The following is a 57,671-nucleotide window of genomic DNA, read 5'->3' on the forward strand; positions in this document are numbered from 1 at the left end:
TTTCTCCATATGGTTTGCACGTTTTCCCCTTTTATATTTTTCCCGGATCAGGTATTTCATATTGCCCCTTATGGTTTATCACTTACGGGTCAATACATCGTCAAGAATATAATAATAATTGCAGCCGGACTTGTATTGTGGAAAGTAGAAACACAAAAAGCAATATCTTCTGAAGTCTCATCAATTGTTTCTAAAAGTGAAGAATTTATGCAGGGAAAAAAGATAAGAGAGCATAGCGTTAAAGAGTATGCTATTAATGACAATGGCATTAGTAACTGATAGCAAGGTTAGCCTTGCCATAAAATTTTTTCGTAATTAGTGTTAATACGGCCCTGTAGTTCTCTCAACGACTAGTGTATTGAGGGGACTAAGATCAGTTTTTTTTTATACTTTCTAAAAATTATTTTAATTCTGCGATTATACTTCGCGGGAATTTCCGGTCATCTGAAAATTAATGGAAGTTTTTTTAATATTCCCCATTACTACTTCTATACCATTTGCGTACTCGAATAAATTGTATATTCGGTATTATTAATTTCAAAACGATTGCATGAAAAACTGGCGAATAAAACTTTCCCTTTTTATTAATTATTTCGTATTTGCTATTTTATTGAACAGCTCTGGCATAGCAATTTTGCAGGTGCAAAATAATTTCGGCGTTACGAAAAATGCCGCAGCATGGATTGATCCATGTAAGGATTTAAGCATTGCAATCGTATCTTTTCTTGTGGCTTCTTATATTGCAAAGTTTGGTTACAAGCGTGCGATGTTGTTTGCGTTGGGCATTATCACGGCCATTTGTTTTATCATCCCTAATACTCCTTCGTTTTTTGCAATTAAATTATTATTTGTAGCGGTAGGTTCGTGCTTTGCATTAATTAAAATGAGCGTTTACAGTACTATTGGTATTGTTACAAAAGATTCAAAAGAACATATCAGCATGATGAACTTTATTGAATCTTTTTTTATGGTGGGCAATCTTTCCCTGTATTTTATTTTTAGTTCATTTGTTGATAATTCCAACCCGCAATCTACTGCCTGGTTAAATGCTTATTATTTAATTGGAGGCCTGGCATTGGTGGCATTTATTTTATTATTTTCTGCGAAGCTGGATGAATCTGTGGCGCATACGAATGCAGGAAAACCAGAACAGCCTAAGTTTTCTGATATGTTTAAATTAATGGGAGAGCCCATAGTTATTGCCTTTATTTTCTCAGCGTTTTTTTATGTATTGATTGAACAAAGCATACAAAATTTTTTACCAACATTTAATAATAAAGTGCTGTTATTACCAGCCGTGCTTAGCATACAGATGGGCAGTATTTTAGCAGGTTCAACAGCGTTAGGAAGATTTTTTGCGGGCCTGGTCCTGAAGAAGCTCAATTGGTTTTATGCAATCGTAGGAAGTCTATTACTGGCTGCTTTGCTGGTTATTTTAGCAATGCCGCTTGCAAAAAATGAGGCAGGCAGGCATATAACCGGTTGGTTGGATGCGCCAATCGCAGCTTACATTTTTCCTTTAGTCGGTTTATTATTGGCGCCTGTATATCCTGCAATAAATTCGGTAATTCTAAGCTCTTTACCAAAGCCGAAACACGGAGTTATGTCTGGACTAATAATTATTTTTTCAGCAATCGGAGGCACGTGTGGTTCATTAATCACTGGCTATATTTTTGATAAGTATAATGGACAAACGGCATTTTATTTTACATTGGTTCCCATTGGCATTTTAATAGTTTCTCTTTCGGTATTTAAAAGGCTTCAAAAAAAGCCTTTAGTTGAAGCTTTAAATACGGGTGCAATGCATTAACAATTTTATTTAAAATGAATTTAAATGAGTGTCAAAAATATTTTTTCTCTTGGCGAATTATTTGAAAAAGTTCAGTTGCAAAAAGTTTTCCCCGACAGCAAAACTTTTGTAGATTGTACTCCTAGGTTTGACCTTGCGTATATTCTTCAACGTTATGATGAACAAAAAAAAGAACCTGGATTTAATCTATCTTTTTTTGTTCATGAATATTTTATTGAACCAAAATCTATATCATCCGGTTATATAAGCGATACAAGCCTTCCAATAGAAACTCATCTTGAATTGCTGTGGGATGTACTTACACGCCAGCCTGAGGATACGAATGATTCATTAGTTGATTTGCCCGATCCTTATATTGTGCCAGGCGGCCGTTTCAGGGAAATATATTATTGGGATAGTTATTTTACAATGCTGGGTTTACAGGTATCAAACCGTGCGGACATGATCCTGAACATGGCCAATAATTTTTCATACCTCATTGATCGTTTTGGTTATGTACCTAACGGAAACAGAACTTACTTTCTTGGCCGGTCTCAGCCACCTTTCTTTGCCTGTATGGTAAAACTTTTGGCAGAAGAAAAGGGCGCAGAGATTTTAATAGAATACCTGCCAAGGCTTCAAAAAGAATATGATTTCTGGATGAAGGGAATTGAGGAATTAACTGATGAAAATAAATCTATAAACCGTGTTACACTTTTGCAGGGTGAAAATATATTGAATCATTATTGGGACGAACATGATTTTCCACGACCTGAAGCCTTTGCAGAAGAAATAAAATTATCAGCAACAGCAAAAGATAAAAAAACCTTGTACCGGCATCTGCGTGCAGCCTGCGAATCAGGCTGGGATTTTTCTTCACGCTGGTTTAAAGATGTGAAAGATTTTTCAACTATTCATACTGCCGATATTATTCCTGTTGACTTGAATTGTCTTTTATTTCATCTTGAACAGACCCTTGCCGAAGGATATGAATTGGCCGGCAATAAAAACTCATCTGAGAAATTTATTGCTTTAGCTGCTTCAAGGAAAGAAGCAATAAATACATACTGCTGGAATGAAAACAAAGGATTTTATTTTGATTATGATTATGTTGATGATGTTCAAAAAAATTCTTTAACGCTTGCTGCAGCATTTCCATTATTTTTTGAAATTGCTTCGCAGCAACAGGCTGATAGCATTGCCAAAAATTTGCAGCAATATTTTTTGAAACCGGGCGGCTTGATCTCAACTACTGAAACAACAACGCAACAATGGGATGCACCTAACGGTTGGGCGCCATTACAATGGATTGCAATAATTGGATTGAGAAATTATAAACACGATGATCTGGCAAAAGATGTTGCCACGCGATGGATGAATATTAATAAGAAAGTTTACCAGGCTACCGGTAAGATGATGGAGAAATACAATGTGGTAGCAACTGACACCAAAGCCGGTGGAGGTGAATATCCCGCGCAGGATGGCTTTGGCTGGACTAACGGTGTATACCTTGCCTTAGAAAAATCATTTGGAAAATTGTAATGCTGTTCTTGGTATTATTCAACTCCAATATTGTCACGACCTTCAGGCCATGGGGCATAAAAATTCAGCTGTTGGCTTTAGCCCAAATGAAACTAAAGCCCACCAGGGCCTATTTTTTATTCACGGCCTGAAAACTACGGTAATAAAAAGCCTGATTTACTTCTCTTTAAAATTTATACGATAAAGTTGCACCATAAGTTGCAGGATCGCCTAAATGCACAGCGCCAAAATCGTATGCATAAGCAATATATTTTTTATCGCTTGTATTTCTGCTCCATAAAAATAAATCGCAATATTTTGATGAAACACCTACCCTCAGGTTGATTAAACTATAAGGAGATTGTTTGATAGTATTCGCAAGATCAAAATATTCTGTACCAAGATGCAGCCATTCAACCCGTGCTATTAATTTTGTCTGCTTTGATGCTGCCAGGCTGTAATTGTATTGTAGTGCAAGCATTGACGTTATATCCGGCGTAAAAATCTGTTTCTTTCCATTCAGATCTACCGATTGGCCATTCTGAGATACCTTTAATGAAGTATATTTTGCATCGGTATAGCCGAAGTCGTAATCAAATTGTAAGCCTTTTAACGGCGCTGCAGAGAGTTCAAGGTCTGCTCCTTTGCTGGAAAGCTTTCCTGTATTTTTTGTAACAGTAATAGCATCTGGCAAAATAAGTGTGGGCACTTGTGCATCATTAACATGGGTAAGAAAAACTGCAATATTTAATCTCAAGCGATCATTAAAAAGTGTGTTCTTAATACCTGCTTCAAAATTATTGCTGTACTCTGGTTTATAAGAGTACAGCGGTGGCTGCGAAGGATCAGAAGACAATTGTGTTAGACCGCCTGTTCTGTAACCACGGGTGTAAGTAAGGTACGCATTACTGTTAGATGCCACATGATAACTCAATCCCAGCTTTGGTGAAATTGCACTATAGTTTACAGTGCCTGCAGTGTCAGGCTGTGTAACAAATGTACCCTGGCCATCCTTCTGGTATTCTCCTTCAACATTAAGTTTTCTATTTTCATAATCATAACGAAGGCCTGCAATGAGATCGAGTTTTTTATTTATAGAATAACTTGTTTGTCCATAAAATGCAATGCCGGTATTTTTTCCTGTAGTTGTATTTATGATAGAAAAGTTGGAATCAGGTACGCCCAGCATTCCTGCATCTTTCCCGAAGTGAGTAGCCTGTTTTGTAGGGTTATCCTGGTAAAAAAAATAAGTACCCGCAGTCCATTTAAAAGAAGAACTTTTATTTGCAGGCGAACTAAAACGCAATTCCTGCGTAAACACTTTCACGTTATTCCATTTATTACCATAGTTATTAATAATGGTCACAGCATCTGCAGGTGAAAAATCACCATCAAGAGGCGCATTATAATAACGATGATTTTGTTGCCATGAGGACAGCGAAGTAAAGTTAAATGCAGTTCCGGAATGATTTAAAGTTAATGAAGCGTTTACTGTATTGTCAAACATTTTGCCAATTGCATTTTGACTAAGCTGAAACGGATCTTTAAATGCTTCGTCTACCCCAAACACCAAAGGAAAGGCTCCGTCATTTTTATTGTTTTGATGTTTTACATTTAATGTGATGGCCCATCTTGCATCCGGTATATATTTAAGATAATAATTACCGGTTATGCCCTGCTGGTTATCAAACGAACTATTATTGAACTTGTTGGTATAAAAACCATCGCGTTTATTGAACATTGCAGAAGCGCCAAAGAACAATTTGTTTTTTATAACGGGCAAGCGTATTCCGGCACTATATCTCTGTTCGCCATGGTTGCCGATGTTTAATTCTACAAATCCATTGGTTGCATTAGTTGGTTGTTTGGTGATAATATTGATTACTCCACCCATTGCATTTCTGCCATATAGAGTTCCCTGTGGGCCTCTCAATATTTCTATGCGTTCAATATCATTAAGATTTGAAATATATGTATCAAGGCTAAACTGGTTTACCCCATCAATATAAGTAGCCACTGCCGGATCGTAAGAAGTGGTAACGATACCGCGGATGGAAGTTACATTACGATCGTCGCCTGAATTATTCGAATACAAATTTGGTACAATAGCCGTAAGTTCCTTACTGTTCCATAACTTGTATTGGTGAACTTGTTTTGATGAGATGGAGGTTGTGCTTAACGGAATATTCTGCAGCGATTCTTCTTTTTTCTGGGCAGTTACAACCACTGCGTCCAACTGTACCATAGCATCGATAAGTTGAATGTTTAAATTTGCTCCGCTTGTGGTTACAACTACTTCTTCATTTTTATCTGCGTAGCCAACTGCTGATACAGAAACATTATATGTTCCCGCAGCAATGTGCTGAAAGCTATAATTGCCCCGTGCATCACTAACGGTTCCTGCATTTGTATTTAATAAGTGAATAAAGGCATCTGCAACAGGTTGTGATTTACTGTTTGTAATAGTTCCAGTAATAACCTGGCTATGTACTGCGGCGCTTGCCAGCATTAACAGCATGGCAAACAAAATTTTTTTTCTTATGATCTTGAGCATTTAATTGAGTTTTAAAGAAATAGTCCCTGGATAAGTTGAAACAGGTTTGTTATAAGTTATTTAATAAAAAATTGTATAGATGATAATGCAGCACTGGTAGTTATTTTTTGATCTTTTGCCTTACTTACAATATAAATATTATGAAGTTTTCCATCATTAACCCCGGTTAGAGCACCGCTTAATGTTGCAAATTGCGGAGACGCTTTTCCAGGTTTTCCTGCCGCGCCTTCGCTTAAACCTGCAAAAGTAAATTCACCTATTTTGTTTCCTGAAGGTGCGTCAACATGCAATTCAAACATGTAGCCCGATACTGGGGGCTTCTGCCAGCCCATTGTTATAACAGCACGTGAAATGCCTGAAGGATCAATACTATCAATGCTGAACCAACCTGTGTTTTGTGGCAATACCATATACGTAGTTCCATTGAAAACTGCTTTACTAAAGCCTTGCATTTGCTGCACGCCGTCAAATGAAATTTTACTGTTATGCAATGCAACAGAATTACTGCCCATCAAAGGCTTGATATTATTTCCGCCATTGTCAGTATAATCTGCGGAAATGTATAATACGCCGTTATCTTTTACAGGTTTGTTTAAGGTTGCGTTTACCTGGCCTTTTGCGGGTAAAGATTTTATTTTTTTGTTTTGAGCCGCGAGGGATAACACCCATGATATAATTTGTTTAGCATCGCTTTCTTTTAAATTAGGATGCGCAGCCATTGCCACCTCGCCCCATGCGCCGCTTCCGCCTTTTATTACTTTTTGCGCAAGATAGGTCATGGCATTTGGATCTTTTTGATAACGCTGTGAGACCATCGTAAATGCAGGCCCGATTGATTTTTCATCTACCTTATGGCAACCTTTGCAGTCTAAAGACATCATTAAATTTTTACCCATCATAACCTGGCTTATCAGCTGGTGACCCTGTGTTGATCCTGCTTTACCGGTACCTTCTGCATAATCGGCTGAAACAACCAGGTTGCTCAAATCTTTTACTTTGGCTGTATCATCTTTGTCGTTAATATCAACGTGGTATTTTACATCGTGGCCGGGGAAGTAAAATGTTTTATTGCCATCAATCACTATGTTTACGGTGGGTGCCTCGTTGCCTGCATATACATTTACCACGCTGCTTTTTGACGAAGCATTTTTATCATCTTTTACTTCTGCTGAAATCGAATAGTCGCCGACGTTAGTTAGCGTGTATTGGAGCTTTGGTTCGTTTGTATTAACCTTTGTGCCATTGCCCAGATCCCACACATAGGATAGCTTATCATTGTCGGGGTCTTTTGCGGCAACGGTCGCTGTTATTTGCAAAGGCAGATCCCCCGATGTTTTATCCACGCTTATTGAAGAGATTTCCGGAGGCCTGTTTCCTGAGATATAATCGATGCGTGCCAAGCCGGCATCAGGGTTTTTGGCAAACCATCCGCTGCCATATTCTAATACATAAATTCTGCCGTCAGGACCAACTTCCATATCAGAAGGGTTTGCAAATTTTGTATGTAACATGAAAGGTTCCATGTTATCAAAATCACCGTTAGGTAACATCGTCACTACTTTTATCCAGCCGCGTATCCATTCATAAATAAACAGTTTCCCATTGTAATAATCCGGGTAACGGGTCTCTTCCGGGTATAAGTCCGGGTAATAAACCGGCCCGGCCATTGCACACCTGCCGCCGCTTCCCACCTGCGGAAAATCTTTTGAAGCTGCATAAGGATACCAGATAAATGCAGGTTGCGCCGGAGGTAATTGCTGTAACCCGGTGTTATTGCGTGAATTATTTATAGGCTTTGCAGGATCGAATGCAGCACCGGATTGGCCTGTTGCGTAGTTGTATTCACGGTAAGGAAGATTGTTGGCGACGAAAAAAGGCCAGCCAAAGAAACCGGCTTTCCTTGCCTGGTTAAATTCATCATAGCCACGTGGGCCACGGGTATCCATACTGTCATTGTTTGCATCGGGGCCAACTTCTCCCCAATAGAGAAATCCAGTCTTTTGGTCTACAGAAATACGATAAGGGTTCCGGTCGCCCATTACATAAATCTCCGGCCTTGTTTTATTGGTGCCTTTTGGAAATAAATTGCCATCGGGAATCGTATAGTTTCCTTGTTCATCTACATCAATGCGTAGTATCTTACCACGCAGGTCATTCGTATTTCCGGCACTGCGGCGATCATCATAATGCTCATGACCGGGACGATCATCTAACGGAGCATAACCATGACTCGCAAAGGGTTGATTGGGTTCATCAAAAGGAGTTGTGTTGTCGCCTGTTGATAAATATAACATCCGATCTTTACCAAAAGCAATGGAACCGCCCGTATGGCAACATATTTCTCTTTGAGAATATAATTGCAAAATCATTTTTTCTGATTTTGGATCAATCGAATCATTATTAAAAGTGAAACGGGATAAACGATTCACGGAGGTATCTACGGGGCTATAATATATATACACGTAATGATTATGTGCAAAATCAGGATCCTTCTGAATGCCCAGTAATCCTTCTTCTGCGTTGACTCCGGGTGTATGTAGCGTTTTCCAGTAAACATTCAAGAAGCCCACCTGCTTCACTGTTTTAGTATCGTTTTTATATAACAATATTTCTCCGCGCCTTTGTGCAATCAGTACGTCAAGGTTTGGAAGAATCGTCATTTCTGTTGGTTCAAAAAAAGTGCCCTGCACCAACTGTGTTTTTACAAAGCGGTCTTCTTCTGGTATGGGTGGCGTCTTTACTTTTGCATAATCCAATTCTTTATTGTCGCCCATTGCATATTTAATTCCGCCGAGAATGTGCTTTAAATAATTGGGTTCGCTGTACGATTCTTCTGTATGGCCCAGCTCAGTGTACCATGCTCTTCCGCCATCATAATCATGATACCAGGCCATAGGATGATATTCTCCGTTAGTACCGCCTTTATAACTTTTTTCATCAATGGTTAACAATACATGTACATCGTTGCTAAGATTTTTAAAATTATACCACTCGTCTTTTCTTATCCAGGGATCGGGTAAATGTTTGGTAGAAATATCATTCTTGTCTACTACGTGTAGGCTTGCCTGTTGTTGTTCTGGATGGCCATTGAAATTAGCTCCTACCAGCCTCGTGTACCAGCCCCAATGATAGCCTGCATCTGTTGCGGCATGAATGCCAACAAATCCGCCGCCGGCTTCAATGTAACGCTGGAAGGCATTTTCCTGGTAATTATTTAAAAGGACATCATCGTTATCAGTTGTACTTAAAAATACTACTGCCGCGTACTTTTTTAAGGTATCCTCGTTAAACATTTCCGCATTGGAAGTGGTATCTACATCAAAGTTATTTTCCTGTCCTAGTTTTATAATGGCGTTAGCTCCTGTAGCTATAGAGGAGTGATGAAATCCAGCTGTTTTGGTAAACACCAATAGCCTGGGCGTGCCTGAACGTTTGTTACAACTGTAAAGAAATAAAATGAAAACGGAAATCATAACCGGGCAAAATCGTGTGCAATTTTTCATGTGATATTTTAAAATGATGGTTTCTGGTAAATTATTATTTTGATCAAATGTACTTAAAATACAAAACTTGAGGGGGATTTATACATCTTCCATTATATGAAAGCCATAAGGCTGAATTATCAGGTACTCGTCATCGTTAGCTACCCTGTATTTTTCCTTCGACCAATGATCATATAATTTTTCTGGCGTAAAGCCACTTTCTTTAAATGCATACCAGGTTATGTATGCCGGCTTACCGCTGAAATTATACAAGCAAAATATTTGTTGTTCTTTAGCGGCTCTTATAAACGCAGCAACATGAATGTTATGTGGCGTTATCCATGTAAGGTTACTGGTGTCGGCGATTGCGGGTAATTTTCGTCTTATGGCAAGGAGTTTTTGAGTTCCTTTAAAAATTCTATTTTCAATAGATCCTTCCTTATCTTTTAAATTATTTTTATTCCAGTTAATTACCGGCCGGTGCATCCACCTGTTATCATAACTTTTCCCGGCATCGTATAAATAAGAAGTATCATTGGTGTACCCAACTTCATCTCCATAAAATATCATAGGAAGGCCGCCAATGAAAAAACTAAACGATTGCATCAATAAAATTTTATCGATTGATTTCGTTATTTCATCTTTATTATTCTCTTCAATTGCTTTCTGCAAGCCGCATAACGATGCTAAAGTACCGCTGATGCGGGCGTCACCGGTTTTTGGATTATAAGAGAATAATGCCCCCTTTGCAGGCGAGCCATAATAATTTCCTGAATAATAATTCTTTAAGAATTGCCGGTGTTCATAAGTATTAAAACCCGATTGCTGAATCATATAATCATCATAACCTAATCCGATATCATCATGGCAGCGGGTATAAGTAATCCATGAAGTGCCGTAAGGTTTTTGTAATAAAATATTTTGTGCAGCAAGCATAACCCTTGTATCGCTGGTTGCCAGGGCATCCCATTGCAAAGCCATTTGTGTGGCATTATAAGCGAAGTCACATTCTTTAGCAGTGAAGCTTTCGGTTCCGAAATAATTCATGATTTCTTTGGGAGCCACTATCGCTTCGCCCAAGAGTGCCATACCTGGTGTCGCTACTTCTGTGCAAAGTTTTATAAGCCTGAGAATAGTGTGTGCCTGTGGCAGGTTTTGGCAGGTAGTTCCCAATTGTTTCCAAATGAATGCAGGTGCGTCTATCCGTAATATATCTATGCCGAGGTTTGCATAAAAAAATATCGTATCAAGCATGGCAATAAACACCTCCGGGTTTGTGTAATTAAGATCCCATTGGTAATGATGAAAAACAGTCATTACCCATTTGTTGCATTCTTCAACCCAGGTGAAATTGCCGGGGGAACTTTCAGGAAAAATTTCAGGCATTGATTTTTCAAACTCATCAGGAGTTTTTTTATCATCATACATATAAAAAAAATCCTGGTATTTTTTATCTCCTGCTTTGGCCTTCAATGCCCAATCATGATGACGAGAAGTGTGGTTGAGAACAATGTCAATCATGAGATACATTTCTTCTTCATTCATCTTTTGCTCGAGGTGTTGGAGGTCGCTTAGAGAGCCAAACCGTTTATCAACTTTTCTAAAATCGGAAACTGCATAGCCACCATCACTTTCGCCTTCGGGGCTTTCAAATAAAGGCATCAGGTGCAACACATTTATGCCAAGTTCTTTGAGGTAGGGTATTTTCTCTTCGAGTCCTGAAATGCTTCCGGAAAACCTGTCGACATATAAACTCATACCTGCAAGTTCATTGCTTAAATACCAGTTTTGTTTTTCAAGTTTAGCTATGTCCTTTTTTTGTAATTGTAAAGAACGTTTTTCAAAAGCGCTTACAATTGTTTCATTCAATCTGTCAAAGAAAAGAGGGCTTTTTTCGTGTGTGCCGTACAATTCATAAAATAACGAATGAATAGAAGAAGCATTGGCTATATATCTTGAAAAAAATGCGTTATGCTCTATCGTTCTTCCGGGGAATTGATTGGCAATTATTTTTTCAATTTTTGAATGAACTTTAAAATCGTACATGCCTTTACGTTATTAATGCAGTATAAGATTATTCAAATGTTTGAATGCTTCCATAGCGCCCATATATTCGCAGGTTCGTGCCCCGGCTTTATTGCCATTGGATATAATTTCTTTCCACTCTTCGCCACTTAGCGCCTGGATCATTTTTGAAGAATATTTACTTAGCTGGAATAATACAGCCCCAACAAATGCGTCGCCTGCACCGGTAGTATCTATAGGCTTTACAGGAATACTTGGAACAATTATTTTATTTTTTTGATACACCAGCATGGTTCCTTCTTTGCCCAATGTAATAGTAAAAGTGGCACCTGTTTTTTCTGATAAAATATTTGCCGCATCCGACACAGAATCTTTGCCCGTAATCAACATAGCTTCTTCATCACTTACTTTAAAAAAGTTACATTGTTGTATAAAATTCCATGATTGCTCAATAAAAAATTCTACATTATTTTTCCATAACAACTGGCGGAAATTTGGATCGAAACTTACAAAAATATTTTTCTCTTTCGCTTTTTGTAATAAGCTTTTATAAGCACCCTGCAAAGGACCCGGAAGAAATGCCGTGGCAGAGCCAAAGTGTATAATAGCACATTCATCTAAGTCAATTCCTGCAATGTCGTTTTCACTCAATTGTCCGTCTGCACCACGGTTAAAAACAAAGTCACGTTCTCCGTCTTCCATGAGTGATACAAAAGCGAAAGTTGTAAAATGATCTTTATCCTGTACCATCCACACGGTCGATACGCCAAAATCTTTCATTACATCAACCAGTTGCTGGCCAAATGGATCGGCGCCCACCTTGGCTGATAACATTACATCGCCGCCTAACGCGGCAATAGCTGCGGCAACATTTGTGGGTGCACCTCCTGGCTTCTTTAAAAAATGTTCACCCTTTGAAAGTGATAACCCCGTGTCAGTGCAAATCATATCAATAAGCGCTTCGCCAATGCATAGTATTTTCATATAGATAATTTTTTTAAAAATAGTTAAGGATGCTCTGTTGTCACAGACATTACATCCGGGGGAACATCGGTGTCCTCTTTTACTTTTGTGTTTTTAATTAAAGTTGTGGCCAATGCTGCCAATAATAAAAATGCTCCTGCAAAAGAAATGGCTCTGCCGGGATCGTTGGCTAAAAAATGTTTGAGGATGAATCCGAAAGTTACATTTTGTAAAATCATAGGAATCACGATCATCATATTTATAATACCCATATATACGCCATATCTTTCTTTAGGAATGTTATTTACAACCATTAGATAAGGTACACCCATCATGCTGGCCCATGCAATACCAAACCCTGTCATAGGGGCAAATAACAGGTATTTATTTTCAATATGCGGAAATACGAGTAAGCCAATTCCAGCCATGATCAAACAAACAATATGTACTAACTTGGGAGAGTATTTTTTTGCAAGGCCTACCAATGCAAAGGCGGATAAAAAAGTAGCAACGTTATACCACCCGTTTACAAGACCTGTCCAGCCAACCGCTTCTTCATATAACGATTTGTTGAGTGAAGGCGATGTATGCCACACAGATTCCGCAATACTCTTGGATGCATTTTGCCAATAGCAAAACAAGGCATACCATTGAAATAAATAAATGAGGGCTAATTGCCACATTACTTTAGGCATGTCTTTAATTGCTTCAAAGATTTCAATAAATGGTTCAGCAATTCCCTTCTTTGCTGCTTTTAATGCAGCTAGTTCTTCGGATGTAGGTGGTATTTCAGGCGTTTTATAAATAGACCACCCAACGGACGTAATTGAACAAATTGATCCTAGAAAAAATGAGCCAAAAACCCAATACGGAATTTGGCCATGCATGCCTTTTATATGCTTTTGAAAAAAGTATAGAGAAACATTTGCAAGGGTTATACCAAGCCCCGTAAAAAAGCTTTGAGATAAAAATCCGGTGGCATGTTGTTCTGGTGGTAATTTATCAGCAATGAAAGCCCTGTAAGGTTCCATTGCTGTGTTATTAGCAGCGTCCAGTACCCAAAGCAATCCAACCGCCATCCATAAAGAACTACTGAACGGATAAAGAAATAAACCAATGCTGCAGAACATGGCACCGATAAAGAAATAAGGTTTCCTTCTTCCAAATCTTGGTGACCATGTTTTATCGCTTAACGCTCCGATCATGGGTTGTATTAATAACCCGGTTATGGGGCCGGCTAAATTCAATAAAGGAATCTGGTCGGGGCTTGCGCCCAAAAAATCATAAATAGGATTTACGGCACTTTGTTGTAATCCAAAACTATATTGAATACCAAAAAATCCAACATTCATATTAATGATCTGGGAAAAAGTTAGCCTGGGTTTCTGCCATGTCATTTAATCTCATTTTTATAATAAAGCAAGCAATCGCAGATAAATATAATTAGTTTGATTGATAAAAGTGGATTTAAAACGGCCGCCTATTTTTATTACAATTCTATTATAAGAATTGTTGATGATGACGTTTCACTTATATAATTAACGGTGAATTTTGTTTCAGTTAAAAATTAATCCAGGTAAAAAATGGCTCTTGGAATACTAATACAATTTTATCATAATTACCTTATAAAAATAGCTGCCGAAGGGTATGAAAAAATTAATAATCCGGGTTATTAATGTCCATCCTAAATTCTGCATTTTCTCAGATTAAAAATGGGCATGTTTGCAATAAACTCATTCTGTCATTATTTACATCCGCCATTTTTCAAAAAGTGACACTAAATAAATTAATAATGTTAATACAAATGGGTATATAAAAAAAGTCCTCTGGAAGTTAAATAAAAGTGTAAAATCAAAGAAATATGCTACAACGTAGTTAACCCAAATAAAATTTCTAATGATTTCGAATTTCCTGCTAGTTGAATTATGTAACCATAATCTTATGAATAAATGTATAATTGACACCAGCGCATTATACAATTCTATCTTTTGTTAGTATTTTTTTAACATTTCGTTATCTTTTTTTCCGTAAAAAAATACTTTTAGTTAGATTGGTAACACAATTAATTTATCCTACAACAATTACTTTGATTATGAGAAAAAAAATACTGCTTAGTAGCCTTGCTATTATTTTCTGCATTATGCAATCGATTGCGCAGCAAAGGACAATTTCCGGAAAAGTTACTGATGCCTCAACAGGGCAACCAGTGGTTGGCACAACAGTTAGTGTAAAAGGTACCAAACTGGCAACGCAAACCGACAACGATGGAAATTACTCAATCTCTGTTCCGAATTCAGCGAAGGCATTAATTTTCACTACGGTCGGTTATGAGTCCCAGGACATTTTAATTAATGGCCAGGGCGAGATTTCGGTTTCTTTAAAAACCACAGTGTCTAACCTAAATGAAGTTGTCGTGGTGGGTTATGGTACTCAAAAACGTAAAGATTTGACGGGTTCTGTAAGTAGCATCTCCGCAGCTTCAATAGAAAAGGTACCGATCACCACGGCTCAGCAGGCGTTGCAGGGGCGCGCTGCAGGGGTACAAATAATAAATAATGATGCTTCTCCCGGGGGAAATATATCAGTGTTAATACGGGGTGTTGGTAGTTTGGCCAGTGGGGGCAATAATCCTTTATATGTTGTAGACGGCTATCCTACAACAGGAGGAATTAATAATATCAACGCAAACGATATTGCCAGTATAGATGTGTTAAAAGATGCATCTGCAACGGCTATTTATGGTATACGTGCGGCTAATGGAGTTGTAATCATTACTACAAAGAAGGGGACAAAAAATAATAAGGTCCAGGTTTCCCTGGATGCTTATAATGCTGTTCAGTCCAAGCCAAAAGAATATAACCTGTTAAATGCACAGCAGTTTGCTAGTCTTTCCAATGAAGTTGAAGCTGCTGATTCAACGCATTCTTATTTTGGATTGCCGGTGTGGCATACGCCCAGCGCTCTTCATAATATAGATTGGCAGAATGCCGTATACCGCACCGGGTTGACTCAAAATTATACAGTTGGCATACGTGGAGGAAATGAGAAAGTTCAGGCGGCGATGTCGTTTGGTTATTATGATCAGAAGGGAATTATAATAGGATCATTTTTTAAAAGATATAACCTTAATCTTAACCTCGATTACCAGGCTACCAGTTGGCTTAAATCGTCAACAAGCGTTAAATATTCTTACCAGGATGCAAACAATCCCCTCACGGGATTTAACCTTTTAAATGTAGCAACTAACCCACCTACCATGGACAGTGGAAGCAGAATTACTCCTTATATAAAAGATGGAAAAGGTAATTATGGTTTTTACAATCCTCTGAAAAATGTTGTGAGCGGCTTTGGCAACCCGGTTTATTCCGTGGAGACGAATCAATATCAAAATGTAACAAATTATATATTAGCGAGTACTTTTTTGGAGGCAACTATTTTTGACGGTCTCAAGATAAAAACGAATCTCGGGGCGAATGTTAGTAATTTCTCCAGTTTCTATCTTCAGCCGGCAGATAACAGGGCCAGCCTGCAATATGCTGGTGTAATTGTGTCACCTGCAAATTATCACCAGACTATAAACAAGACATTTGAGTGGTTATGGGAGAATACGATTTCATACGATAAAACTTTTGGGTTACACACCATCAATTTTGTGGGTGGCATTTCCGCCCAGAAAAATACATGGACGGGAATGGGAGGCGGCGGTATTCCTCCCAATACCGTGACAAGAGATTTATCGCTTGTCTCAAATCTGACTCTTGATCAAAATATTCCCGGCACAAATACCGGCAATGGTCAAAACGTTTATACTTTAGCTTCAACATTCGGAAGGATAACTTATCAGTATGCTGACAAATACATGCTGACTGCTACTGTAAGAAGAGATGGCTCTTCCAAGTTTGACCAGGGTCATAAATATGGTACCTTCCCATCCGCCGCGGTGGGATGGAGAATAAAAAATGAATCGTTTTTGAAATCCGCAGATTGGCTTTCGGACCTTAAGCTCAGGGGCAGTTGGGGCCAGGTAGGAAATGAGGCTCCGATAGGATTATTTCAATATCAGTCGCTGTATGCAGGGAATTACCCGTCGAATATAAATGGGGGAGGGCTTGATAATCTTGGGTATCCCTTTAATAAAGTATACCAGAATGGTATCGCTCAAATTCAGCCGGCTAACCCAACCCTGAAATGGGAAACCGATAAGCAATTAGATATTGGCGTTGATGCCGCATTTTTGCATGGCGCTTTAACCTTTACTGCTGACTATTTTAACCGGGATTCAAAAGATTTCCTGCTAAGGCTTGCTGCACCCGCACAAACCGGTTATAATTTCATTACCCGCAATATTGGAAGTATGAACAACAAAGGTTATGAGTTTGCTGTCAATTATAGTGGTAGCGCCAGCAAGGATTTCCATTATGGGATTGGCTTAACATTGACAACAATTAAAAATAAACTAACAAGCATCACATCAGGTACAGCTTTCGTGTCAAATTTTGGCGGTTTAATTTTAAACGGTTTCCAGGGATGGGATGAATATACCCGTTCCTATATTGGACAACCGGTGGGAGAGTTTTTTGGTTATAAAGCAATCGGAATTTATCAATCCCAGGCACAAATTGATGCTTTAAATCAAAAAGCCCCAGGTGGCATATATCGCCCCGGCGCTGTTGCTGTTCCGGGAGACAGAATTTTTGCGGATACTAACGGAGACGGCCTGGTAAATGCAGATGACAGAGTACCCATCGGAAACCCTCAACCAAAATTTTACGGTGGTCTCAACCTTGATGCTTCTTATAAGGCATGGGATATCAATTTGTACTTTTATGGTTCTGAAGGCAACAAAATATTAAACTATGTTGAAAGCAACCTGGAAAGTCTGGCACGTAGGGGTGGCGTTGGCTCTGAGAATGTAAGTGAAGAGTACTACAAGAATCACTGGACGCCGACCAATCCTTCAAACAGGTATGCAAGAGCGGCCAGCACTGCCGAGGATAACAGCTCCATTAATAATGTTCCATCCAGTGTATGGGTTGAAGATGGAAGTTTCCTTAAGTTGAAAAATGTTTCCATAGGTTATACTTTGCCAACAAGTTTATTGAGTCGTTTGTCTATATCAAGGATAAGGTTATATGTGTCTTCTCAAAATCTGTTCACTATTACCAAATACAAGGGTCTGGATCCGGAAATAGGAATCCAGGGAGGTAATGCAACTCAAAATGGTGTAGATAACGGAACATATCCTTCATCAAGGTATTTCACCTTCGGTCTCAATGCAACATTCTAAAATAAAAAAGAAAAAAATTAGCGATATGAGTAACAGAAAAAAAATTATCATCTATCTGATAGCTTTTGCTGTAACAGCAATAACAGTTTTCCAGGTGTCGTGCACAAAAAAATTCTTAGATCAAACCAACACCTTTGGAATATCTCCGGATGCTGCTGCCAGTAAGCCCCAGCAAGTGATTTCTCTTGTTAATGCTATTTATGATACATATCAGAATAGCGATTTGCTTAAAAAATGTATTTGGTACAGGGCCAATTTTGGAACTCATGACTTCTTCAACTGGGGTGCTGATGTATTTTGGAATAACTATCAAATCGCGCCAATTTTTGTAGGACTTATTACTTTCTGGAATCAATCTTACATTGGTATTGCAAGGGCAAATTCTGTATTTGCGGTTATTACGAAGGCAGAATCAGGCGGTGTGATTGATCATACCTTGGCAAGCCGCTTAAGAGGAGAAGCTTTTTTCCTGAGAGGCATGACGTACTATTACCTCGCTGCTTCTTTTGGGGGTGTTCCATTGGAGGTAGACACAACAGGTGCTTTAAATCTTGGTCTGAGGCCCCGGGATTCGCGGGATTCTGTGTTTCAACAAGTAGTATCAGATATGACGCAGGCAGAAGCCTTGTTATTGTCGAAATCCCAGTTGTCAAGTGCTGATCTGGGAAGAGCGACCAAGGGTGCCGCTTATGCTTATGATGGGGCGGCTCGTATGTGGCTAAAAGACTATGCCGGAGCGTTAACAGCTTTCAATAATCCGGAATTTAATAATTATCACCTGATGCCAAATTTCGTGGATGTCAACGAATATAACCATCAGAATAATGATGAATCTATTTTCGAAGTTCAGTTTTATTTAAAACCCGGTGATCCGCAGGATTGGGGCGGAAGCTGGCAACCTCCTGGAGCCGAGCTTGGCTGGATAGACAGCTTTAGCTGGCCGAATGAAATAACGCAACAGGGTTATGATTACGGTAACCCGGCACTATGGAATTCGTATCAGTCAGGAGACAAACGTAAAACCCTTACTATTGTAGGTCCGGGTGATTCATTACAAAGTCCCGGGATTATTGCCAAATGGGGTGGAATAAAAGGCTATCCTCCGGTAAAAGGAGGTTTTGCGAGTGGTAATCAAACATATACAGGTGATGATGGCAAAATCATAAATACTGTTGGCACTTTAACCAGGCCCTGGTATGGAGATGATAAACAACGTACCGGGTATGTTTGCGCAAAAAAATGGAGAGACCCTAATCTTACCGGCAATTATAGTAATCCGGCTGACGGTCAATCTCACATTTTTGGGGACCAAAACCAGATTTTGATGCGTTATGCCGAAGTTCTATTAAGTAGGGCTGAATGTAAAATCCGCACCGGTGATATTCCCGGCGGAATGGCTGATCTTAAAATGGTGAGAGACAGGGCATGGGGTGGCACTGCACCGGCAGTTATGAAAGATAGTGCTAATTATGATGGCACTCCGGGTGCAGATATAACAGATCCTTTGCAAATGGTATTAAGCGAATACAGGCATGAACTCAGCGGCGAATATTCTACTTTTTATGATATTTGCAGAGCAGGTACAGATGTGGCTGTTAAATTTATCAACAGTGCAAATGGAGCAGTGGAAAGCAGCTATAACCCCGTTCCCAACCCGGCTCCCGGTCCAACACATGACGGGAAAGTACATGGGTTATATAATACAGCGATTACGGCAAACTGGACTCTTTTGCCAATACCACAAGGTGCCAGAGCCCTTAATCCTAATTTAGCTCAAAATCCGGGTTATTAAAATATTTTTTTTGTCAAAAGGCTCTCTTCTAAAAAGAGGGCCTTTTTTATTGATGTTTCAATAACTTTATCCATTTTCTTCAAAAAAGGTGTATGAATTTTTCAAAACTAATTTTTGTTGGGTTTCTTTTTCTATTGCTTGATGCGTGCAATTCGAAACAAACTTTATTTCAACAAATTTCCTCGTCCCATTCCGGAATCACCTTTAACAACAAAATCACCGAGAATGATTCCATCAATCCAATGGATGTAGTAAATATTTATAACGGCGGTGGAATTGGCATAGGTGATTTTAATAACGATGGCTTGCAGGATATATATTTTGGTGGTAACATGGTGCCCGGAAAATTGTATTTGAACAAAGGGAATTTTAAATTCGAAGACATAACAGATATCGCAGGTGTTGGAGGAATGGGCAGGTGGGAAAGGGGGATATCAGTGATTGATATAAACAATGATGGGCTCATGGACATTTATATCTGTAATACCATCGATAAAGATTCGATCAAACGGAGAAATATACTCTACATAAACCAGGGATTGGATAAAGATGGTATTCCGCATTTTAAAGATATGGCTGCGGAGTACGGATTGGATATTCATGTGCAATCAACCATGGCCAGTTTTTTTGACTATGATAATGATGGAGATTTAGACATGTATCTAACGGTCAACGAAGCTTCCAATGCGAGTAATCCTTCTGTTTTTCGGGAGCGACATGCAGTAAACACCGTTCCCAGCCGGGGAAGGTTATTTCGGAATGATATGGATCCTCTTTTAAAACATCCTGTATTTCATGATGTTTCTGATGAGGCCGGGATAACAGCTGATGGATTTGGCCATGCGGCTACAATTTGCGATATCAACAACGATGGATGGAAAGACATTTACATTTCAGATGACTTTATATCAAATAATCTTCTTTATATAAACAACCACAACGGTACATTTACCGAAAGGGCGAAAGAGTATTTTAAACATACATCCTTTAATTCCATGGGCCAGGATGTGGTAGACATCAACAATGACGGGCGACCTGATGTTGTTGAATTGGATATGAATCCGGAAGATAATTATCGGAAAAAGATGATGTCGGGTGCCAACAATACTTTCACTTACCAGAGTTTCGATCAGTTCGGTTATCAATATCAATATGTGCGGAATACGTTGCAAATAAACCAGGGCCCTATCATCGGGGCAAATGATACTATTGGACGCCCGGCTTTTAGCGACATTGGTTTCATGGCCGGTATATCACAAACCGACTGGAGTTGGTGTCCCCTCGTTACCGATTTTGACAATGATGGGTATCGCGATTTAATTGTAACCAATGGCTTTCCACGGGATGTCTCAGACCACGATTTTATTGCCTACCGTAAACAAGCGGGCGGAACGGAAAGTACGATGTCTCTGCTGAATCAAATACCCCAGGTTAAAATTCATAATTATGCTTTTCATAACCAGGGCGATCTCACTTTCAGGGATGTAACTTCACAATGGGGGCTTACAGTACCTACTTTTTCGAGTGGGGCAGCATATGCTGATTTTGATAATGATGGTGCGATGGATATGGTGATCAGCAATATTAATGATGAAGCATTATTGTACAGAAATACTTTACACGATAAGGATTCGCTTAATACTAATTTTTTGCAAATAAAATTTCATGGCGATAAGCAAAATATTAATGGAATAGGAGCTTCTGTAACTATATTCTACGACAATGGTAAACTCCAGGTATATGATAATAATCCTTACAGGGGTTACATCTCTACCGATGAAGATGTGGCGCATTTTGGACTAGGTAAAATAAAAGTTGTAGATTCTGTAATCATAAAATGGGGCAATGGCAAAACGCAAACTTTAAGGAATATAAAGGTAAACCAGGTTGTAACAGCAGATATCAGAAATGCCGCCGAAAGTCATTCTGCGCCGCAACCAATAACTGATACAACCAGTTTGTTTACCGATGTTACCGGTTCGGAAGGTATCAATTTCAAGCATAAAGATATTGACAATTTTATAGATTTTAATATCCAGATAATTCTGCCTCATAAATTTACTGAATATTGCCCGGCCATTGCAACCGCAGACCTTGATGGCAACGGATTAGATGATATGGTTGTTGGAGGAAACACATTTAATCCTGCCCAGGTTTTTTATCAGCAGGCAGATGGGAAATTTATTCAGCGAAAATTAGATTCCTCTAAAATTGATGTGACTAATCAAAATGCAGATGAAGGAATATTAATCTTTGATGCCAACGGAGATGGAAGACAGGATGTTTATGTTTCGAGCGGCGGATATAAGAACGATCCCAATTCAAAGTACTACCAGGACAGGTTATACATTAATGAGGGTAAAGGAAATTTTGCATTAGACTCGGCTGCCCTGCCACAAAATTTTACCAGCAAACTCTGCGTAAGAGCCTTCGATTATAATAAAGACGGAAAGCTGGATTTATTTGTATCAGGCCGCGTAGATCCCTGGAATTATCCAAAACCTGTGGGCAGTTTCATTTTTAGAAATGATACAAAAAATGGGATTGCCAGGTTTACCGATGTAACAAATGAAGTGGCTCCGGCTTTGAAGAATATCGGGATGGTTTGCGATGCCCTGTTTACCGACTTTGACAATGACGGTCAAACAGATTTGATTCTTGCCGGAGAATGGATGCCTATCACGTTTTTAAAAAATGGGAATGGACAATTTAGAAAGGTGCATACAGGCGTCGATAGTTTTTATGGTTGGTGGAATACTATTGTCGCCGGGGACTTCAGGCATACGGGAAGGATGGACTATATAGTAGGCAATCTTGGGTTAAATACAATTCTCCAGGCAAGTGATTCATTTCCTGTATACATGACTGCCAAAGATTTTGACAATAATGGATCTGAAGATCCCATATTGTCACTCTATCTACCGGATAAAAATGGCGTAAAAAAGGAGTTCCCGCTTTTTAGCCGGGATGACATAATGACCCAGCTTCCGGGTTTGAAAAAGAAATTTGATGACTATAAATCTTTTGCAAATGCAAGTATGGATGATATTTTTTCGCCGAGGCAAAGGCAAGGAGCCTTGCGTTTGAAAGCAAATTACCTTCAATCGTGTTATTTAAGAAATGAAGGCAATGGTAAATTCACCATGATTCCACTTCCAAAGGAAGCACAGGTTTCAGTTTTAAATGGAATGGTCGCGGAAGATTTCAATGGCGATGGCAACCTGGATCTCGCTATCAATGGAAACGATTACGGTACCGAAGTTTCTACCGGCAGGTACGACGCGTTGAACGGACTTGTGTTACTTGGAGATGGAAAGGGAAATTTTAAACCGTTATCCATTTTACAGAGCGGAATTTATATCCCGGGAAACGGTAAAGCATTGGTTAAATTATTAGATAACAAAGGCGATTTGATGTTAGCTGCCAGTCAAAATAAAGATGCATTGAAAGTATTTAAACTCAAACGGGAAGCAAACCATATAGCCATACTTCCCGATGATATAAATGCCATCATTACTTATAAAGATGGTACTATACAAAAGCAGGAATTTTATTATGGATCTTCCTTTTTATCCCAATCTGCAAGATTTTTAATTACGAACTCGCTAATGAGCAGTGTGGCTATTAAAAATAACTCTGGTGTAATAAGAACTATTACCCTTAAGTAGATTGACAGGTTTCCTCAGACACATACATGCTTTCGCCAAATAATATGCGGCAGTTTACCGTATCAGATGTGTTTGAAAAAAAACATGTTATCGTTCAAAAGGATCCTAGACAGTTTTGGGGCTATTTTTAAAAAGTGAGTTACAAGATAATCATTGAATACTGTTACAAGATTACAATCCATTTTTTAAAATTCATATGGTTTTCTGGCGAAGCTTTTTGAAAGCATTTTCAATTCTAAAGAAACCCTCTCTTGGTGAGTTGACAGTCTTTAAATATCTACCCAGATAAAATATCATTGCCTTTGGATAAAAAAATATTTTCTAAGAAAATGTTAATAGTATGCATCAAAATCCTACTTTTATGTGTCCTTTATACATATTGTCCTCCTCGTATGTAAACGAGAATTAATTTTTAACCACTTTATTGATTGCAAATTATGAGTATCAAGACCTTTCACCAGGGTAAAAAAATTTCAACTTATTTTTTATCTCTTATTTTCCTGACTGCGTCATTTATCCCTTCACTCGTTTTTGCACAAGCAAAAACTGTTACGGGTAAAATAACGGGTAGCGATGGAGCGCCGATAGAAGGTGTCTCCGTTCAACAAAAAGGCGAAAAAACCGGAACAGCAACTGATGCCGGCGGTAATTTCTCTTTAAGTGTTACAAATCCAAATGCATCCCTGGTGGTGTCATCTTTGGGATACGAAACGCAGACCATTGCTCTAAGCGGCCGGTCTAATATTTCGGTAACCCTTGTAGGTGCAGCTGCAAAGGAACTGGAGCAGGTTGTGGTGATTGGTTATGGAACGGCCAGCAAGCGGGATCTGACTGGTTCAATTGTAACAGTATCAGGAAAGGAAGTTGCTGATAAGCCAAATACAAATCCGATAGCTTCATTGCAAAGCAAAGTTGCAGGACTTTCTGTAGTTAATAATGGGACGCCAGGTGCAGCACCTGATATTCGAATAAGGGGTACCGTGAGTATAGGACAAGTGCATCCTCTTTATGTTGTAGATGGCGTTTTTGAAGATAATATTGATTACATAAATCCTTATGATATTGAGTCCATCGAAGTTTTAAAAGATCCTTCCTCGCTGGCAATCTTCGGTGTTAAAGGTGCTACGGGAGTTATAGCGATAACCACTAAAAGAGCCAAAGCAGGACAAACTGTAGTCAATTTTAATACTTTTTACGGCTTTAAGACTTTAACGGATAAAATAAAAATGGCAAACGCTTCTCAATTTAAAACGCTTTTTGATGAAGAGAACGCCAATAATACTATTTCAAACCCAATTGATCCAAGCCTTACTGCTAACACTGATTGGATAAATGCTGTAATAAGGACCGCAAACACCTCTACCAGTAATTTAAGTATTTCGGGAAGTACTGAAAAAAATAAATTTTACCTGGGATTAGGCTACACTCATGACGAGGGTCTTATAAAACACGAGCAACTGGAAAGGATGCAATTTAATTTTAGTGATGAAGTGAAATTAAATAAATCTATAAAAGTAGGTATTAACCTTAATGGCTCAAGACAGCACAATCCTTATGACGCCACCTCCATTTTGGATGAGGCGAGAAAGTTAATACCCCTTGTGCCAGGCGGAACAAAACCATTTCGCGTGCAAAATCCTTACGGCACCGATAGTATGAATGTTAACCTTTATTCAGATGTAATTGGCGCCCTGCAAAGTGCTGGTATCGTAAATCCACTACTTGAACTGGAAAATACCTGGAATAAAACGATTGGTATTGAATACAGAACAGTAGGAAGTGTGTATGGTGAAGTAAACTTCCTAAAATACTTTACTTTCAGATCGACCTTTTATGCGGATATGAGTAATATTAATACGAGGAATTATAGCCCTCTATATGACGCTTATAACCCCGTAACTAATGTTCCCTTTGGTTATACATTTACTACAAGTTTACATGAAGACGATAATACTTACCGCAAATTTCAAGGCGACCATATTCTCACATTCAAGAAAAGTTTTGGAGATCATAATCTAACAGTGACTGCTGGTTTTACAACATATTATTTCGGCAATTTTGACAGAAAGGTGTTAGTGAAACAAGGCACTACTGCAACAGATTTACCCATTCCGAATGACCCAAGGTTTTGGTATGTTAACTCAGGATTTGGCGTTGTTGATCCGACCATTGACCCCGGTAAGACATACTCTGCGCAAAATGAATATACTACTGCTTCTGGTTTAGGAAGGATATTATATAATTACAAGGGAAAATATTTCCTGAATGCCTCATTACGTAATGATGCATCTTCTCAAATTCCTACCAAAAACCGTAATCAGCAATTCTGGGCATTGGGGGGAGCTTGGGAACTTTCAAAAGAGAATTTTATGTCCAATCAACACATATTTGACAATTTAAAACTTAAGGGTTCAATAGGTGTTTTGGGAAATCAAAGTGCATCTTATTTAGATGGTACTCCTATTAATTATCCTTTTTATCCCAACCTTAATACGGGTGTAAATGCTGTATTTGGAACAAATATTTATGCCGCGTCTACACCTGCTTATGTTGCGAATCCCAATCTGAAATGGGAAACAATAGAGGCCCAGGAAGTAGGTATTGAACTGAGCGCATTTCAAAATCGTTTGCATTTTGAAGGCAATTATTTTAATAAGAAAACAAAAGATTTAATGACTTATGTTGACAGGTCGACAGTTGGTCAACCTAATGAATTAATTAACGGCGGAAGTATTAAAAACTGGGGTGAAGAATTTTCTGCCACATGGAATCAAAATATAAATAAGGATTTTACAGTTAGCGTTGGGGGTAATATCACCTTCCTTAAAAATAAAGTGCTGAGTTTAAGTCCTGATATACCAACGGGGGTATTACAGGTAGTTAGGGAAAATAACGGCGAAGCCATAAGTAGAACTGAACCTGGCCATCCGATAGGTTCTTTTTATGGTTATGTTGTCACTGGTGTTTTTCAAACCCAGGCACAGATTAACAAATCGCCCAGCCAGGCCAATCTTGGCGGTAATATCATCAGGCCGGGCGACCTGATGTTTAAAGATTTGAATGGCGATAATGTAATTGATTCAAAGGACAGAACTTTTATAGGGAATCCTACTCCCGATTTTACGTATGGAGGAAACATAACATTGAACTACAAAGGATTTAACCTCAGTGTTGATGTGGGTGGAGTTTATGGCAACGAGATTTATAGGGTTTGGGGATCTTTAGAATCACCCTTCCAACGAGTTAATTATCCTGAATTTAAAATAAATCGCTGGCACGGACCAGGAACTTCCAATTGGGATCCTCTTTTGAGCCAGGCTGACAGAAGCAATTATATTGGCTCAACATATAATATTGAAGACGGAAGTTATTTTAGAATACGAAATATTCAATTGGGTTACAATTTCCCTGGTGATCTGATATCAAAATTGAAATTAAAGAATCTACGCTTATTCGTAAATACACAGAATCCAAAAACATGGAAAAATAATTTGGGCTACACCGCGGAATTTGGTGGCAATGCAACTGCTTTTGGATATGACGCAGCGGGCGGGGCTATACCAATCGTGACAACCTTTGGATTAAATGTAACGTTTTAAATTATTAATACTACTTCTTTATGAAAAAAATAAAATACGCGAGTTTATTTTTGCTCATCGGGGCACCAACGCTTTTAATGGTTTCTGGTTGCAAGAAATTTCTTGATCGCAAACCGTTGACCGCAACCTTTGATGATCTACACCAGGGAGGTCTAGAAACCCAGGTTTTTGGATTATATAGTACCTTACGCGGCTCTGCCGGTTTTTCTACTTTACCGTGGCTCGATTTTAACAGTATTCGGGACGACGACGCTGAAAAAGGCAGTAATCTTTCTGACGGAGCCGAGATCAACACCGAATTTGAGACGTTTCAATACACAAAAGATGACTGGGCTACCGATACTTATTGGAATGATCACTTTTATATGATAGGTCTAACCAACAAAATACTGCATGATGCAGATTCATTAAAGTTGACTGACGCGGCGTCTCTTAGAAATGTAGGAGAGGCCCGCTTCTTTCGTGCATATTCCTTTTTTGAATTGGTTAAAGCTTACGGCCCGGTGCCATTGCTAAATTTTTATTCTGCAAATGCCGCTGACAATATTAAGCCTAAAGCTCCGATTGCTGATATCTATGCACAAATTGACTCTGATTTGAATATCGCTTCTCAATATCTTCCTTTAAACTGGGAAGTAGCAGGCACTAATAGGTATCCTGGCCGGGTAACCAGCGGGGCTGCAAAATCATTATGGGCTCAGTCGTTTGCATTCAGGCCATTGTCTTTAAGTCCAAATAAATGGGATTCAGTTAAAAAATATTGCCTTGAGGTAACTCAATCAGGGCAATACTCACTAATTCCTGACTTTCAGGATATCTGGAAAGACGGTTTGAATGGGGCAGGAAAAAACGGCCACGAATCGATATTTGAAATGCAGGCCACCATCGGTGCCAATGGAACCAATAACTTTGGTAGTGCATGGGCGACCAGTCAAAATGTGAGAAAAGATGATGCCGGACATCCGTGGAATTTGGGCTGGGGCTGGAATACACCAACCCAGCACCTCGTGGATGCATGGGATCCCACCGATCCACGAAAGAATAAAACTATCCTTTTTTCGGGACAGTCTGATGGAGGGCCCGCTGAAGGCGGCTACGGAGCTACAGTTCCTCCATATGGGCCAAGCGAAAAAGGCGATTCGATACCAAGAAAATATTGGAACAAAAAAGTATATTCTGACCCTCAAATGCGGCAATTTACAGGCTCGCCTCACGGTGCTGACTGGATAAATCATAGAATTATCCGCTATGCTGATGTGTTATTATTACTTGCGGAAGCTTCTAATGAATTAGGGGATGGCGCCACCGCTGAAGCAAGACTCGAAGAGGTAAGGGCAAGAGCAAGGGGAGGGGATAATACAGTATTGCCTCATATAGCCTTTGCCAGCCAATCGCAGATGCGTACAGCTATTAAAAATGAACGAAGGTGGGAATTTGCTATGGAAGGTTACCGTTTTTATGATTTGGTGAGATGGGGCGACGCTCAGGCTGTATTGGGATCATTAGGTTACCAGCCTCGAAATGCTTTATATCCAATTCCTCAACCGGCCATCGATTTATCAGGGGGAGTTTTAGTGCAGAATCCTGATTATTAATTAATACATCTGTTGTTTGCCTAGTTTAATTTAGTGTATACTATAAAATATTAACCATGAATTTTAAAAATAAATTTTTCAGGATCACTACGTTGATTTTGACATTATGTATTATAATAACGAGTTGCCAGAAACTAACCAGGCCTGCCTTGGGAAATTATCCAAAGGATCCTCCAACTCCTCCATATAATCCTCTAAAAAGCTCGTTTTCATTCGAAAACAATACTACCGATGATGGTGAAAACAAATTAACTTCCACTTCTTCAAATGTTTCTTATGTGGCGGGAATAAAGGGACAAGCTTTAAAGATTGGGTCATTGGGATATCTTGTTTTTCCGCTGAAAGATACAAATACCGACGTAAATGGATTCGTAAATATTCCTGTGGACACCATCAAAAATTTGGGAAGTTTTACTTTGGCTTTTTGGATAAATGGGTTAGGTGATGTCGCAGGCGGTGGGCCGATACAGACAGGCGCTCAGGGTATATTCGCAATATCTGAAAGCACTCAATTTTGGGGAAATCTTGAAATATTCTTAGAAAACTACAAAGATGCGGCTGATCCTAATGCAGTATGGCTGAAAATACATATGTTCAACGCAAATGATGCTGCTAACTCGGAACAATGGATTGCGGATGATAATACTAAACTGAAGAATGTATTAAATAAATGGACTCATATTGCTTTAACTTACGATGCTTCTACATCCGCTTTCAATTTGTATAAAGATGGTGCTGTGACGGCAGTTAATAATAAAATACTGGATGCTGGAAACTACGGAAAAATAAAATTTAATAATGTTACCGGCATGGTAATTGGAAGTTATGCTTTCCAGACCAAACCCAGTTTGACCAATCATGGCCCGGAAAGTTGGGCTCAGTCATTTAACGGCGCTATAGATCAATTTCATCTTTACAATAAAGCGATGAGCGCTGCTGAAATAAACGATCTTTATACATCGAAACAATAACTCTTAAAAACTTTTGCAAAAAGAGAGCTGCAATTATTTGAAGCTCTCTTTTTTTATTGGCTGAATGGAACTTTATTCCGTGAATGAAAAGATAAGAACTCAATTGAGAGGCCTCGAGAATGCTTACCAATTGGATAATTAGAGTATGCGCAGCGTATGAAATTAGGAATGCTTACACAATCGAATAACACTTTGTATTTCGTTTCTCCAACCCTAAGTCATTTATGTTTTTGCATAAATCGTTTTGTTTCTTCCGGGTAAACTTTTATCAGGTGTGTATGTATCAAAGCGGCAGTCGGCTCGATATGGCCGGGAAGCAAAAGAGCGACTGACATGGATGGTTGTTTGGGCATGTGGCAATCAATACAATTTGATTTGATGGATGAAACTGTTGCCGGATCAATCTTGCAAAAAGTTCCGTGTTCTTTATTATGGCACGTCATGCAACGCTGCGAAAATAATTCAGTTTGGACCCTTTCGTTTTCATGCGTATTATGACAGGTAATGCAAGTCATGGTGGTACTCAGCCTGAAACATTTACTTTCTTTCATTAAGCCAAGTTGGTTACCATGAACATCAATTTCTTTCGTTGTGGGTCCCGCGGTACTTGGTACAAAATATTTGGAGAGTGTATCACCCGCAATAAATTCAAAAGATGGTGTTGTTTTTTGCAACCTTCCTCCATGGCACAAGCCACATAAGTCAAGACTTTGCTGCCTCGAAAACTTCGATGGATTAATAATATATCTTCCTACCTGATCTTTGGGATTTTGCGTTTGGTATTCCACGTGCTTCGCAGACGGGCCATGGCATTTTTCGCATTGTACGCCATATAAAATTTCATTGTGATCATATTCTTCAGGCTCTTTACCTGGAGGCGAAGTAACATTAAAATAAGTACTGTGGCATTCAAGGCAACGTGATGTAACAGGGCGGTTATAAACGACTTTTCCGGGATCATAGCCGGGGCTATTAGCCCATTCATTGGCAGCCGTCAAAAAAGAAATCGGCAGTTGAAAAAGCTCGTTCTTATACCAGGATAAATAAGTTTGACCTTTAGCGCCAGAACCCGTAACGATGTCAAATCGCTTTGCAATTTTTTCTACACCACGTTGCCAGGCAACCTGGAACAAACCACTATCTCTTTTTTCCATGCTTACGTAAAGGTGGTCGTTAAAGGGAAATATATTTCTTCCCTTTTCAAAACTGCCTTTTATATACTTTTCTAAAGCCGGTTGAGACGTTAAAAAATGACTCGTATGAATAAAACTTTCATAAATATTTTTATGGCACTTAATACACGTGGCTTCGCCCGCAAACTGTTTAAAATTTACTTTTCGCTGGTAAGATGTTGCAGCATTCTTCTTCGCGATATCATTATTTTTTTTCCCATTATTAATACATTGAATAAGGAGGACGAAGCAGGAAAAAATAAGAAGCAATACAACTACTGATCGCCTGAAGTTTATAAAAGCTTTCATGAAAATTTATGCGATTATCAATGTAAAAGTTGCAAGCTAATCTTTAATAATCCACGCTCCAAAAGCAGAATTATGCATGCAAATAACCTGTATATTTACACCATAAAATTACTACTAATAAACTTCTCAATTATGCCTTCAAAAAGGCTGGCTGCTCTTAGTTTTCTTTTATTTATTTTGATATCAACTTCCTGTAACAGGCACAAAAACTTATTCGATAGTTTGCCTGCCACAACAACGAAAATTGACTTTGCAAACAATCTGGAGAAACGCGATCTTTTTGGCATCCTGTATTATTTATATTACTACAATGGCGGCGGAGTTTCAATAGGCGATATTAATAACGATGGATTGCCTGACATATATTTTACGGCTAATAGTTATGGCCATAACAAGTTGTATTTGAACAAGGGTAATTTTGAATTTGAAGATATTACTGACAGGGCGGGTGTAGCAGGCACCGCGGACTGGTGCAGCGGTTCAACGATGGTAGACATTAACGGTGATGGATTGCTGGATATTTACGTGAGTGTTGTTGCCAACCATCATGGATTAAAAGGGCACAACATGCTTTTTATCAATAACGGCAATAATACTTTTACAGAAAGCTCGGCCCAATATGGATTGGATTTTTCCGGCTTCACTACCCAGGTTGCTTTTTTTGATTATGATCATGATGGTGACCTCGATTGTTATATGCTTAACCAGTCGCATCAGCCAAACCAGAATATTGTTGATACAAGCAACAGGAGAAAATTTGATCAATATTCAGGCGATCGTTTTTATCGTAATGATTTAAATACACCGCTAAAAAAATTTACTGACGTAAGTGCCCAGGCTGGTATTTATCAAAGTAGTCTTGGGTATGGCCTCGGTATTTCCATTGGCGATTTAAATAATGATGGATGGGACGATATTTATATCGGAAACGATTTTCATGAAAACGATTATTATTATGTAAATAATGGCAACGGAACCTTTACAGAAAGTGGCGCTAAACATTTTAATCATTACAGCAGGTTTAGTATGGGCAACGACATTGCTGATTATAATAACGACGGGCAACTGGATGTAATAACTGTTGATATGCTGCCGCAGGATGAAAAGGTGCTAAAGACTTATGGCAGCGATGAGAATCCTGATATCTATAAATTAAAATTGATGAACAACGGGTTTCAATATCAATACTCAAAAAATTGTTTACAACGAAATAATGGTGACGGAACCAGCTTTAGCGAGACCTCTTTATTAAGTGGTGTGGCTGCTACCGATTGGAGTTGGGGTCCTCTTTTTGCTGATTTTGATAATGATGGCAATAAAGACCTGTTTATATCGAGCGGCATTGTAAAACGCCCGGTGGACCTGGATTACGTAAATTTTATTTCGAACCTTTACATACACAAAGCATTAAACAGTTCGGATAAATACGATGATATGGCATTGGAGAAAATGCCTGACGGAAGTTCTCATCCTTTCTTATATAAAGGAGATGGAAAGTTATCGTTTAAAGATGTAAGTAATGATTGGGGCACCGGCCAAATGAAAGGCTATTATAACGGTGCAGCCTATGCGGACCTGGATAATGATGGGAATCTTGATCTTGTAATTAATGCTTTGAACGCACCCGCCGTAATACTAAAAAATAATGCTCCAAAGGAAAACTACATTTCAATTGCCTTTAAAGGCAATGACATGAATACATTTGGTATTGGCTGCAAGGCATACCTTTTTCAAAAGCGGAAATTGCAATACGAGCAATTGATGCTTACACGCGGCTTTCAATCTTCTTCAGATACACGATTGCATTTCGGATTAGATTCATCATCAATAATTGATAGCATATTGGTTATATGGCCCAATCAAAAATACCAGGTAGTAAAAAACATACATGCTAACAGGCAAATAACTTTTTATCAGAAAGCCGCCACAGGCACGTTTAATTATTCATCTTATTTTAAACCTGCTCCAGCCTACTTTACTGATATAAGCGATTCGATAAATGTAAGCTGGAAACACCGGGAAGACAATTTCAATGATTTTAATGTGCAATATTTAATTCCGCATGAAGAATCAACGCGAGGACCTAAAATAGCGGTTGGGGATGTGAATGGCGACGGGCTGGATGATTTTTATGCCTGCGGAGCAAAAGGGCAGGCAGGTACGTTAATGATTCAGCAAAAGAATGGCTCATTTGCTGCTGCCGATACTGCTGTATTTAATAAAGATGCAGGTTGCGAAGATGTAGATGCGCTCTTTTTTGATGCTAACGACGACGGATACCCTGATTTGTATATTGTAAGCGGTGGTAATGAATATGCAGGTAATAATAATTATTTATTGGATAGGTTGTATTTTAATGACGGCAAAGGAAATTTTACAAAATCGATTAATTCCATACCGGAAATATTTCAAAATAAATCGTGTGTAACAGTTGCGGATGTGGATCATGATGGTGATATGGATTTATTTGTGGGCACCCTTGCTGACGCTCATGCTTACGGTATACCTCAAACATCTTACCTATTAATAAACGACGGGAAAGGCAATTTTGCGGTAGCCAACGAAAGTACTATTCAGCTTTCCAACATCGGGGTAGTTACATCTGCAGCATTTGCTGATGTAAACAAAGATGGATGGGTAGATTTGGTTGTAACAGGCGAATGGATGCCCATGACAATCTTTATAAACAATCACGGAAAATTTGGAAAAACAATTGTCCCCACTTCTACCGGCTTGTGGCAAACAGTCTTTATAAATGACATAAATGGAGACGGTAACCCGGATATCCTGGCGGGCAACTGGGGATGGAATAATAAATTCTGGAGTGGTAAAGATGGACCTCTCCGGTTGTATGTGGGAGTATATGATGCAAGCGGTCGCGTAAGCCAGTTGATGTCTTACACTTCTAACGGTGTGGAGTACCCTTTTTTAGCAAAAGATGAAGTTGAAAGACCTTTACCACTTTTAAAGAAACATTACCTGTTATATGCTGATTATGCCGGCGTGCCTATGAAGGATGTTTTTTATGGATGGATTGATACGGTAAAACCTATAATGGCAGAAAGGCTGGGCTCGGCAGTTTTCTATAATGATGGTAAAGGAAATTTCACTATTAATGATTTACCCGCTACATTACAACTGGCCCCGATATTTTCTTTTCAAAAAAATATGGAGAACCCTTTTAATGAAAACAGCTATATATCCGGTGGTAATTTCTTTGACGTAATTCCGTATGAAGGAAGGTACGATGCGCAGCCGGCGGCTCTTTTTACATTTAATAAGAAAGATTCGTTTAATTATATACCCCAGCAAAATTTAGCCGATATTAAGGGACAGGTCCGGGATATCAAATGGCTGCGAACGGCTAAGTATGGTAATGTAATGATGATAGCGAGGAATAATAATTCGATTATTTTTCTTGCCGGTAAAAAATAACCATGAAATATACTACTTCAGTGGAAAAAATAAAATGTAACACTCTTTTAGGCATATTTATTACTCTGTCTATTATATCAACAAGTTGCGGAAAAAAAGCCGCTGATAAAATACCCGTTGAACCACCGCCTCCTTCTTCGTTTAGTTCCACATTGATTATGGTAGATGGAAAACAGGAAACTTCTTTGGACTATAATATTAATACAACTCCGGTAATTAAATTTTCTTTTTCAGCGCCCATTGATCATGCATCGGTAGGTAATAGTTTTTCTTTTGCTGAAACAAGTGGCAGTTCTGTTTCTTTTAATACAAACTATTCAAATGGAGATAGTGTTGTAGTAATACAGCCATCAGCTTCTTTAAAATATCTTTCAAAGTACCTTATAACCGTTTCAACGGGATTGAAATCAAAAGCCGGCGGCAGTTTAAAGACCACTGCAACCGCAAATTTTGTAACTCAAATTGATTCAACCGATAAGTTTGCAAGGATAAGTGATGATGCTTTACTTGACTTAGCACAACGACAAACGTTTAAATATTTTTGGGACTTTGGTCATCCAACTTCCGGTATGGCGAGAGAACGAAATACTTCAGGTGATGTTGTAACTACGGGTGGTACAGGCTTTGGAGTGATGAGTATTATCGTTGGTATCAGCAGGGGATTTATTACAAGGGCAGAAGGCTTACAAAGAATTAATACAATAGTAAATTTTTTGAAAAATAATTGTACACGTTATCATGGTGCATTTTCTCACTGGATAAACGGTGCTACCGGTGCTACAGTCCCCTTCAGCCAATTTGATGATGGTGGTGATTTAGTTGAAACTTCATTGCTCATGCAGGGATTGTTATGTGCACGCCAGTATTTTAACACGGTGGCTGCCGATGAAGTTTCACTGCGGACAAATATTAACACATTATGGAATGGCGTTGAATGGAGTTGGTTTCGCCAGAATTCGCAGAATGTTCTGTATTGGCATTGGAGCCCAAATTATAATTTTCAAATTAATATGCCAATAAGAGGATGGGATGAAGCATTGATTGTATATGCATTGGCTGCATCTTCCAATACTGATTCCATTCCACGAGCAGTGTATGATAATGGTTGGGCTTTGAATGGTGGGATTAAAAACGGCAACACATATTATGGAGTGCAGTTACCACTTGGCCCTAATCTTGGAGGGCCTTTATTCTTTTCCCACTATTCTTTCCTGGGAATAAACCCGCATGATCTTACCGATGCTTATGCAGATTATTTTACCCAGAATACAAACCATAGTTTGATCAACTATAATTATTGTGTTGCCAATCCAAATAATTTTTTTGGCTACAGTTCAACAACCTGGGGGCTTACAGCGAGTGATGATAATATCTCCGGATACAAAGCGCATGCCCCGGATAATGATGATGGGGTCATTACGCCTTCCGCGGCCATTTCATCATTGCCGTATACTCCTGTTCAATCTATGAATGCATTAAAATTTTTCTATTATACGTTGGGGGATAAAATATGGAGTCAATATGGGTTTGTTGATGCATTCAATCTCAAAGACCTTTGGTTTGCCAATTCATTTTTAGCGATTGACCAGGGACCTGAAATTGTGATGATAGAAAATTACCGCAGTAATTTGCTTTGGAATTTATTTATGAGTTGCCCCGAAATAAAAAGAGGAATGAAACAGTTGGGATTTCAGAGTCCGAAGTTGTGAATAATTGAGCAGACCTCACAGGTTTTTAAAACCTGTGAGGTCTGATTATAAACAGATTCCCCCTGAATAAAAAATGATAATAATGTTACGTGTAACCCTCCCTGTTATATAAATATCATTGGATAAAATTTATTTACTTTGACCAGGCAAAAGCAATCGATCTGTCATCTTAAAACAAACGTAATATTACCTTGATTTGTATGAGACATCTTTTATTTTTCCTGTTTTTATTTCTGGCTGCCTGTAATGTTTCTGAGATTAATACTTCGCCGCCGGAAATTTCAAATACACAGGTAGTTAAGTTAGAAGGAGGCCTTGGTGTTGTTTCACTTTCGTTGCCTGCCCGCTACGACACTTCATTTACGTGGATACATTACTCTGATTGCGGCGCACCCTGTGAAAAAAGAAAATATAGGTTTCAACCAAAAACTTTACCGGTATATATGGAAACCGGGTTTCACTACAAACCATTAAATGATTCTATAGAGCAATTTACAATCGTTCATAACCCTTATATTTCACCGGACGACAGCGATAAAACCGATAATAAGGATTTTATCATTTCCTTTCACGATCATAAAAAATTTTACATAACCCACGATCCAACTCTGCGCACGATAAAATGGGACACGATTGAAAAAATCGGCGACCGGTATTTTTCCGTTATCGTAATTGATAAGTATGACTCCGCTATTTCAGCATATTCAAAAAAATTATTATCAACCACTACGATAAAAAGAGGTACCGTTGATTTTGATTTTGAATTACTCAGCAAGAAAAAGGATTCGCTTACAGAAAACTTTATTGATGACGCAAAATATTATTTGCAAACGATTCGCATCGAAAAAAGTAATAAATAACTATCCATATAAAAATAATGTTGCGGACGTTCAGTTTACGCCTTATCGATTTTTTCGCAGGTCTGCCCAAAGAGAAATTATCCCTAATGCAAGAAATAAAATGGCTTCCATCCAATTTTTATTTTGAAACGCTTCTATTAAAGCTATTCCGAATAATAAGAGGAAGACTGCCAAATTTGTAAATTTTATAGCTTTCATTCTTTCATTTGTTTTTTTTATTCTATTTGCAAATTTTAAGAGGAGGTACAACAGACTCGTTTATTATGCTTTTCTTTATTCAGTACCTCTACAGTTTTATTAAATAGGTGCATTGTAATAGCTGGTGTGGCGCCAATGCACAAAATACCCAGTTTTCCATATTGCGACAAAGCACCTATCATGTGAAACATAACCCCTTGCTGTATACTGCCGTCGTATAGAAGGTCATTTGCAGTTGTTATTTCTATAAGGTCATGCGGGGTGAGGCCTTTATAATATTCGCTTTGCAGGTTATCCGAAAAAAAATAATACCGCGTTTGTGCGCTTGCCGTTAGATATATTGCTTTTGATGCATCATATGTACCGTCGGTTAAATACTGCAGCATTAGATAAGGATGAGTTGTGCCCCCCTTACGTAAGTTTATTTCTAATGCATAATGTTTCCATTCATTGTTTTCCTTTACTGAAATAAAGTCAATTGAAAATCTTCCAAGCACACCATAGCTTTTTAATTTATCTGCAATTTTTTTTCCTAATTCGGCAATGGCCACTGCATATTCTTTTCCCGCAGGAAAATGTGCTCCTAAAAATACATGTCCGCTTTCGCCCCCGATGACCTGGTCATGGGTAGAAATAACTTCTGTTTCACCTAAAGGCGTAATGCGACATTGAACCGAAGGAAATACTTTTTGTTCACCCTCAATAAATACTTCAACAATACCACCTGCTTCTGTGAATTTTTTTAAATAACTTTCATATACTAAATCATGTGCAACCATTTGCAATCGTTGCCGAAGTACTTCGGCTATCCACAATTTTAAATATTCCTTTCCGGGTGAACCTTCATAAGAAAAAACCGCGTTTCCATCTCCTGAAAAACCATCATTAAGTTTTATTACGGCCCTGTTAAGCCCCGGTAACATCAATTTAAGTTTGAATAGAGCTTCTATAATATCTTCTTCATTATTGCAATCCTCAAAACCGGGCGGCGTACCGACATTACATTCCTTAAATATTTTCCGGCTGAAACTTTTTGTTCCAAGATAATTAAGATCGGGATCGCAACCGTAGATGGGCATATGAAGTTGTACCGCAAGAGAACGCTCTGCTTCCGTTACGTTAAAACAAGCAATATGTGCCACATGATCCGGCGGAATACTTTTCCTGATGCGTTCTATTAACCGCGGGCGCTCCAATATTTTTTGCGTAAGAGATTTAGCCGATGCATCGAAGCAACTAAGTGTTTTTAATCGTTGGCGTGCATGGTAGCCCGTTATACCGGGCAGCAAGTGTAAATAATAATCCATTATTATATTGTGGACAGGAATACTGGTTACATAAATTACATGAGTGTTTGGCATGCGCAACAACATCAGCAGGCAAAGCAATCGTTCTTCATAATGAATAATGCCGTCAATTTTGGCTAATATTTCCTGGTCCAGCGAAAGACTTGGGATTATAACCACAGTTTTCGCTGCCATTCTATCCGGGAAAACAGATTTAAATTGATCGGGAAATCGTTGTTGTAATTTTTTGAATTCAATTATTTCATCTGAACAGGCTTGCATTTGTTGTTGTTTCTTTAGAGTTCTTTTAAATGCCGAAAGCAATTCATAAATAAGCCATTATACGCGTTGCAGTGTTCAGAAGTTTTTTTAAGTAGGAAATTCACCAATATTACCGGCGGCAATAGTAGGTGTATCAAGCACTTCACCATTGTACCAATATATCCAGGCATTTGTATCTGCTTCACCATCTATATATACTTTTATTAATTCCCGCCGGTATAGCGGTTGTTCTCCTTGCTCCACAATTAATCCTTCATAATCGTCCAGTTGGCCAAATACGTATGAAAAATCATGCTCATCATTCAGCTTAAATAGTTCTCCCTCTATGAAAGACTCGCCATCACCGGGGCTTGCCAATAATTCTCCATTTACATTGCTCACCGTCCCTTTAACTTTTGCAGGGCTTACAAAACTGAAAAAATGACTTACATAATCATGGGTATGCTGGTGAAAGCCCTTTCGAAGCGAGCTATACACAAAAAGCTGTTTAGACAGTGCAGATTCCATGCTAAAAAAATTTAATCATTTTCTTGTGGAAGGATTAAATGAAATATGTATTAATACCGTAAATCTAAACCAGGCTAGTGAACAATATTATGATAAAAAGCAACGGGGCGAATGATTGAAGTCATAACGAAATGGTAAGTCCTGGCAAACGTCTATTATGCAGAAATTCGTAATAAATATCTGCTTTAATTAAGTCAGAATTAACAAGAATTAGCAGGGATAAAAACAAGAGAAATTTTTGTTCCATCTTATCTGGCAACATAATTGCGCTACAGTAATTGCACCTTTATATTGTAAAAACACCTTTATGAAAAAAGTATGGTTTGTAATAGCAATTGCCTCGCTGTATGCCCTGGCCTTCCAGGCTGCAATATTTACAGGAATTTCAGATCAGATTATTTTTGGGATGTTTGCGTTTTCACCTTTTGTTATTTTATATATGGCCTATGTTATTCTTAAAAATGGAGAACCTTCTCCCTATACTTTCGAAGAAAAGTTTTATGACGACTTTGATTATTTTAGAAATGGAAGAGAGAAATTAAATGTTGAAAATTATCACAGTTTCAATCCGTAGATTTTTCACATCAAACCCGTGTATAAACATCATCTGATTCTTATCATTTTTTACATAGCGATGTTAAAATATTTAACCTTGGTTAACTCCAGCGATTCAGCCATATAATTGCATCAAAAGCCTTATTTTCCATTATCTTTAGCGGCAATAATTATTGTCCTGATATGAAGAGATACCTGTTGCTTTTATCCGTTTCATTTTTCACCAATGTTTGTGTGGCTCAGCAAAAAACAAAGGTGAGTAACACTACTTCCCCGGAAAAAACTTCGATACAACATAACCTCACGGATTCTGCTTTGCTCGATCTGGTTCAAAAGCAAACCTTTAAATATTTCTGGGATTTTGCAGACCCTTTTAGCGGTATGGCGCGGGAGCGAAGTAATGTTACGGACTATGGGCCGGAATTAGCAGCAACCGGTGGCACCGGCTTTGGTGTCATGGCAATTATTGTGGCTGTTAACCGTAACTGGATTACACGAGATACAGCAGTGCGCCGGTTATTAAAGTTGGTGAAGTTTCTTTCTAAAGCCAATAAATACCATGGCATATTTCCCCATTGGTTAAATGGCGAAACCGGTAAAACAATTCCATTCAGCTCAAAAGATGATGGCGGCGATGTTGTGGAAACTTCTTATCTCATGGAGGGATTGCTATGTGCCCGCGAATATTTCAATAAAGATAATCCTGAAGAAAAACAATTGAGACAACGCATTACCTGGATGTGGAACGATGTGGACTATAACTGGCAAACACGGGGGGGAATCAGTGTATTGTATTGGCACTGGAGTCCCAATAACGGATGGGCCATGAATGCGGAGATAAGAGGATGGAACGAATGTTTGATTACCTACATTCTTGCCGCATCATCACCGGAACATTCCATTGAACCAGATGTTTATAATCATGGATGGGCGGTAAACAATAATTTTCATAACGGCAAAAAATTTTACGTCTATACGTTGCCGTTAGGTTTCGATTATGGTGGACCTCTTTTCTTTGCACATTATTCTTTTTTAGGCCTTGATCCCCATGGCTTAAAAGACAAGTATGCCGATTACTGGGAACAAAATCAAAATCATACTTTAATTAACCACGCGTATTGTGTTGACAATCCAAAACATTATAAAGGATATGGTGCAGATTGCTGGGGACTTACTGCAAGTGACAGTTATGTGGGTTATTCTGCGCATTCGCCTACCAATGATTTGGGTGTAATATCGCCCACAGCCGCATTATCTTCTTTTCCTTATACACCTGGATATTCCATGCAGGCATTAAGACATTTCTATTTTGATCTCGGCGATAAGATATGGGGTCAATATGGATTTGTTGATGCATTCAGTGAATCTAAAAACTGGTACGCAAAATCTTATTTGGCTATTGATGAAGGCCCTATAGTTGTAATGATTGAAAATTATAGAACAGGATTATTATGGAAGCTATTTATGAATATTGCTGAAATACAACAGGGATTAAAGAAGTTGGGTTTTGAAAGTCCATATATAAAATAGAAATTAATGAAAAAATTGTTTGCATGTTTTCTATTATTGTCTTCTACTGTTTATTCGCAGGAACATTTATATGATTATACTTTGTTTACCAACAGCCGTATGACCGGTAATTATTTTTTCAGCAAGGCTTTTTTTCAATCGCCATCCTTTATAAAAAATATCAACTATCGGTTAGCAGTAAACGAAAAAATATTTAATACTCCCGGCAATTCATTACAACTTCAATACGTGAATGGTAAAAACGGAAACTGGAAAGCAAGTATTTTCAAAGATAATTTGCGTGGACAGGATCATTTTAAGCCTGTTAAATTTTTCTCATTTCGTATTTATTGTACCACTCCGGGTTTACAGGAAGAACTCCCTCAGGTCTATCTCATCTTCAAAGACAGTTCTCTTTCTCAAAAAATAACTTTTGCAACAGATTTTGTAAATCAATGGTCTTCTATTTATATCCCTGTTGAATCATCTTATAAAAATTTTAAGATTCCTGAAGATGTTATAGGCGTTCAGTTTTCACAAAACGGCGATGATGGAAATAGACATACAATTTATTTAGATGATATTGAATTTTTGCCTGCAGCCATAGATTTACCGGTTACAGCTAAGCCCCAAATCCTTGGCTGTGAGGGCTATGCGAAACATGTGGACATTTCGTGGAAACCGTTTAATGATGAACATGTAAAATTTATAAAGATTTATCGTTCAGAAGATGGCAAGACGTTTATTCCTGTTGGAATACAATTGCCATTAATGAATCGTTATTCGAATTTTACAGGAATTACGGGTAAGCGATACAGTTATAAAATATCTTTTCTTAATTATCAATATAAGGAAACAGCGTTTTCAAATATTATGTCTGCAGCAACCAAAGCCATGACTGACGATGAATTGCTTACGATGGTACAGAAGGCATGCTTCCGCTACTATTGGGAAGGCGCTGAAAAAGTAAGTGGCATGGCAAAAGAAAATATACCAGGTCGCACCAATATGATTGCTGCAGGTGCATCTGGCTTTGGTATTATGGCTTTGATTGTTGGTACTGAAAGAAAATTTATTAACCGTAAACAATCAGTAGAGCGGTTCTTAAAGATTACTTCTTTTCTTGAGAATGCCGAAAAATTTCATGGAGCATTTCCTCATTTCATGGATGGACCAACGGGTAAAGTAGAACCTTTTTTTGGCACCAGGGATGATGGCGGAGATTTGGTGGAGACATCTTTTCTAATGCAGGGATTGTTAGCTGCCAAAGCATATTTCAATAAAGATGATACTGATGAAAAAGCGATACGAGAAAAAATAACAACCATCTGGCATAACATTGAATGGGATTGGTACAGGCGTTATCCCGACAGTAAGTATTTATATTGGCATTGGTCGCCCGATAAGGCATGGATCATTAATCATCGTTTAACCGGATGGAATGAAACCATGGTTACTTATTTATTGGCTATTGCCTCACCAACACACAGTGTTCCCGCAATCCTTTATTATAGTGGATGGGCCAACCAGGATAGCACCGGTCAACAATACAGGAAAAATTGGGGCGGAACAAGGGATGGTTCTATGTACACAAATGGCAACACTTATTTTGGAATTAAATTATCTGTGGGAGTTTCTGATGGCGGCCCTCTTTTTTTTACACATTATTCTTATATGGGTTATGATCCACATTTAATAACCGATAAATACACTAACTACTTTACAAACAATAAAAATATTGCCTTAATCAACTATCGCTATTGCGTAAAGAATCCCAATAATTATAAAGGTTATGGTGATAGTTGCTGGGGATTAACTGCCAGTGACGGGCCTTATCATTATTCTGCTAATGAACCTGTAGCCGGAAGAGATGATGGGAAAATTGCACCTACGGGTGCCGTTAGTTCGTTCCCTTATACACCTGTTCAATCGATGAAAGCTTTAAAAAATTATTACCACAAGTATGGAAATTTTTTGTGGGGGGAATATGGTTTTCGTGATGCTTTTAATCTTACCGAAAACTGGTGTTCCGATATTTATATGGGATTGAACCAGGCAACTATGGTTGTAATGATAGAAAATTACAGAAGTGGATTAATCTGGAAATTATTCATGAGTGATATTGATATTAAAAATGGATTGGAAAAATTGAAAATGGAATCAGAAAAATAGTATCAAATTTCGCAGACCTTTAAGTCTGGTCCCTCTCCCTCGGGAGAGGGGTTGGGGTGAGGATCTCAATAAAGAATTATAATATGCGTTATAAAATTATTTACACTTTTATTGCTGTTACCTGTAGCACAATTTTGTTTGCGCAAAAGAGCAAGCATTTAAAAACCTTCCCAGACTCAATTGCACCGGTAGGAATTATAAAAGGATTATCAGACTCTGAGCTACTCGATGTGGTACAACGGCAAACTTTTCGCTACTTCTGGCACTTTGCGCATCCTGTAAGCGGCCTTGCAAGAGAAAGGGACAATACTGTAAAAGCTAACTATTACTGGGATTATATTAATGAAGCAGATGATCAACCTAATTTTAGCAAAGGAACATTTGGCCCCGAAGCCTGCGCTATTGGCGGAACAGGTTTCGGAATCCTTTCAACAATTGTTGCAGTTAACCGCAGATGGGTTGGGAGAGACACTGCTCTGAAACGGTTAGTAAAGATTGTTGATTTTTTAATTAAGGCTGATTGTTTTCATGGCATCTATCCACACTTCATGAACGGAGCAACCGGTAAAACAATTCCTTTCGGCAGATTAGATGATGGCGCAGATATCGTAGAAACATCGTACTTGTTTATGGGGCTCTTATGCGCCAAGGAATATTTTAATGGTGATAGTCCGTTGGAGAAATATTTTAGAAACCGCGTTAATGAAATGTGGAGTGTGGCAGACTGGAACTGGCATAGCAAAGGAGATGATAAACTTTTATACTGGCACTGGAGTCCCGCCAATGATTTTGATATGAACTTCCCCGTATACGGTTATGATGAAGCCCTGATAACATACATTGTCTCCGCTTCTTCTCCATCTCATTCTATCTCAAAAGAATTATACGACAATTCGTGGGTAAAAAGCGCCGGATGGAAAAATGGAAAATCATATTACGGCATCATGCTTCCACTGGGTAATTTCGAATATGGTGGGCCGTTATTCTTTGAGCAATACACTTATATGGGAATTAATCCCAATGGATTAACAGATGATAACGGAATTGATTATGCGGAACAAACGAAAAACCACACCCTCATTAACAGGGCTTATTGTATTGATAATCCGAAAAAATTTAAAGGCTATGCAGCAAACTGCTGGGGCTTAACCGCAGGTGATAGCTATAAAGGCTACGTGGCTCATTGCCCCCAGGACGATCGCAGTGTTATACAACCGACTGCTGCATTATCCTCTTTCCCGTATACTCCCGAATACAGCATGCAGGCTTTAAAACATTTTTATTACGACCTCGGAAATAAGATTTGGGGGCCTTATGGATTTGCAGATGGATTTAGTGAAACAAAAAACTGGTATGCACAAACACATCTGGCAATAGATGAAGGCCCTATTGTTGTAATGATTGAAAATTACCGGAGTAAATTAATATGGAATTTATTTATGAAAATTCCGGATATTAAAAATGGATTAAAGAAACTGGGATTCACAAGCTCTTTTTAATAAGAATAAAATTTATTATTATGTCACATTTTCAATTAACCTCACAAAACATAGCAGATTATAAAAAAGACGGCTATGTAATTATCAAGAACTTTTTACGGGCTGAAGAAGTAGATAAGCTTTATAAAATTGCAACAGGTGATGATACTTTGCAAAAGCATGCCTTTGATTTAAATGATCAATCCGGAAAAAAAACAAAACTCACTTTATGGTACACTCCCGGTAATGATGCTTATGGCTTGCTTACAAAAAGTAAACGCATAGTGGAGTCGGTAGATAAATTAATGGGTGGCGATAGTGCAGTTTGTCATTTTCACAGTAAGCTCATGCAAAAGGAACCTAAAGTTGGCGGGGCGTGGGAGTGGCACCAGGATTATGGTTATTGGTATAAAAATGAATTTTTATTGCCCGATCAAATGATGTCTGTTATGGTTGCAATTACGGATGCCAGTAAAGCAAACGGATGTTTGCAGGTGATAAAAGGATCTCATAAAATGGGACGTATTGAACATGGATTTGCAGGCGAACAGGTTGGGGCTTCACAACATTATGTTGACCTGGCTTTGAAAACAATGGATCTGGTTTATGTAGAAATAAAAGCGGGAGACGCATTATTTTTTCACAGCAATTTATTGCATCGCTCGGAAGCAAATCTTTCAGATAAGCCCCGTTGGTCGTTAATATCTGTTTACAACAGGAGCGCTAACATTCCTTACAATGAACCATCAAAATCAAGCACAGTTCCTTTGGAAGCTGTGCCCGACGAAGCATTAATGACCTGGGAAACCGATGGAATTGACGCGGGAGCCAATTTTTTGGAAAAAGAAAAAGATGAAGCTTTAAAATAATTAAAAACTAGATGACTAATTAAGTATGGCTTCTTATTCTATGGTTATTTTTGCAATATAAATAAATCGCAGAAAGTATAGTTCCAACTAAAATTTTATCCTCAACAATAAATTGATTTTACCATTATGAAATTAGCAATTCTTGGTTCCGGCTTTATTGCACGCTTTTATGCAGATGCGTTGGTAGCCCAAAGAAGAAAAGATGTAATTACAATGGTGTACAGCCGAACGGAGGCAAATGCCAAAAAATTTGCGGATGACTATAGAGTGCCCAACTATTCCATAAGCATAAAAGAATGTGTAGAACATAAAGATGTGGATGCGGTAATTATTGCCTTATCAAACGATATGCACCTGGAATCAGTATTAGCATGCGCTTCAGTTGGTAAACATGTTTTATGCACTAAACCTCTCGGCCGTAATGCAAAAGAAGCTTTGCAAATGTTACAGGCCGTTGACAAAGCGAATATAACCGGCGGTTATCTTGAAGACCTTTGTTATAGCCCTAAATTTTTAAAGTCATTGGCAAGCATAAAAAATGGGAGTATTGGTGAAGTGATATGGGCAAAAAGCAGGGAAACACATCCCGGGCCGCATAGTGATTGGTTTTGGGATAAAGAAAAATCGGGCGGTGGCGCTATGGTAGATCTTGGTTGCCATTGTATTGAGATAAGCAGAAATTTTATTGGAAAAAATAATAAGCCCATCGAAGTAATGTGCTGGGCCGATACCCGCGTTCATCCAATTGACGCAGAGGATAATGCCATTGGCCTTGTAAAATATGAAAATGGCGCTATTGGCCAGTTTGAAGTAAGCTGGTCTTTTCGTGGCGGAATGGATTTAAGAGATGAAGTGATGGGTACGGAAGGAACAATATGGACAAATAATTTCCTAAGAACGGGGTTTGAAATGTTTACTTCGGGTAAGGGTGGCAGTTATGTGGCTGAAAAAGCCGAAAGTACTACCGGCTGGCTCTTCCCCGTAGGAGACGAAGTACATGAACTCGGTTACAGCCACATGTTTACAAATATGTTTGAGGCAATAGAAAATAAAGTGCAGCCATCTGAAAATTTTTATGATGGTTATATAGTCAATGCGATTATTGATGCCTGTTATGTTTCCGCCAAAACAAAAAAGTGGGAGCCTGTTATAATAGAAGATTGGAGAGGAGTTGCAGAAAAAAAGGAAACCAAAAAAATGAATAGTTATGATGAAGATCATTTTTTAATAAAAGAAGAAGTGCTTCCTTCGGGCGAAAAAAAGTTCATCATTAAAAATAAAAAAACAGGTTCAATCGAAGTAAGGTAATAAGTGTTTTATGCAATAATAATTATTGTAGATTAAAATATTCAAAACCATGCAAGGTCCTGAACTTGTCGAAGGAGGGGTGAGGCCTAAACAAAAATGATATGATAAATTTCTTTCCAGCTAAATTCTCCAAAACAATTATACTAATAATTGGAATTCTGTTTTCATTTCAATTAGTATCTGCGCAGCAAAAAACATATTGCAATCCTGTTAATATCGATTATGGTTACACGCCAATACCAAATTTCTCTGAATGGGGCCACCACAGGGCTACCGCCGATCCAGTGATCATAAATTATAAAAATGATTATTATTTATTTTCAACCAATCAATGGGGATATTGGTGGAGTCATGATATGCTCAACTGGAAATTTATTTCAAAAAGATTCCTGCGCCCGTGGAATGGGGGCTATGACGAACTCTGTGCCCCTGCTGTTGGGATCATAGGAGATACCATGATTGTATTTGGTTCGACTTACACCTCTAATTTTACAATTTGGATGAGCACCAACCCTAAAGCAAATGAATGGAAACCCCTGGTTGATTCCTTTGCAATCGGTGGGTGGGATCCCGATTTCTTTACAGATGACGATGGGAGGTTATATATGTATAACGGTAGCAGTAACAGGTATCCATTGTATGGCATAGAACTCAATCGTAAAACAATGCAGCCGGTTGGAACAAGAAAAGAAATTTATTTTTTAGAAGACTGGCGTTATGGCTGGCAGCGTTTTGGAGAGTATTACGACAACACTTTTCTGGATCCCTTTATCGAGGGCTCATGGATGACAAAGCATAACGGTAAATATTACCTGCAATATGGTGCACCCGGTACCGAGTTTAGTGGCTATGCCGATGGAGTGGTTGTTGGAGAAAATCCTTTAGGTCCGTTCACACCGCAATCTGATCCGTTGTCTTTTAAGCCGGGCGGCTTTGCAAGAGGGGCTGGTCATGGTTCTACTTTCCAGGATAATTTTCAAAACTGGTGGCATGTGTCAACCATTTCAATATCTGTAAAAAATAATTTTGAAAGAAGGATTGGCATTTGGCCCGCGGGTTTTGATAAAGATGATTTAATGTATATGGATGCTGCCTTTGGCGATTATCCCCATTATTTACCTAATGAAAAAACAGATCATTTAAAAAGCGGATTTACGGGCTGGATGTTACTCAATTATAAAACACCTGTAGAAGTTTCGTCTACACTTGGAGGTTACCATGCCAATAATGCAGGTGACGAAAATATTAAAACTTACTGGAGCGCTGCATCAGGGAATAAAGGCGAATGGATACAAACAGCTTTTGACAATGTAAGCACTGTAAATGCAATACAAATTAATTATGCCGACCAGGATGCAGCCTTTTTAGGAAAGCAAACCAATATTTATCACCAGTATAAATTATATTATTCTCTTGATGGCAAAAGATGGACTATACTGGTTGATAAAAGTAATAATAAAACGGATGTTCCTCATGATTATATTGAGTTGGAAAAATCAGTTCAGGCAAAATATATAAAGCTGGAAAATATTCACATGCCTACGGGTAAGTTTGCGGTAAGTGGATTGCGTGTTTTTGGGAATGGGAATGGAAGCAAGCCTGATACTGTACAAAATTTTATTGTGCTTCGTACGGAAAAGGATAAACGCAGTGCATGGATTAAATGGAGGCCGGTTGATAATGCATTCGCTTATAATATTTACCTGGGTACAGCACCTGATAAATTGTACAATTGTATTATGGTTTACGATGCCAATGAGTATTGGCTAAAAACAATGGATCTTGAGAAACCCTATTATTTTTCAATTGAGGCCATTAATGAAAATGGTGTTTCATCAAGAACAAAAGTTATCAAGGTTGATTAGAAAATAAAGTGCAGTAGCATTGTGAGCTTGTTGAATGTCATCCTGATCTTGTCGAAGGAGGGATTGGGGTGAGGCTCTCTAACATACAAAAATAAATAATAATGAAAAAAACGATTGTGTTCCTGGTGTTTGCTTTTGTTGTATCGCTTCACGGTTATACGCAAAGCAACGATGCGAAGATGAAAACTTTCATTGATGCATTAATGAAAAAAATGACGTTGGATGAAAAAATCGGGCAGTTGAATTTGCCTGGATCAGGCGATATCGTTACGGGACAAGCTGGCAACTCAGATATTGGGAAAAAGATTAAGGAAGGGAAAGTTGGTGGGTTATTCAATATAAAATCGGAAGCTAAAATTCGTGCCGTACAACAAGTAGCTGTAGACCAAAGCCGCTTAAAAATTCCTTTAATATTCGGTATGGATGTCATTCATGGATATGAAACTGTTTTCCCGATTCCTTTAGGTTTATCATGTACATGGGATATGGGCCTTATACAAAAATCTGCGTCTATCGCTGCCAGTGAGGCAAGTGCTGATGGCATTTGCTGGACGTTTTCTCCAATGGTTGACATTGCCCGTGATCCCCGCTGGGGGCGCATTGCGGAGGGTTCCGGTGAAGATCCGTACCTGGGGTCGCAGATTGCCAAGGCAATGGTAAGAGGTTACCAGGGAAATGATCTTACAAAAAATAATACCATCATGGCTTGTGTGAAACACTATGCTTTGTATGGAGCCGCAGAAGCAGGGCGTGATTACAACACTACAGACATGGGCCATCTTAGAATGTTTAATGAGTATCTGCCTCCTTACAAAGCAGCAGTGGACGCCGGTGCAGGAAGCGTTATGGCTTCTTTTAATGAAGTGGATGGCGTTCCGGCTACTGCTAATAAATTTTTATTGACAGATGTATTGCGCAAACGCTGGGGGTTTAATGGTTTTGTAGTTACTGATTATACCGGGATAAACGAAATGGTGGCGCATGGTATTGGCGATTTACAAACCGTTTCGGCAAGAGCTTTGATGGCAGGTATTGATATGGATATGGTAGGCGAAGGATTTCTTACAACACTAAAAAAATCTTTGCAACAAGGGAAAGTAACACAACAGCAAATTGATTTCGCCTGTAGAAAAATATTGGAGGCAAAATACAAATTAGGGTTGTTTGATGATCCTTATCGCTATTGTAATGCAGAAAGAGCGAAGACCGAAATATTTACTGATGCCAACCGTAATGTGGCAAGGGATATAGCAGCGCAATCTTTTGTGTTATTGAAAAATAATAATGTATTGCCTCTGAAGAAGTCGGGAACAATTGCGTTGATAGGCCCGCTGGCAGATAATAAAGAAAATATGCCGGGAACATGGAGTGTTGCTGCTGATTTCTCCAAGGCTGTTTCTGTTTTACAGGGCTTGAAAAATGTAGCAGGTCCTGGGGTAAATATTTTATACGCCAAAGGATCAAATTTATCAGATGATACTTTATTTGAACAAAGAGCCGGCATGTTCGGAAAATCTTTTCAACATGATAACAGGCCCGACCAGGAAATTATTAATGAAGCATTGGATGTTGCAAACAAAAGTGATGTAATCGTTGCGGCTTTAGGCGAGTCTGCAGAAATGACAGGCGAAAGTTCCAGCAGGAGTGATATTACAATCCCGGCTGCGCAGGAAAATTTATTGAAAGCTTTGGTGAAAACGGGCAAACCGTTGGTATTGGTTTTATTTACCGGTCGCCCATTGGCAATTAAATGGGAACAGGATACTGTACCTTCTATTTTAAATGTTTGGTTTGGCGGCACTGAAGCTGGCAATGCTATTGGTGATGTGTTGTTTGGTGATGTGAATCCTTCCGGAAAACTTACAACAACATGGCCACAGAATGTTGGACAGGTTCCACTTTACTACAATCATAAGAATACAGGTCGTCCGCTCCCGGAAGGTAAATGGTTTGAGAAATTCCGTTCCAACTATTTGGATGTTTCCAATGATCCGGTATATCCCTTTGGTTTTGGTTTGAGTTATACAAGTTTTAGTTATGGTGATGTTCAACTCAGCAACAAATCATTAAAAGGAAATCAGACATTAACGGCTTCAGTGAAACTAACGAATACGGGTACCTGGGAAGGAAAAGAAACCGTGCAACTGTATATAAGAGATGTGGTTGGCAGCATTACCCGCCCCGTAGAAGAGCTAAAAGGATTTCAAAAAATTGATTTAAAAGCCGGGGAATCAAAAACAGTTTCATTTAAAATAACTCCGGAAGACCTTAAATTTTATAATGGTGATTTAAAATATGATTGGGAACCCGGTGAATTTGTAATTATGATTGGTGCTAATTCGAGGGATGTTAAATCCGCAAGTATAAATTGGGTAAAATAATTTATCAGGATAAATTTGGAATCCCTTAAAATTCTAATCTGTGAATAAATATAAAATATTTTTTGCTATCATTTTCTGGGGAATCTTCACTCTTCTTTTTGCCTGTTCGAGAGGATCTTTAGGTGGTGGAACGATTGATCCGCCACCACCACCTGTCGGCACAAGCGATGTTGATTTTTGGCTAACGAAAAACGATCAATCTGTTTTATTGCAAAAGCAATCAACAGTTCTTGCTTTTGGAACAACCGCAAACTCCAATCCAAGTATTGACGTGGATACCACGAAAACATATCAAACCATCGATGGATTTGGATTCACTTTAACTGGCGGCAGCGCCTATGTTATTAACCTGCTTAATGCAACCGATAGGACCAATTTGCTTAATGAACTTTTCGGTAATGGTGCCAACTCTATAGGGATTAGTTACCTGCGTTTAAGCATTGGCGCCTCCGATTTGAATGCTTCTGTCTTTAGTTATGATGATCTTGCACAAGGTAATAGGGATTTGAACCTTGATAGTTTTAGTCTTAGTAAGGATACAGTAGATCTTATTCCCATATTAAAACAAATTGTGGCAATTAATCCGGCAATTAAAATTATCGCAACGCCGTGGAGCCCGCCTGTCTGGATGAAGGATAATAACAGCACCATTGGTGGAAGCTTGCAGACTAAATATTACGATGTTTACGCAAAATATTTTGTAAAATACATCCAGGCGATGAAAGCTAACGGCATTGGTATAGACGCAATAACGCCGCAAAACGAACCTTTAAATCCTGGTAACAATCCGAGCCTTTCAATGTCAGCACAGGCGCAAATCAATTTTATAAAAAATAATCTTGGCCCTGCATTTCAAGCTGCGGGCCTTACGACAAAAATCATTATTTATGATCATAATTGCGATCATCCTGATTATCCTGTTTCGGTGTTAAGTGATCCGGCAGCAAATGCATTTATCAATGGATCAGCGTTTCACTTGTATGCAGGTGATATTAGTGCGATGTCAACGGTGCATGCTGCATTTCCTGATAAGGCTTTATACTTCACGGAACAATACACTTCCTCAACCGGTAGGTTCGGCGGTGATTTAAAATGGCATTTAAAAAATGTAATTATAGGTTCCATGCGTAATTGGAGCCGTGTTGCATTAGAATGGAATTTAGCTAACGATCCAACGTTTAATCCACATACGTCTGGCGGATGTGATCAGTGTAAAGGCGCACTTACATTGGGTGGAACAATAACCAGGAATGTTGGATATTATATTGTTGCGCATGCTTCAAAATTTGTTCCGGCTGGTTCTGTGCGCATAGGAAGCAATATAACAGGAAGTTTACAGAATGTTGCATTTAAAACTCCTGCGGGGAAAAAGGTCTTAATTGTTGAGAATGATGGAGCATCAGATGCAACTTTTAATATTCGGTTTAATAATAAATGGACTGCAACTACTTTAGCGGCTGGTGCAGCCGGTACTTATATATGGAATTAATTTATTCAAAAATTTAATTTACGAAACATGAAAAAGTTTCTTTTATTTTCTGCTCTCACATCCGTAAATTTTGTTTTTGCCCAAAGCAATAGGGTTACTATTAAGGCAAAACCTACTGGCACTGCAGGCAAAAAAGTAATTGTGTATACAACGGCAGATAATACCTCCTTCCGGCTTTCACCAACAGATACCGTTACGTTCAAACACATGGGCCAGCCTTTTGAAACACAGGTTTGCGTATTTGTGGATCCGGCAAAAACTTTTCAAACCATACTTGGAATCGGGGGCGCATTAACAGATGCATCTGCGGAAACATTTGCCAAACTACCTAAACACAAGCAACAGGAGTTATTAAAAGCCTATTACGATGTAAATAACGGTATAGGTTATACGCTGGCGAGAACCAATATTCAAAGTTGTGATTTCAGCAGCGGCAGTTACAGCTACGTGAAAGAGGGCGATAAGGATTTAAAGACCTTCAGTGTTGCGCATGACGAGCAATACAAAATTCCATTGATTAAGGATGCTATTGCAGCAGCAGGCGGCAAGCTTACTTTATTTGCAAGCCCATGGAGCCCGCCGGCATTTATGAAAGACAACAATGATATGTTGCATGGTGGAAAATTAAAACCGGAATATTATCAAAACTGGGCAAACTTTTATGGCAAATTTATTAATGCATATAAAAAAGAGGGGATACCGGTCTGGGGAATTACAATACAGAATGAACCAATGGCAAAGCAAACCTGGGAGTCCTGCATTTATACTGCTGAAGAAGAAAGGGATTTCCTGAAAAATTATCTCGGGCCAACCATGCAAAGAAATGGCCTGGGGGATAAGAAAATAATTATTTGGGATCATAACCGAGATCTTCTTTATCAGCGTGCAAGTACATTGCTCGAAGACCCCGCAGCAGCCAAATACGCGTGGGGAATAGGTTTTCACTGGTATGAAGACTGGAGTGGCGGCGACCAGGTTTTTGATAACGTTAAGCGCGTACACGAAAGTTTCCCCGGTAAAAATTTAATGTTTACAGAGGGCTGCACGTTTCCTTTTAAATTAGAGCAGGCTGGTGATTGGAAAATTGGAGAGCGCTATGGCCGTTCTATGATCCATGATTTTAACGACGGAACAGTTGGATGGACAGACTGGAATATCCTGGTGGATGAGCAGGGAGGACCAAATCATGTTGGCAATTTTTGTTTTGCTCCTGTAATAGGCAACACAAAAACCGGCGAGCTGATTTATACAAATGAATATTATTACATTGGTCATTTTTCAAAATTTGTTCGGCCTGGTGCAAAGAGAATAAGTGCGGCGCCAAGCAGGAGCCCATTACAAACAACAGCTTTTATAAATAAAGATGGAAAAATAGCAGTGATTGTAATGAACCAGACTGATCAGAAAATTGATTACAATCTTTGGATAAAAGGTGATGCTGCCCAGGTAACAAGTTTGCCGCATTCGATCGCCACGTTGGTTTTTAACAGGTGAATGTAGTCAATAGGTTTTGGTAGTTTTCATCGAATACAAAAACTTCTGTCACCCTGAGCTTATTGAAGGGGAGAAAGTTTCGTTTGAGAATGATTAACCCGACGAACGATGAAATTAACTATATCATAAATTACGGTGATGAATGATTCTTCAGTTGATTGATCGCGTATTAGAAAACGGTGAAAGACTTTCGGGGATTTGAGACTCGGTTTAGCTGTTTCTGCAAAGGATTGATAAAGGCAATAAAGTAACCAGCGTATTTGAAGCGTTGGCGTTTAGCAGCGTTGCTTTTTTAATTGCGTGTACGCCTAATAGTAAGCTGCACTAAACTGCGCAGGTGAAATCTTATTTATCCACATCATAGCTTAATGCGGCTGCGCCCAAAATACCACTGTTCTCCAGGTCAGAAACTTCAATCTTTATGTGTTCAAGTGCTTTTTGAAATCCAAATGTTTTAATTTGCCGCCACATGGTTGCAGAGAAATATGGAAACGCATAACGTACAGAGCCGCCAATAACAATTAACTCAACATCCAAAGCATACAACATCATTTTAATGGCATTGCCAAGGTGTTTTCCCATTTCTTCATACATTCCGATTGCTGCGACATTTCCATTTTTTGCATTTTTAAAGACTTCTTCACCGTTGATCTGATAAACGTTTTCGAAAAATTGCCCGCTGGCATAATACTCCACTGTTTTATCTAAGTGTTCGATCATTCCAAATTCACCCGCGCCTCCATTTTTGCCGGGGAATAATTTTTTATTAATTATGATGCCGGAGCCAAGGCCTGTACCCAGCGTTAAGCCAATCAATGAATGGTATCCTTTGCCTTTTCCAAAATAATATTCACCAAGCGCAAAACAATTCGCATCATTTTCAACATATACAGGAATGTTATAACGCTCCTCCATTAATTTTTGTAAGGGTATTTTTTTCCACGAAGGAATGTAAACAACATCATAAACCATTTGTTCTTCAGTATTAACAAGCCCCGGAACTCCTATGCCTATGGATGATACGTCCGGATTGATAAGTTCATCAGTAATTTGAAATAACTGCTCCAAAACTTCGCTTGCGCTTACCTGTGAGTTTATCCGTTTTGAAATAATTTCATGCAACTTATTTTCACTAACAATTCCGGCACGTACATTGGTGCCACCCATATCAATCCCTATAATATTTTTCTTATTCATTTTCATTTCTTGTAATAAGTGAAGCTGCTTCTTTTTCTAAGTAAATATCGATTTTCTTATGATTAAGCAATAAAGTCGCAGGCAATTGCGGGGATGCCTCCGCCTCTAACATTTTTTTGATGATGCCGGCTTTTTTAGTTCCGCTTGCCAATAACATTATAAAAGCTGCTTTTTGTAAAGAGGCTAATCCTAACGTGAGGCCCTTTGAAAGTTGCTGCTCGTTTTTAAAATATTTTTGCCCCACCAATTGCGTCATGGTATCAATATCTGCTATATGTGAAAATAGTTCAGGGTCAGTTCCAGGTTCATTCATGCCCACGTGGCCATTCATCCCAAGTCCAACAATAGCCACATCGATGCCTCCCATTAACGAAATATAATCCTCAACTCTATCGCAATCTGTCTGTAGGTCTTTTGCTCTTCCATCAAAAAAAATAATTTTATCCCCTGCAATTTGTAAAGGATAAAACAAATCATTATTTAAATGATACCTGCAGCTTCCTTCATCGTTGCCATTCATGCCCGCCCATTCGTCAAGGCCTATAAAATGCCAGTTAGAAACGTCAATTTGTTTTTCATGAACCTGGCTTATTAATTCTTTATACATGCCTTTGGGCGTATCTCCTGAAGCGGCACAAATCACCGGGTTTTCAAGGGGTAATATGAATTCCAATAAATCATTTACACATTTTTCAGACATGGATTTGTAAGATTCTTCCACTATTATTTGCATTGCGGGTATTTTTAAAAATGATTTATTTTTTATAGAACAAAGTAAGAAGTTTACCACAAAATTGAAACTAATCTTCTATAGAATTTTGTTTTTTATGTAGGATAAATATTATTGATGCACTTTTAAAAATTGGTTTAACTTGAAGGTGTGATTATCTGATATAAAATTTTTTACGATGCCTGGTGATTCATTAAATGTAAATATTAATTCCGGTGGATTGCAAAAAAATACTTTCGATGCAATCGTTATTGGTTCCGGCATCAGCGGGGGCTGGGCTGCCAAAGAACTTTGTGAGCATGGATTAAAAACTTTAGTTCTTGAAAGAGGAAGAAATGTAATGCACAACAAAGACTACCCTACAGCAACCATGAGGCCATGGGAATTTAAGCATCGTGGCCAGATGACTGAAAAATTTAAGGAAGAAAATCCTTTAATAACGCAAGCTGCAGGTTTCGATGAATCAACAGCCCATTTTTTTATAAAGGATAACGATCACCCGTACGTGCAGCAAAAACCGTTTGAATGGATTCGTGGTTACCAGGTTGGTGGCAAATCATTAATATGGGGAAGGGCTTGTCCGCGTTGGAGTAAATATGAATTCATCAATCCTGCAAAATATGGATATGGAATTGAATGGCCAATAGCCTATGATGATATTGCGCCATGGTATTCGCATGTTGAAACGTTTGCCGGCATTTGCGGAAATAAAGATGGAATCGAATCAATGCCTGACGGAGAATACCTTCCTCCATTCGAATTTAATTGTGCTGAAAAAGATATAAAGCAAAAATTAGAATCGAAATATAAAGACCGCTTTATGATACAGGGACGGTGGGCACAATTATCAGAGCCTAAAGATATTCACCTGAAACAGGGCCGGGGGCAATGCCAGGCGAGAGACTTATGTATGCGGGGATGCCCGTTTGGCGGCTATTTTAGTTCCAACTCATCCACGCTGCCATGGGCTGAAAGAACAGGAAATTTAACGATACGACCTTTCTCTGTGGTTCATTCAATTATTTATGATGAACAAAAACTAAAAGCAGTTGGTGTGAGAATTATTGATACAAACACACAAGAGAGCACTGATTATTTTGCAAGAATAATTTTTGTAAATGCATCTGCATTAAATACAAATCTCATTTTAATGAATTCCACATCCAATCGTTTTCCAAATGGCTTTGGAAATGATAATGGATTGTTAGGTAAGTATGTTTGTTTTCAAAACTACCGTGGTTCCGTTGGCGGCGATGTGGATGGTTATTTGGACAAATATTATTATGGCCGAAGAACCGCCGAATGTATGGTGCCCAACTTCAGAAATATTCATAAAAATGATATGGATTTTGTTGGTGGTTATATGGCTTTTACGGCCTGCTATCGTGCCAATGAAAATGCAGGAGGCGTTGCGGAACAAATTGGTGGAACTTATAAAGATGCATTAGCTGAAGCAGGCCCTTGGGGAATGTATATGTATATGCAGGGGGAAACCATTCCTAAAGAAACAAATTATGTTGCGTTGAGTAAGGATAAAAAAGATGGATGGGGAATACCCTTATTAGTAACCAATGTTGATTATGATGATAATGATGAGAAACTATTAAAAGATTTTTTAAC

General features: G+C 38.6%; 33 protein-coding genes (2 of these 33 cut by a window edge). 23 read left to right on the forward strand and 10 right to left on the reverse strand.

The window, feature by feature from the left end:
* The 3 genes from FW778_RS15680 to treA form a co-directional block, all read left to right on the forward strand.
* On the forward strand, nucleotides 1-279 hold the 3' portion of the coding sequence (locus FW778_RS15680) for a DoxX family membrane protein (protein ID WP_150415744.1). It extends 276 nt beyond the left edge of the window; the window shows 279 of its 555 coding nt (coding positions 277-555); the start codon falls outside the window, past its left edge; it ends in the stop codon at nucleotides 277-279.
* A 271-nt stretch (nucleotides 280-550) separates the two neighbouring features.
* Complete coding sequence (locus tag FW778_RS15685; protein ID WP_150415745.1) at nucleotides 551-1,810, forward strand: MFS transporter; 1,260 nt, start codon at nucleotides 551-553, stop codon at nucleotides 1,808-1,810.
* Nucleotides 1,811-1,834: 24 nt separating this feature from the next.
* Nucleotides 1,835-3,331: an alpha,alpha-trehalase TreA gene (treA, locus tag FW778_RS15690; protein ID WP_150415746.1), complete on the forward strand. Its 1,497-nt coding sequence runs from the start codon at nucleotides 1,835-1,837 to the stop codon at nucleotides 3,329-3,331.
* Between the two features lie 166 nt (nucleotides 3,332-3,497).
* Here treA and FW778_RS15695 read toward each other — a convergent pair whose 3' ends face one another.
* From FW778_RS15695 to FW778_RS15715, 5 genes are all read right to left on the reverse strand, one after another.
* Nucleotides 3,498-5,864 (reverse strand): TonB-dependent receptor, encoded by a 2,367-nt coding sequence (locus FW778_RS15695; RefSeq protein WP_150415747.1) that lies wholly within the window; start codon nucleotides 5,862-5,864, stop codon nucleotides 3,498-3,500.
* A 56-nt stretch (nucleotides 5,865-5,920) separates the two neighbouring features.
* A complete protein-coding gene (locus FW778_RS15700; protein WP_150415748.1) occupies nucleotides 5,921-9,367 on the reverse strand; it encodes a ThuA domain-containing protein in 3,447 nt (1,148 codons plus the stop codon).
* A gap of 78 nt (nucleotides 9,368-9,445) precedes the next feature.
* On the reverse strand, nucleotides 9,446-11,392 hold the full coding sequence (locus FW778_RS15705; protein WP_150415749.1) for an alpha-amylase family glycosyl hydrolase: 1,947 nt from the start codon (nucleotides 11,390-11,392) through the stop codon (nucleotides 9,446-9,448).
* 12 nt (nucleotides 11,393-11,404) lie between these two features.
* A complete protein-coding gene (locus FW778_RS15710; protein ID WP_150415750.1) occupies nucleotides 11,405-12,355 on the reverse strand; it encodes a carbohydrate kinase family protein in 951 nt (316 codons plus the stop codon).
* Between the two features lie 23 nt (nucleotides 12,356-12,378).
* Nucleotides 12,379-13,731 (reverse strand): MFS transporter, encoded by a 1,353-nt coding sequence (locus FW778_RS15715; RefSeq protein ID WP_150415751.1) that lies wholly within the window; start codon nucleotides 13,729-13,731, stop codon nucleotides 12,379-12,381.
* A gap of 695 nt (nucleotides 13,732-14,426) precedes the next feature.
* Here FW778_RS15715 and FW778_RS15720 point away from each other — a divergent pair.
* The 6 genes from FW778_RS15720 to FW778_RS15745 all read left to right on the forward strand — a co-directional run bounded on the left by FW778_RS15720 (nucleotide 14,427) and on the right by FW778_RS15745 (nucleotide 29,246).
* Nucleotides 14,427-17,621 carry a SusC/RagA family TonB-linked outer membrane protein gene (locus tag FW778_RS15720; RefSeq protein ID WP_150415752.1) on the forward strand — a complete coding sequence of 1,065 codons (3,195 nt, stop codon included), beginning with the start codon at nucleotides 14,427-14,429 and terminating at the stop codon, nucleotides 17,619-17,621.
* A 25-nt stretch (nucleotides 17,622-17,646) separates the two neighbouring features.
* Nucleotides 17,647-19,413 carry a RagB/SusD family nutrient uptake outer membrane protein gene (locus tag FW778_RS15725; protein WP_202552285.1) on the forward strand — a complete coding sequence of 589 codons (1,767 nt, stop codon included), beginning with the start codon at nucleotides 17,647-17,649 and terminating at the stop codon, nucleotides 19,411-19,413.
* A gap of 92 nt (nucleotides 19,414-19,505) precedes the next feature.
* Complete coding sequence (locus FW778_RS15730) at nucleotides 19,506-23,081, forward strand: VCBS repeat-containing protein (RefSeq protein WP_150415754.1); 3,576 nt, start codon at nucleotides 19,506-19,508, stop codon at nucleotides 23,079-23,081.
* A 437-nt stretch (nucleotides 23,082-23,518) separates the two neighbouring features.
* On the forward strand, nucleotides 23,519-26,680 hold the full coding sequence (locus FW778_RS15735) for a SusC/RagA family TonB-linked outer membrane protein (RefSeq protein WP_150415755.1): 3,162 nt from the start codon (nucleotides 23,519-23,521) through the stop codon (nucleotides 26,678-26,680).
* Between the two features lie 20 nt (nucleotides 26,681-26,700).
* Nucleotides 26,701-28,275, forward strand: a complete 1,575-nt coding sequence (locus FW778_RS15740) for a RagB/SusD family nutrient uptake outer membrane protein (RefSeq protein ID WP_150415756.1) — start codon at nucleotides 26,701-26,703, stop codon at nucleotides 28,273-28,275.
* A gap of 56 nt (nucleotides 28,276-28,331) precedes the next feature.
* Nucleotides 28,332-29,246 carry a LamG domain-containing protein gene (locus FW778_RS15745; protein ID WP_150415757.1) on the forward strand — a complete coding sequence of 305 codons (915 nt, stop codon included), beginning with the start codon at nucleotides 28,332-28,334 and terminating at the stop codon, nucleotides 29,244-29,246.
* 218 nt (nucleotides 29,247-29,464) lie between these two features.
* Here FW778_RS15745 and FW778_RS15750 read toward each other — a convergent pair whose 3' ends face one another.
* A complete protein-coding gene (locus tag FW778_RS15750; protein ID WP_150415758.1) occupies nucleotides 29,465-30,727 on the reverse strand; it encodes a multiheme c-type cytochrome in 1,263 nt (420 codons plus the stop codon).
* 132 nt (nucleotides 30,728-30,859) lie between these two features.
* Here FW778_RS15750 and FW778_RS15755 point away from each other — a divergent pair, with 132 nt between their 5' ends.
* From FW778_RS15755 to FW778_RS15765, 3 genes are all read left to right on the forward strand, one after another.
* A complete protein-coding gene (locus FW778_RS15755) occupies nucleotides 30,860-34,162 on the forward strand; it encodes a VCBS repeat-containing protein (RefSeq protein ID WP_202552286.1) in 3,303 nt (1,100 codons plus the stop codon).
* Nucleotides 34,163-34,164: 2 nt separating this feature from the next.
* Nucleotides 34,165-35,871, forward strand: coding sequence for a glucoamylase family protein (locus FW778_RS15760; protein WP_150415760.1), 1,707 nt, complete (start codon nucleotides 34,165-34,167; stop codon nucleotides 35,869-35,871).
* Nucleotides 35,872-36,071: 200 nt separating this feature from the next.
* Nucleotides 36,072-36,731, forward strand: a complete 660-nt coding sequence (locus FW778_RS15765; protein WP_150415761.1) for a hypothetical protein — start codon at nucleotides 36,072-36,074, stop codon at nucleotides 36,729-36,731.
* Between the two features lie 233 nt (nucleotides 36,732-36,964).
* On the opposite strand, the gene FW778_RS15770 is transcribed toward FW778_RS15765, so the two are convergent.
* Both FW778_RS15770 and FW778_RS15775 read right to left on the reverse strand, forming a co-directional pair.
* On the reverse strand, nucleotides 36,965-38,497 hold the full coding sequence (locus FW778_RS15770) for a peptide ligase PGM1-related protein (RefSeq protein WP_150415762.1): 1,533 nt from the start codon (nucleotides 38,495-38,497) through the stop codon (nucleotides 36,965-36,967).
* A gap of 87 nt (nucleotides 38,498-38,584) precedes the next feature.
* On the reverse strand, nucleotides 38,585-39,004 hold the full coding sequence (locus FW778_RS15775; protein WP_150415763.1) for a gamma-glutamylcyclotransferase family protein: 420 nt from the start codon (nucleotides 39,002-39,004) through the stop codon (nucleotides 38,585-38,587).
* Nucleotides 39,005-39,311: 307 nt separating this feature from the next.
* On the opposite strand from FW778_RS15775, the gene FW778_RS15780 reads away from it, so the two are divergent.
* From FW778_RS15780 to FW778_RS15825, 10 genes are all read left to right on the forward strand, one after another.
* Entirely contained in the window at nucleotides 39,312-39,578 is a 267-nt protein-coding gene (locus tag FW778_RS15780; protein WP_150415764.1) for a hypothetical protein, read from the forward strand.
* A gap of 164 nt (nucleotides 39,579-39,742) precedes the next feature.
* The gene (locus tag FW778_RS15785; protein ID WP_150415765.1) at nucleotides 39,743-41,089 is read left to right on the forward strand and encodes a glucoamylase family protein; all 1,347 of its coding nucleotides are present in this window, start codon (nucleotides 39,743-39,745) and stop codon (nucleotides 41,087-41,089) included.
* A gap of 6 nt (nucleotides 41,090-41,095) precedes the next feature.
* The gene (locus tag FW778_RS15790; RefSeq protein ID WP_202552287.1) at nucleotides 41,096-43,240 is read left to right on the forward strand and encodes a glucoamylase family protein; all 2,145 of its coding nucleotides are present in this window, start codon (nucleotides 41,096-41,098) and stop codon (nucleotides 43,238-43,240) included.
* Nucleotides 43,241-43,323: 83 nt separating this feature from the next.
* Nucleotides 43,324-44,739, forward strand: a complete 1,416-nt coding sequence (locus tag FW778_RS15795; RefSeq protein ID WP_150415766.1) for a glucoamylase family protein — start codon at nucleotides 43,324-43,326, stop codon at nucleotides 44,737-44,739.
* Nucleotides 44,740-44,759: 20 nt separating this feature from the next.
* Nucleotides 44,760-45,587 (forward strand): phytanoyl-CoA dioxygenase family protein, encoded by an 828-nt coding sequence (locus FW778_RS15800; protein WP_150415767.1) that lies wholly within the window; start codon nucleotides 44,760-44,762, stop codon nucleotides 45,585-45,587.
* A gap of 126 nt (nucleotides 45,588-45,713) precedes the next feature.
* Nucleotides 45,714-46,895 (forward strand): Gfo/Idh/MocA family protein, encoded by a 1,182-nt coding sequence (locus FW778_RS15805; protein ID WP_150415768.1) that lies wholly within the window; start codon nucleotides 45,714-45,716, stop codon nucleotides 46,893-46,895.
* A gap of 101 nt (nucleotides 46,896-46,996) precedes the next feature.
* Nucleotides 46,997-48,760, forward strand: a complete 1,764-nt coding sequence (locus FW778_RS15810) for a family 43 glycosylhydrolase (RefSeq protein ID WP_150415769.1) — start codon at nucleotides 46,997-46,999, stop codon at nucleotides 48,758-48,760.
* A gap of 101 nt (nucleotides 48,761-48,861) precedes the next feature.
* A complete protein-coding gene (bglX, locus tag FW778_RS15815) occupies nucleotides 48,862-51,141 on the forward strand; it encodes a beta-glucosidase BglX (RefSeq protein WP_150415770.1) in 2,280 nt (759 codons plus the stop codon).
* 40 nt (nucleotides 51,142-51,181) lie between these two features.
* Nucleotides 51,182-52,630, forward strand: a complete 1,449-nt coding sequence (locus FW778_RS15820; RefSeq protein ID WP_235906289.1) for a glycoside hydrolase family 30 protein — start codon at nucleotides 51,182-51,184, stop codon at nucleotides 52,628-52,630.
* 27 nt (nucleotides 52,631-52,657) lie between these two features.
* A complete protein-coding gene (locus FW778_RS15825; RefSeq protein WP_150415771.1) occupies nucleotides 52,658-54,124 on the forward strand; it encodes a glycoside hydrolase family 30 protein in 1,467 nt (488 codons plus the stop codon).
* Between the two features lie 345 nt (nucleotides 54,125-54,469).
* Here FW778_RS15825 and FW778_RS15830 read toward each other — a convergent pair whose 3' ends face one another.
* Nucleotides 54,470-55,321 (reverse strand): ROK family protein, encoded by an 852-nt coding sequence (locus FW778_RS15830; RefSeq protein WP_235906294.1) that lies wholly within the window; start codon nucleotides 55,319-55,321, stop codon nucleotides 54,470-54,472.
* Nucleotides 55,314-56,054: a glucosamine-6-phosphate deaminase gene (locus FW778_RS15835; RefSeq protein WP_150415773.1), complete on the reverse strand. Its 741-nt coding sequence runs from the start codon at nucleotides 56,052-56,054 to the stop codon at nucleotides 55,314-55,316. Before FW778_RS15835 ends, FW778_RS15830 begins: the two co-directional genes overlap by 8 nt.
* Before the next feature lie 175 nt (nucleotides 56,055-56,229).
* Between FW778_RS15835 and FW778_RS15840 the strand changes: the two genes are divergently transcribed.
* Nucleotides 56,230-57,671, forward strand: partial view of a GMC oxidoreductase gene (locus FW778_RS15840; protein WP_150415774.1) — the 5' portion only. It continues 292 nt past the right edge of the window; only the first 1,442 of its 1,734 coding nucleotides appear in the window; it begins with the start codon at nucleotides 56,230-56,232; its stop codon lies beyond the right edge, outside the window.

The sequence above is a fragment of the Ginsengibacter hankyongi genome (assembly GCF_008710285.1).
GTDB lineage: Bacteria > Bacteroidota > Bacteroidia > Chitinophagales > Chitinophagaceae > Ginsengibacter > Ginsengibacter hankyongi.

What these genes read in the sequence shown, in the direction of transcription:
- FW778_RS15780 (WP_150415764.1), top strand. Translation starts at nt 39,312, where the DNA reads ATGAAAAAAGTATGGTTTGTAATAGCAATTGCCTCGCTGTATGCCCTG.
- FW778_RS15695 (WP_150415747.1), bottom strand. Translation starts at nt 5,864, where the DNA reads ATGCTCAAGATCATAAGAAAAAAAATTTTGTTTGCCATGCTGTTAATG.
- FW778_RS15785 (WP_150415765.1), top strand. Translation starts at nt 39,743, where the DNA reads ATGAAGAGATACCTGTTGCTTTTATCCGTTTCATTTTTCACCAATGTT.
- FW778_RS15770 (WP_150415762.1), bottom strand. Translation starts at nt 38,497, where the DNA reads ATGCAAGCCTGTTCAGATGAAATAATTGAATTCAAAAAATTACAACAA.
- FW778_RS15740 (WP_150415756.1), top strand. Translation starts at nt 26,701, where the DNA reads ATGAAAAAAATAAAATACGCGAGTTTATTTTTGCTCATCGGGGCACCA.
- FW778_RS15720 (WP_150415752.1), top strand. Translation starts at nt 14,427, where the DNA reads ATGAGAAAAAAAATACTGCTTAGTAGCCTTGCTATTATTTTCTGCATT.
- FW778_RS15825 (WP_150415771.1), top strand. Translation starts at nt 52,658, where the DNA reads ATGAAAAAGTTTCTTTTATTTTCTGCTCTCACATCCGTAAATTTTGTT.
- FW778_RS15810 (WP_150415769.1), top strand. Translation starts at nt 46,997, where the DNA reads ATGATAAATTTCTTTCCAGCTAAATTCTCCAAAACAATTATACTAATA.
- FW778_RS15715 (WP_150415751.1), bottom strand. Translation starts at nt 13,731, where the DNA reads ATGACATGGCAGAAACCCAGGCTAACTTTTTCCCAGATCATTAATATG.
- FW778_RS15700 (WP_150415748.1), bottom strand. Translation starts at nt 9,367, where the DNA reads ATGAAAAATTGCACACGATTTTGCCCGGTTATGATTTCCGTTTTCATT.
- FW778_RS15760 (WP_150415760.1), top strand. Translation starts at nt 34,165, where the DNA reads ATGAAATATACTACTTCAGTGGAAAAAATAAAATGTAACACTCTTTTA.
- FW778_RS15750 (WP_150415758.1), bottom strand. Translation starts at nt 30,727, where the DNA reads ATGAAAGCTTTTATAAACTTCAGGCGATCAGTAGTTGTATTGCTTCTT.
- FW778_RS15755 (WP_202552286.1), top strand. Translation starts at nt 30,860, where the DNA reads ATGCCTTCAAAAAGGCTGGCTGCTCTTAGTTTTCTTTTATTTATTTTG.
- FW778_RS15790 (WP_202552287.1), top strand. Translation starts at nt 41,096, where the DNA reads ATGAAAAAATTGTTTGCATGTTTTCTATTATTGTCTTCTACTGTTTAT.
- bglX (WP_150415770.1), top strand. Translation starts at nt 48,862, where the DNA reads ATGAAAAAAACGATTGTGTTCCTGGTGTTTGCTTTTGTTGTATCGCTT.
- treA (WP_150415746.1), top strand. Translation starts at nt 1,835, where the DNA reads ATGAGTGTCAAAAATATTTTTTCTCTTGGCGAATTATTTGAAAAAGTT.
- FW778_RS15685 (WP_150415745.1), top strand. Translation starts at nt 551, where the DNA reads ATGAAAAACTGGCGAATAAAACTTTCCCTTTTTATTAATTATTTCGTA.
- FW778_RS15835 (WP_150415773.1), bottom strand. Translation starts at nt 56,054, where the DNA reads ATGCAAATAATAGTGGAAGAATCTTACAAATCCATGTCTGAAAAATGT.
- FW778_RS15725 (WP_202552285.1), top strand. Translation starts at nt 17,647, where the DNA reads ATGAGTAACAGAAAAAAAATTATCATCTATCTGATAGCTTTTGCTGTA.
- FW778_RS15800 (WP_150415767.1), top strand. Translation starts at nt 44,760, where the DNA reads ATGTCACATTTTCAATTAACCTCACAAAACATAGCAGATTATAAAAAA.
- FW778_RS15805 (WP_150415768.1), top strand. Translation starts at nt 45,714, where the DNA reads ATGAAATTAGCAATTCTTGGTTCCGGCTTTATTGCACGCTTTTATGCA.
- FW778_RS15705 (WP_150415749.1), bottom strand. Translation starts at nt 11,392, where the DNA reads ATGTACGATTTTAAAGTTCATTCAAAAATTGAAAAAATAATTGCCAAT.
- FW778_RS15730 (WP_150415754.1), top strand. Translation starts at nt 19,506, where the DNA reads ATGAATTTTTCAAAACTAATTTTTGTTGGGTTTCTTTTTCTATTGCTT.
- FW778_RS15765 (WP_150415761.1), top strand. Translation starts at nt 36,072, where the DNA reads ATGAGACATCTTTTATTTTTCCTGTTTTTATTTCTGGCTGCCTGTAAT.
- FW778_RS15745 (WP_150415757.1), top strand. Translation starts at nt 28,332, where the DNA reads ATGAATTTTAAAAATAAATTTTTCAGGATCACTACGTTGATTTTGACA.
- FW778_RS15830 (WP_235906294.1), bottom strand. Translation starts at nt 55,321, where the DNA reads ATGAATAAGAAAAATATTATAGGGATTGATATGGGTGGCACCAATGTA.
- FW778_RS15710 (WP_150415750.1), bottom strand. Translation starts at nt 12,355, where the DNA reads ATGAAAATACTATGCATTGGCGAAGCGCTTATTGATATGATTTGCACT.
- FW778_RS15795 (WP_150415766.1), top strand. Translation starts at nt 43,324, where the DNA reads ATGCGTTATAAAATTATTTACACTTTTATTGCTGTTACCTGTAGCACA.
- FW778_RS15775 (WP_150415763.1), bottom strand. Translation starts at nt 39,004, where the DNA reads ATGGAATCTGCACTGTCTAAACAGCTTTTTGTGTATAGCTCGCTTCGA.
- FW778_RS15735 (WP_150415755.1), top strand. Translation starts at nt 23,519, where the DNA reads ATGAGTATCAAGACCTTTCACCAGGGTAAAAAAATTTCAACTTATTTT.